Source organism: Arthrobacter sp. MDT2-16 (assembly GCF_054510925.1).
This window is the reverse complement of sequence record NZ_JBTNDP010000001.1, coordinates 450,388-508,058: the sequence shown is the minus strand read 5'-3', so window position 1 is coordinate 508,058 and position 57,671 is coordinate 450,388. Positions and strand designations below refer to the sequence as shown.

The following is a 57,671-nucleotide window of genomic DNA, read 5'->3' as shown; positions in this document are numbered from 1 at the left end:
CGTCCTCGGCCGCGGCCGCACCGGCTCGGGTAAGACCCTCGCCTTCGCGCTGCCCATGGTCGCCCGCCTCGCCGAGCAGGAAGCGGCCTACCGGCGCAAGCCGGGACGCCCCCTGGCCCTCGTGCTCGCCCCGACCCGCGAGCTCGCGACACAGATCAACGCCACCGTCGAGCCGCTCGCGAACCAGCTCGGACTCAACACCACCGTGATCTACGGCGGTGTGTCCCAGCAGCGCCAGGAGAAGGCGCTGCGTGCCGGCGTCGACATCGTCATCGCCTGCCCCGGGCGTCTCGAGGACCTGATGCGCCAGAAGCTCATCACGCTCGAGTCCGTGGAGATCACCATCCTGGACGAGGCCGATCACATGGCCGACCTCGGCTTCCTGCCCGTCGTGAAGAAGCTGCTCGACACCACCCCCGCCGACGGTCAGCGCCTGCTGTTCTCGGCCACGCTCGACAACGGTGTGGACAAGGTGGTCAACCGCTACATGACCAACCCCGTCACCCACTCGGTCGACGACCCCCAGGCCGCGGTCACCTCCATGGAGCACCACGTGCTGATGATCGGCGACCAGACGCAGAAGAAGCAGCTCATCGTGCAGCTCGCCTCCGGCAGCGGACGCCGCCTGCTCTTCATGCGCACCAAGCACCACGCCCGCAAGCTGGCGAAGACCCTGACGGATGCCGGCATCCCCGCCGTCGACCTGCACGGCAACCTCTCCCAGAACGCCCGGGACAGGAACCTGGCCGAGTTCTCCTCCGGTGACGTCCGCGTCCTGGTCGCCACCGACGTCGCAGCCCGTGGCGTGCACGTGGACGACGTCGAGCTCGTGGTCCACGTGGACCCGCCCACGGAGCACAAGGCGTACCTGCACCGCTCGGGCCGCACGGCCCGCGCCGGATCCTCGGGAACGGTCGTCACGATCACCCTGCCCGAGCAGAAGTCCGAGGTGCAGAAGCTGATGAAGGCCGCCGGGGTCGACGTCGCGTTCGAGACCGTCAAGGCGACCTCGCCGCTCGTGCTGTCCCTGACCGGCGACGTCGCGGACAAGATCGATCCCCGCACCCGTGCCGCACTGCTCGCCACCCGTGAGGCGACACGCGGCGAGGGCACCTCCACCGGTGCCAACGCCGAGCGCAAGCGCGCCCGCCGTGGCGCGGCGGCTCCGACCGCCGGAGGCCGTGGAGGACGCGGTGGACGCGGCCGCGTCTCCGCCGAACCGCAGTCCGCGCAGGGCAACCGCGCCGACCGCCGCAAGGACCAGCCGCAGGCACCGCGCTTCGGGTCGGATGCCGGTGCTGCCGCGAAGACCGGCGGACGCCGACGGGCCGATGAGCCCCGTACGGCCTCGGAGACGTCGACGCGCAGCCGCCGACCCGCCTCGGGCCAGCGCGTCGGCGACGCCGTCCGCCGCACGGCCGCGGGAGCCCCGGCGGCCGGCGGCCAGCGCAGCCACGCGCCGTCGTCCGCTCCCCGGACCGAGGGCGCCCGTCGCGCCCCCGGCTCCCGCAGGGCGAGCGCCCCGGCGTCGAACGACCGTCGCCCGCGCTAGCACGACCCGTTGCAGCACAAGGGAAAGGCCCCCTGCCCGTCCGGGTAGGGGGCCTTTCCCCGTCCTGATGGGTGCGGCGTCGTCGAGTGTGCGGAACAATGGCGGCATGAGCGCACTCCTGAACATCATCTGGCTTCTGTTCGGCGGCATCTGGCTCGCCCTCGGGTATTTCCTGGCAGGCATCGTCTGCTGCCTGCTGATCGTCACGATCCCGTTCGGGGTCGCCTCGTTCAGGATCGGCCTGTACGCGCTGTGGCCCTTCGGTCAGACGGTGGTGAACCGGGGTGGGCCGGCGAACGGCTTCACCGCCGTGGGCAATGTCATCTGGCTGCTCGTCGCCGGTATCTGGATCGCCATCGGCCACGTGCTGACGGCCATCCCGATGTTCGCGAGCATCATCGGGATCCCCCTGGGCATTGCGAACCTCAAGCTCATCCCGGTGTCGCTGGCCCCGCTCGGCAAGGTGATCGTCCCGTCGTCGGGGACATACCTGCCCACCTACCGCTAGGCACCCCGCCGGGTCGGCCGCCCGCCTCCAGGCGGAGTGCCCGGCCCGGCGGTCGCGCTGCCGGTCAGCCGCCCGCGTCGAGCCGGGGCGCCCGGGGTGGCGCGACGCGCTGCCGGTCAGCCGCCCGCGTCGAGCCGGGGCGCCCGGGGTGGCGCGACGCGCCGGGAGGCGCCGGTGCGCTCGAAGGCCGCCGCGAGTCGGAGCAGCCTCGTATCGGAGTACGCGGGCCCCGCGAAGGTCAGGCCGACCGGCATCCGCAGGTCCTCCAGCAGTCCCATCGGGACGGTGACCGTCGGGATCCCCAGGTGCCGTGGGACGAGGTTCCCGTTGGAGACCCAGACGCCGTTGCGCCAGGCGGCATCGGCCGACGCCGGGTCGCGGTCGCTGTCCGCGGGTCCTATGTCGGCGGCCGCCGGGAAGACCACCGCATCGAGGCCGTGCCGCTCCATCCACTCGTCGAGGTCCACCCTCCGTGTCTCCTCGAGCCCCCGCAGTCCCTCCGCCAGGTGCGGGATGTCCGCCAGCCCGCTGATGCCGTGCTCGCGGATGTGCGCCGGGTATCCTGTGATGTCGTCGTCGAAGCCGGAATAGCGGTCCGGGAGGGCACCGTCCGGGCGGGGGAAGATCGTCGAGCCGTCGACGTCGGCGAGGCTGGAGAGCGTCGGATCGCCGTTGGCCTGCAGGAAGTCGTGCCATGCCCAGGAGGAGAGGTCCGTGATCTCCCGGTGCAGGAAGTCCCGGCTGACGAGACCGCGGGTGGAGACGGTCGGCGCTCCCGGGCGGTCGCCCTCGTAGTGGGAGACCACGGGGAAGTCGACGTCCACCACCTCCGCGCCCGCGTCCTCGAGGTCGCGGCGGGCCGCCTCCCAGAGTGCGATGACCGACGGTCGGGTGATGATGCGCTGACCGGTCGGTCCGCCGACGCCGGGCGCCTCGGCCGTCCCGGCGTCGGGATCGGCGTTGATGTACATGCGGGGGACACCGAAGCGTCTGCCGGCCAGCACCCCGCCCGCCGCGGCCGCGGTGTCCGGGTGGAGGGCGGTGTAGGAGGCAGGCCGGAGCGCCGACGCCGGCGGGATGGGGAGCCAGGGCTGCACCCTCCAGAAGTCCCCGCGCGTCACGGGGTCGTCCGCGACGATGACGTCGAGGACCTCGAGGAGGTCCGCCATGGTCCGGGCGTGCGGGACGACGACGTCCATGGTGGGGACGAGGGGCCAGTTGCCGCGCACGGAGATGACTCCGCGGGACGGCGTGTACGCGCACAGTCCGTTGTTGGAGGCAGGCGCCCGGCCCGAGGACCAGGTCTCCTCGGCGAGGCCGAAGGCGGCGAAACTCGCGGCCGTCGCGGTCCCCGACCCGTTCGAGGACCCCGAGGCGAAGGCCGCGGTCAGGTAGTCGGCGTTGTAGGGGCTCTCGGCCCTGCCGTACAGTCCGCGCTGCATGCCCCCGTTGGCCATGGGCGGCATGTTGGTCAGGCCGATCAGGACCGCCCCGGCGGCGCGCAGGCGCTCGATGGTGAAGGCGTCCTGCCGGGCGACCAGCTCCTTGAAGGCGGGCGACCCGGCCGCGACGGTGAGGCCCCTCACCTTGTAGCTGTCCTTGGCGGTGTAGGGGATGCCGTCGAGCGGGCCCAGCGCCCTCCCCTCGGCGCGACGGCGGTCCGAAGCCCGCGCCTCGTCCAGTGCGTCGGGGTTCATCACGACGACGGAGTTCAGCCGGGGGCCGCCCCGGTCGAACGCCTCGATGCGGCGGAGGTAGCCGGTGACCAGTTCCTCGCTGGTCGCCGTGCCCGTCCGCAGCGCCTCCCTCAGCTCCGCGATGGTCGTTTCCACGACGTCGAAGCCCATCAGACAGCACCGCCCGTGCGGCGCGGGGCCGGCTGCTGCTGCGTGATGCAGTGGATGCCGCCGCCGAAGGCGAAGATGTCCCGGGCGTCGACGAGTTCGACGGTCCGGTCCGGGTACGCCTCCTGCAGGATCTCCGCCGCCACGGCGTCGTTGGGGTCGTCGAAGGCGCACAGCACCACGACGTCGTCGGCGACGTAGTGGTTGATATAGGACCAGTCGACGATGCCGTCGTCGTCGTGGGTGACGGTCGGGGCGGGCACCTCGATGATGGGCAGCGGGCGGCCGTCGGCGTCGATGGCGGACCCGAGTACGGCCCTGATCTCGCGGGTGACCTCATGGTCGGGGTGGCCGGGATCGTCCTGCCGGTGCAGGAGGACGGATCCCGAGGGTGTGAAGGCGGCGACGATGTCCACGTGGCCCCTCGTGCCGAACTCCCCGTAGTCCCGCGTCAGGCCGCGGGGGAGCCAGACGGCGTGGCGGGTGCCGAGCCGGGCGTGGATCTCGGCCTCGACGGATTCCTTCGTCGCCCCGGGGTTCCGGCCCGGGTCGAGCTGGACCGTCTCCGTCAGCAGGACGGTGCCGCGCCCGTCGACATGGAAGCCGCCGCCCTCGTTGACCAGTCCGCTGCGGAGGATCGGCGTTCCTGCCAGGCCCGCCACCGCACGTCCCACGTGCCGGTCCCTGGACCAGTCCGCCCAGTGCTGGGCACCCCACCCGTTGAACACCCAGTCGACGGCGGCGATCGCGCCGTCGGGACCGTGGACGAACGTGGGTCCGGAGTCGCGGAGCCACGCGTCGTCGAGGGGCACCTCGGAGACCGTGATCCCGGAGCCCAGCATGCCGTGCGCCATCGCGGAATCGGCGGGATCGGCCAGGACGGTCACCGGTTCGTACCGTCGGATCGTCCGCGCGACCTGCACCCAGGCCCGCCGCGCCCGGGCGAGCGTGTCGCTGCCGGCGGGACCGAAGGTGTCATTGGCCGGCGGGAAGGCCATCCACGTGCGGTCGTGGGCCTCCCACTCCGCGGGCATCCGCCGGCCCCCCGCGGCCATCGCGCGATCGGGGCCCGCCTCGGCCGGAAGGGTGGACGTGCTGTCGCGGTGTCGGTGGTTCACTGGGATCTTTCCGGGATGAAGGGGATGAAGGGGATCTCGGGACGGAGCCGGCGGACTGCCGGCGGCGTCAGTCGGGGAGGACGAGCGACGAGTCGCGGGTGAGGGTCCGGCCGCGGAAGAAATCGGGGTCCCTCCGCTGGACCACGAGCATCACGAGGGCACCGGCCACGAGGATGCCGATGCCGATGACGAAGACGAGTCCCACGCCGAAGAGTTCCGAGCCGCTGCCGAAGGCCGGGTCCCAGCTGTCCACGGCGGTCTGGAGGAAGACGACGATCAGCCCGATCCCGCCGAGGAGGGGCGCGCACAGCCGGTACACGACGTTCCGGACGCTGCTGAACAGCGAGGCCCTGAAGTACCAGACGCAGGCCAGTGCGGTCAGCCCGTAGTAGAAGCAGATCATGAGGCCGAGCGCCTGGATGGTGTCGTTGAGGACGTTCTCGCTGATGATGCGCATCAGGACGTAGAAGGCGGCCGAGACGACGCCGGCGAAGACCGTCGCATAGACCGGCGAGTTGAAGCGCGTGCTGACCCTGGCGAAGCGGGACGGCAGCGCCCGGTAGTAGCCCATGGCGAGAAGCGTGCGGGCGGGTGACACGAACGTGGACTGCAGCGATGCCCCGCAGCTGGAGAGGACGGCCAGTGACAGGAGGATCGCGAACGGGCCCATCACGGGGGCTGCGAGGGAGGTGAACACGTTCTCGGAGTTCTCCGGGTTGTTCAGCCCGATCCCGGTGTCTCCTGTGCCGGCGAACAGAACGGTCGCGATCGACCCGAGGAGGTAGATCACCAGGATGGCGACCGCCGCGACGGTCGCGGCCAGGCCCGAGGTCCGGCGGCCGTTGGTGGCCTCCTCGCTCACGGTGAGGCAGACGTCCCAGCCCCAGAACGCGAAGATGGAGAGCGACAGGCCGGCGGCGAAGGCGGAGAAGCTCTCGATCCCGAAGGGGTTGAACCACTCCCAGCTGAAGGCGAGGCCGGAGGCGTTCCCGGCGGCGATCCGCGCGAACGCCTGGACGGTGTACCAGGTGAGGACGAGCAGCTGGAAGCCGACGAGGACGTACTGCACCGTGCGCGTGGTGCGGATGCCCCGGCAGGACACCCATACCGCCGCGGCCATGAAGACCAGGCACGTGATGATGTTGACGGCCTTGTTCGAGGTCAGGTCCGCGATCGAGGCGTCCCCGCCGAGTTGTCCGAGGAACAGGTAGAAGAAGTCCACGGCCACGCCGGCCAGGTTGGACAGGACGATGATGTTCGCCGCGAGCAGGCCCCAGCCGCCCATCCATCCGATGAAGGGGCCGAAGGCCTTGGTGACCCACGTGAAGGTGGTCCCGCTGTCGGGGGAGTCGGCGTTGAGCTCCTTGTAGGCGAGGGCGACGAGGAACATGGGGATGAACCCGACGAGGAAGATGGCGGGGAGATGGACGCCGACCTCCGCGACCGTGAGTCCCAGGGTGCTGGTCAGGACGTAGGCGGGCGCGATCGTCGAGATGCCGATGACGACGATGGCGAGCAGCCCGAGCTGGCCGCGGGCGAGGCCCTTCGGCGATGTCCCCGTCCCCAGGGGGTGGGCACCGGGGGTCGTGGTCTGGCTGGGCGCGGTGTCGGACACGATGGCAGGCCTTCTTCAGCAGGGTGGACGCGCCTCGTCGTCGAGGTCGTCCGCCGGACGGGGAGGGCCGGAACGGGGTCCGGCCGTAGGCGGGGCGTGACCCACACCTCAAAATGAATGGCATTCATTTACTCGGACCACTGTAGGGGGCGCCATCGGCTTTGGGAAGGGGTCGGGATCGCGGGATCGACCCCGATGCACGGGAAGGGCCGCCACCGCCGGAGCGGTGACGGCCCTTCCCGATGCGTGGATCTAGGACTTGCCGACGGCGGAGGACCCGCCGGAGCCGTTCGATCCGGCCTTGTCAGCGTTCTTCAGCAGGTCGCCGAGCAGCGCGATGATGTCCAGTCCCGTGGTGTCCTTCACCATCTGCGTGGTCTGGTGCACGCCGCTCGAGACGTTCTTGCTGAGCTGGCTCGCGCCGTCGTTGGAGACCACGGTCATCGTGTCGATGGCCGCCATGGGCGCGGCGATCTCGCGCGCCATCGCGGGGAGGACCTCGAGGACCTTGGACAGGATGGCGGCCTGGTTGAACTTCTCGTAGGCCTCCGCCTGGGCTGCGATGCCTGCTGCCTCGGCCTTGCCGCGGGCCTCGGCGGATCCGGCCTCGGCCTCGCCGCGTGAGGCGATGACGGCGGCGTCGGCGCGGCCCCGGGCCTCGTTGATGGATGCCTCCGCGGTGCCGCGTGCGGTGTTCGCCGCAGCGTCCGCCTCGGCCGCCACGCGGTCGCCCTCGGCGACGAGCTTGCGGCGCGCGAGGTCGACGCGCGCCTCGATCTCGCTGGCCTCCGAGGCGCGACGGCGCTCCTCGAGCTTCGCGTCGGCCTGCTGGATGAGGCGGTACTTCTCGGCGTCGGCAGGCTTGCGCACCTCGGTGTCGAGCTCGCGTTCGCGGAGCTCGGCACGGCGCTGGGCCACCTGCTGCTCGCGCATGATGACCTGCTCCTGCTGCTCGGCCTGGGCCAGCGGGCCGGAGGCGTCGGCGCGTGCCTGGCGGGCATCGGCCTCCTCCTTCAGCTCAGCGCGCCGGATGATCAGCTGCTGCTGCGCGAGGGCCACCTGCTCGTCGGACAGGGCACGGGCCTGCTCGGACTCCTGCATGGAGCGGGCCTCGGCGATCTTGGCGTTGCGTTCGGCGAGGGCGGCCTCGGGCCGGCCGAGGTTCTTCAGGTAGCCGGAGTCGTCGTCCACGGACTGGATCTGGAAGGTGTCGATCTCCAGGCCCTGGTTGTGCATGGAATGCTCCGCCTCCTCCTTCACGCTCTTGGCGAAGGTTGCACGGTCCCGGATGATCGACTCGACAGTCAGGGTGCCCACGATGGAGCGCAGCGACCCCGAGAGGGTCTCCTGCGTGTAGTGGTCGATGGCGTCCTGCTGGTTGAGGAAGCGCTGGGCCGCCTTGCGGACGGCGTCGGCGTCGCCGCCCACCTTCACCTGGGCCACGCCCGTCAGGTGGAGCTTGATGCCGTTCTTGGAGATGCCCTCGATGCGCAGGGAGACCTGGCGTGACGCCAGCGACAGCGGGTACGCCCGCTGCGAGAACGGGTTGATGAAGATCCGCCCGAACACGACGCGCTGGCTGTCCGGATCCGGCTGGCCCTTGCTGTCCTTGGACGAGATGATGAGCGCCTGGTCGGGGCTGGCGATGTGCAGCGCCATGCGGGCGAGCACGATGGCGGCGACGATGAGAACGAGGAGAACCACCGCGCCGATGATGAGCGGGATGAACGTGAGATCCACTGCGACCCTTTCAACGGTCTTCGAATTGCCCCCGGCGCACCCTGGGCGCCGGGGATGATCAAGCTACTGCCCTGTGCTGATCCGACCCCCATGTCGTCGAAGTGGACAGCCCGCCTGTCCGGCGGGCGCTGGCTGTCAGGCGGCGCCGGAGAGGAACGCCCGCATGAGGGGGCCGCCGGAGGTGGACCCGAGTTCGCCCTCCTCGACGAAGACGGCGACGGCGAGATCTCCCTGCAGGGCGACCACCCAGGCGTGGGTGCGCGGGGGCGTCTCGCTGCCGAACTCCGCCGTGCCCGTCTTGGCCAGGACGGGTGCGCCGGGGACGTCCCCGAGCAGCTGCGCGCCGCCCTGTGCGACGACGGCGGCCATGAGCGTCTTGAGCGTGGCGGATTCGTCGGCGGTGAAGGCGCTGGGAGCGGGCTCCTCGGTCGGTTCGGCGGTCGACGTCGCACCGGTGGGTGCCGCGGTCGCCGCTGCGCTCTCCGATCCGGGATCCAGGTCGGTGGACTCGCCGGGCGCGAGCAGCGTCGGCGTGACGCGTTCGCCCGCGCCGACGGACGCGGCCATGGTGGCGAGCGCGAGGGGCGAGACGAGGACCTCCCCCTGGCCGATCATGGACGCGGCGTGCGCCGTGCCCTCGGCCTCCGAAGGCACGGACCCGAAGAACGCCGGCGTGCCGATGCGCGCTCCGACGCCGATCCCGAGGTCGGCCGCGGCGGCTGCGAGGTCGGCCTGCGTGATGCGGTCCCGCGCCGCGATGAACCCCGTGTTGCAGGACTGGGCGAAGGTCTCGAGGAGCGGGATGGTGCCGAGGAACTGGGCGGGATACGTGCCGGCGTTGTTGAACCTCCGGCCGTCCACCGTCACCTCCTCCGTGCACTCGGTCGGCGAGTCCGGGGTGAAGCCCTTCCGCAGGAGTGCGAGGCTCGTGGCCACCTTGAAGGTGGACCCGGGCGGGTACTGGCCGAGCAGCGCCGTCTGCAGCCCCTCGCTGCCCGGACCGTTGGCCGCCGCGAGGATCTCGCCCGTGCTGGGGCGGAGGGCCACGATGGACGACGCCGAGGGTTCGTCCGCCAGCACCTGCTCGCCGAGGCTCTGGAGGCGGGGATCGAGCGTGGTCGCGAGATCGGTGCCGTCCACGGCGGGCCTGGTGAACAGGCGCTGCGTGGGTGTCGCCGGGTCCTCTACCGACGTCGCGTTGACCTCGAGGCCGGGCGTCCCGGCGAGCTTGGCGTTGTGCTGCAGTTGCAGGCCTCCGAGGCCGGTGACGTCCCCGGCCCGGACGGCGCCGTCGGACTGCTCCACCAGTTCCTCGGTCGCTTCGCCCACACCGCCGAGCAGCTCCCGGGCGAAGGTGCGGGTCGGGGCCAGTTCGAGGGTGTCGGCCTGGCGGAGGGCGCCCGGGACGGCGTCGATCTGGGCGTCGGTCACGGTGCGGGTGGCGTCGTCGCGCAGGACGAGGGCGACGACGAAGGCCTCCGCGCCCGCACTCGTGACCTGCTGCTCGTAGTCGGCGGGGTCCAGCTCGAGCAACGCTGCGAGGGCCCGCGCGGAGGCGGCCTGCTGGTCCTCGGGCACGCGCGTCTTGTCGATGCCGACGCGGAGGACGGGCCGCTGGGTGACGATCACCTCGCCGTCCGCGCCGGTGATGTCCCCGCGGTCGCCGGGCAGGCTGGTGAGCGTCAGCTTCTCCTGCGGCAGCAGGTTCGGGACGAACACCGCCGGGTCCCAGGCGGCCTGCCAGACGTCCTCGACGCGCGTGAGGTCCGCCGTCGTGCTGTAGGTCCAGTCGGAGTCCGTGGCGTCGAGGTCCCACACGTAGTCCAGGGTCGCCCTCGCGGTGTCCTCTCCCGTCTCCTCCACACCGGACACCGAGACCTTCGGCGCCCCGGGCGCGAAGCCCTCGGTGATCGCGGCGAGCTCCGCGGTGACCGTGGCGGGTTCGCCGGTGGTGAAGGAGGACCGGCCGACGTCGAGCTGCGCCAGGCCCTCGGCGAGCGTGCGGGCCGCGTCCTCGGCGGTCGGCCGGTTGTCCGTGCAGGCCGCGAGGCCGAGGGCGAGGGCGGCGGTGGTCAGGACGGCCGTGGCGCGGTCAAGTTTCCCCATACGGCTCATTATGTCCGAGGCGGCTGCCGCCGCCGGTGTATCACCCCCGTCGGGGCGTCGCGCTGATGGCAGCCACGGGAATAGGCGGACTCCTGCCAAAGTTGAGTCGAGTACACTCAATGTGACCGCACCACCCGTGCCAGAACGGAAAGGAACCGCGCGTGGACACCAACTTCACCACCAAGAGCCGTGAGGTGCTCTCGGCCGCCTCCATGAACGCCTCCACGGCGGGCAATGCCCAGATCGAGACCCCGCACTTCCTCAAGGCCCTCCTCGACCAGCGCGAGGGCATCGCCGTCGCGCTCCTCCGGGCCGCAGGTGCGGACCCCGATTCCGTGAGCGTGCAGGCGAGCGCTGCGATCAAGGCGCTGCCGTCGTCGTCGGGCTCCTCGGTGGCGCAGCCGCAGTTCTCCCGCGGCGCCCTGCAGGCGGTCAACGCCGCGAAGGAGGAGGCCGAGACCCTGGGCGACCAGTTCGTCTCCACCGAGCACCTCCTGCTGGCACTCGCGGCCGACGGCGGGACGGCCGGCGGCATCCTGCGGTCCGCCGGGCTCACCCGTGAGGCGCTCGCCGCAGCGCTGCCCGGCGTGCGCGGGGACCGGCGCGTGACCACGCCCGACCCGGAGAACACCTTCCAGGCCCTGGAGAAGTTCGGCGTGGACCTCACCGAGGTGGCGCGCAGCGGCAAGCTCGATCCCGTGATCGGACGCGACGCCGAGATCCGCCGCGTGGTGCAGGTGCTCAGCCGCCGCACGAAGAACAACCCCGTACTGATCGGCGAACCCGGTGTGGGCAAGACCGCCGTGGTCGAGGGCCTGGCCCAGCGCATGGTGGCCGGGGACGTCCCGGAGTCGCTCCGGGGGAAGTCCCTCATCAGCCTCGATCTCGGCTCCATGATCGCGGGCGCCAAGTACCGCGGCGAGTTCGAGGAGCGGCTGAAGGCCGTCCTCGAGGAGATCCGCTCCTCCAACGGCCAGGTGGTCACCTTCATCGACGAGCTCCACACCGTGGTGGGAGCAGGCGCGTCGGAGGGGTCGATGGACGCCGGCAACATGCTCAAGCCCATGCTGGCGCGCGGTGAGCTGCGGCTCATCGGCGCGACGACGCTGGACGAGTACCGCGAGAACGTCGAGAAGGACCCTGCGCTGGAGCGCCGGTTCCAGCAGGTGTACGTGGGGGAGCCGTCCGTGACGGACACGATCGGCATCCTGCGCGGCCTCAAGCAGCGGTACGAGGCGCACCACAAGGTGTCCATCGCCGACTCCGCGCTCGTCGCCGCCGCCACGCTGTCCCACCGGTACATCCCGGGCCGGCAGCTCCCGGACAAGGCGATCGACCTCGTCGACGAGGCCGCCTCCCGCCTGCGCATGGAGATCGACTCCGCCCCGGTGGAGATCGACGAGCTGCGCCGGTCCCTCGAACGGATGAACATGGAGGAGATGGCGCTCTCCCGCGAGAAGGACGAGGCGTCCCTGGAACGGCTGCAGGCCCTGCGCGCGGAGATGGCCGACCGGCAGGAGGAGCTCGACGGGCTCAACGCTCGCTGGGAGGCCGAGAAGGCGGGACTGAACCGCGTGGGTGACCTGAAGGCCTCCCTGGACGACCTGCGCTCCCATGCCGACCGCGCCCAGCGCGAGGGCGACCTCGAGACCGCGTCCCGCATCCTCTACGGAGAGATCCCCCAGGTGGAGCGGGAGCTGCGGGAGGCCCAGGCCGCCGAGGAGCAGACCGCCAGCGGGCCCGAGCTGATGGTGGCGGAGGAGGTCAGCGCGAACGACATCGCCGAGGTCATCTCGGCCTGGACAGGCATCCCCGCCGGGCGCATGCTCCAGGGCGAGAGCGAGAAGCTGCTCTCCATGGAGTCCGTCATCGGCGCGCGCCTGATCGGCCAGCAGGACGCGGTGTCCGCGGTGTCGGACGCCGTGCGCCGCGCCCGCGCCGGTGTCTCGGATCCCAACCGGCCCACGGGCTCCTTCCTGTTCCTCGGCCCCACGGGCGTGGGCAAGACGGAGCTCGCCAAGGCGCTCGCGGACTTCCTGTTCGACGACGAGCGCGCCATGGTGCGGATCGACATGTCCGAGTACTCGGAGAAGCACGCGGTGGCGCGCCTCGTCGGCGCTCCTCCGGGATACGTGGGCTACGAGGAGGGCGGGCAGCTCACCGAGGCGGTGCGGCGCCGCCCCTACAGCGTGGTGCTGTTCGACGAGGTGGAGAAGGCGCACCCCGAGGTCTTCGACCTGCTGCTGCAGGTGCTCGACGACGGGCGCCTCACCGACGGCCAGGGCCGCACGGTGGACTTCCGCAACGTGATCCTCGTGATGACCTCGAACCTCGGCTCGCAGTTCCTCGTGGACCCGTCCCTCGACGACGCCGCCAAGCGCGCGGCCGTGATGGCCGCCGTCAACGCGAACTTCCGGCCGGAGTTCCTGAACCGGCTCGACGACGTCGTGGTGTTCGATCCGCTGAGCCTGGACGAGCTCTCGCGGATCGTGGACCTGCAGGTCCGGGCGCTCGGGGACCGGCTGCACGACCGGCGGCTCGAGCTCGAGGTCAGCGAGGCCGCCAAGGAGTGGCTGGCCCTCACCGGGTTCGACCCGGCGTACGGCGCGCGCCCCCTCCGGCGGCTCGTGCAGCGCGAGATCGGCGACCGGCTGGCCCGGGGCATCCTCGCCGGTGAGATCGTGGACGGCGACACCGTCCTCGTCGACCGCCCGGAGCCGGACGCTCTCGGGAGCGGCGCGGACACGGAGGGCCTGCTGGTGCACGCGGCGAGGTAGCCCCGGCGTGCTCTCAGCGGGCGAGGAGGCTCCTGCTCACGGTGTCCTCGTCCTCCACGACGGCGAAGCAGTCCACCCGGCGGTCGCCGTCGGCCCACGTCTCCGTGGTCGGGGTGGCGCGCAGCAGGGTCACCTGGAGGTCCTCGGGGAGGGCGGCCGGGTCGATGGCGGCCGACGCGGCGGCGCACGCCGCCTCGGCCCGGAGGCCCAACTGGTCGCGGCCGGGGAACGCGGCGTCGTCGGAATAGTTCTCGCTCGCCACGAGCTGCGCGTTGTGGGGCTCGGCGCAGTCCACCAGGACGGCGTCCTCGGTGATGTCGGTGAACCCCGCGAGGCATTCGCCCGCCGCGAGTGACGACGGGTCGACGCGCTGCTCGTCGTCGGAGCCTCCGAAGAGCGAGAGGAGCAGCCAGGCGAGGAGGCCGAGGAGTACGACGGCGCCGCCGATCACCAGCAGGAGGGGCGCGGTGCTGCTCCGGGAGCGGGTCCGCTCCCGGAGGGCGGGGCCGTCCTCGGCGGCCGGATGCCCCTCGGGTGCCTCGGGGACCCAGGCCGGCCGTGCCGCGGTCGCGCCGACCGCCGTGCCCGCGGCGCTTCCTTCGCCACCGGCGGATCCTGTGTCCCCGGGGCCCGGTCCGCTGCCGGTGTCGCCCGTACCTGCGTCACCTCCGCGGTGTCCCGCGCCGTCGGTGCCGATGAAGGCCGGGTCTGTCCCCGGGTACAGGCCGGGGTGCCGCTCCGGATCACCGGCGGGGCCGCCCCGGGGAGGGGACGCGTGCGCGCCGCCGACCGGGCCCGCGGGGTGGGACCCGCCGCGTGCGGGTCCTGTGTCGGAGGAATCGCCTGCCACGCCGCCCGCGGGAGCAGTCCCCTCGGGGGCGGCCTCGGTGACCGGAGCGCCGACAGGCATCGGCCCGGCGACCAGCGTCCCGGTCTCCTCGGCCTCCGCGGCGACGGCACGTGCTTCGGCGGCGGCGTCGGCGAGGGACGCGGCCTCCGCGGTGTCGGTGCTGATCTGCGCCGGTGCGAGCGCCGGCTCCTCGAGATCGAGGGTGTCGGCCGAGACCGACAGGTGCGGCTCGAGGGTCCCGGGGGAGATGGCGGCGTCGTCGAGGACGACGTCGTCGGGGTCCACCACGTCCGGACCTTCGTGGTCACCGGGGATGTCCGTGCCGGTCACGTCCTCCGACGCGTCGGGCGCGGGGTCGTACCCGGGACCACTCGGTGCGTGCTCCTCGTTGCTCATGGTGGGGCGCTGTCTCCTCGCTCACTGGTGCTCCACGACCGGTACGCTCCGGCGTGGCTTGAACTCTATCCAAGAACGCTCCGGGGAGGGCCACCTGCCGGCGCATACGTTCCGCGGGCCGGACCCGCCATCGCCCGGCTGCCCGCGGGCCGCCGACCGGAACCGGGCTCGGGTGCCGGGGAAAGCATGTAACCTATACTTACGACATTTTGACCAAATACTCCGGGGCCTCGCTGCAGCCTTGGGCCTCGTGCCCCAGTGACCACCTCCGGATCGACGCACAAAGGGGGTCACGCCATGGGGCGCGGCCGTCAAAAGGCAAAAGCTACCAAGCAGGCCCGGGACATGAAGTACTTCAGCCCGGCCACTGATTATTCGGCACTGCAGCGAGAGCTCACAGGCCCGGGTAGTCGTGCTTCCACCCGACGTACCGAACCCGTCGAGCCGGTTGAGCCGGACTACTCGGCGTACGAGGACAAGTACGCCGACGAGGTCGACGACGACGGCGAGGAGACCGGGTCCCGCCGCACCGGCTGACCTTCGATCCGCTGACCCTCAGTGCACTGCACGGCGCATCATCCAGCAGGGACGATGCGCCGTTCCGTGTGCCCGGAAACGGGCGGGAGCTCACGAGGGTGAGGCGAGCAGGGGTCTGAACGCCAGCTCCGCCGCGCCGACCAGCAGGAGCTCCGGACCGAGTGCCGCGCGGCGCACCTCCACGCCGCCCGCGAGCGACGCCGCGTTCACGGCGTCGCCGAGCTGATCGCCGCGGGAGCCGACGAGAGCTCCGAGGAAGCCGCCCAGGACGATCAGCCGCGGGTCGAAGACGTTGGTGAAATCGGTCAGGGCGACGGTCAGCAGGTCCAGCTGGCGTTCCGCCTCGGCACGGACGGCGGCCCCCGGATCGTCGGACAGTACCCGCTCGAGGGCCTCGACGCCGCCCCCGTCCTCGCCCGCGGCGTCGAGCAGCCGTTCCAGGCGCACCTCGGCGTCGAGGCAGCCGGAGCGGCCGCAGTGGCACGGCGCCCCGCCGGGGCTGACCAGCGTGTGGCCCAGCTCCCCGCCATAGCCGCGGCTGCCCACGAGCTGCATCCCGCCGGTCACGATCCCGCCGCCGATGCCGCTCGCGCTGCCGTTCAGGTACAGGGCGTCGTCCACCCCGAGGGCTGCACCGAAGATGCTCTCCGCGAGGGAGCCGAGCGAGGCGTCGTTGGCGGCGGCGGTAGGGAGCTCCAGCGCGCGGCTGAACGGACCGGTGAGGTCGGCGTCGCGCCAGCCGAGGTGGGGCGCCACCAGCACCCTGCCCGTTCCGGTGTTGACGAGACCGGGCAGGGCGATGCCGACGCCGAGCATCCGGTCGAGACCGGACAGGACGGGCTGGAGATCGGCCACGGCGTCACGGGTGAGTGCGACGGCGTCCTCGAGCGAGGGGATGCCGCCGGTCGTGCGGCGGACCCGATGCAGGACACGGCCGCCCAGCCCGACGACACCGACGGTCACCGCGTCGATGTCGGGGTTGACGGCGAGCACGGCCACGCCGGGGTTCGCCTGCACGATGGGACTCGGACGCCCCACCCGGCCCCCGACGGACGGTTCCGTCTCCTGCACGAGGTCCCTCTCCACGAGCACCTGCACGAGGGCGCCGACGGTGGAGCGGTTGAAGCCGCTGCGCCGGGTCAGCTCGGAGCGCGAGAGCGGCCCGTGGCGGTGCACCATGGTCAGGATCTGGGACAGGTTCTGCGCACGAAGGCCTTCGGTGCCGTTCGCGACGCCGGCTGATGACCGCACGGCCCGGGTCCTCCTTCGTGATGCAGGAGCCCTCTGTGCGCCTGGTCGGATTGCCATCGTATCGGGGACGCGGACGGCCTCGACTCAGGCCCGCTGCCCGATCGCGCTGTCGACCCGCGTGACGCCCGACGGTGCGGCGGTGCTCTGGCGCACCACGAGGCTCGTCGCCAGGTCGAGCCGCAGGTTGTCGGGGCGATCCCCGTCGCGCAGTCGCAGGACCATGCGCGTGGCCTCCTCCGCCATCTGGATGAGCGGCTGGTGGACCGTGGTCAGCGCGGGGCTCGACCACTGCGCCACGGGCAGGTCGTCGTAGCCCACGATGGAGAGTTCCTCGGGGACCCGGAGTCCGATCTGGCGGGCGGCGTCGAGCACGCCCAGCGCCTGCAGGTCGCTGCCGGCGAAGATCGCGGTAGGGGGATGGGGGCCGCGCAGCAGGGAGAAGGCGTGGTCGCGTCCGCCGTCCACGTGGAAGTCGCCGAACCTGATGAACGACGGGTCGATGGGCAGGGACGCCATGTTCATGGCCGAGCGGTAGCCGTCGATCCGCGCGAGGGAGCACATCATGTCCTCCGGTCCGCTGATCGCCGCGATGCGCGTGTGGCCGAGGTCGATCAGGTGCCGCGTGGCCATCATCCCGCCCGACCAGTTGGCGGAGCCCACCGAGGGTACGTCGGGGGACGGGTCGCCGGCCGGGTCGATGATCACGAACGGGATGGAACGGGCGTCCAGCTTGGCGCGGAAGTCCTGGGGCAGTTCCGAGAACACGAGGACCACGCCGGCGGGCCGCCGCGACATGACGCCCTCGATCCACGCCGGACCGGGTGCGTGCCGCGAGCCGGTCTCCGTGAGGACGACGCTCAGGCCGTGGTTGCGGGCCACGTTCTCCACCCCACGGATGAGCTCGAGCGCCCAGGCACTCTCCAGTTCGTGGAACACGAGTTCCACGAGTCCTGCCTTGGCGGTGGAGACCTTCCGCCGCCGGTAGCCGTGCTCCTCGAGGAGCTCCTCAACTTTCGCCCGGGTTTTCGGCGACACGTCGGTGCGACCGTTGAGAACCTTGGAGATGGTGGAGAGGGAGACCCCTGCCTTGGTGGCGAGCTGGGCGAGGGTTACGCGCGGTTCGTCCGCCGGAATCGACATGAGCCATAGCTTACCCCCGCGCATCGGCGGGGCACGGGACACCGTTCGTCGCAGAATGTGACCCGTTGCACAGCTGGCCTTGCACTTCCGGAGGAGCGCTACATACACTCGACCCATTACAACACTTTCGATCTTACGGTCGAAACTTTCGAGAGGCGTTCAACGATGAACAACCGAACCTGGATGTCCCGCAGTCTCGCGGGCACCGCGGTCATGATGCTCGGCCTGACCCTCGCCGGATGCGGAGGAGGAGGCGGCGACGCATCGAGCCGACCCGAGAACGAACTGCACGTGGCCGTCTACGGTGACGCGAGCAACAAGGTCGAGGAGGCGATGGTCGCCAAGTTCAACGAGACGTCGGACGTGAAGGTCGTGCTCGACACGATCCCCGGTGCCGACTACCAGACCAAGCTGCAGACCATCATCGACACCGATTCCGCCCCCGACGTCTTCTTCAACTGGGGCGGTGGAAGCATCGCGAACTTCGTGAAGGCCGACCTGCTGCTGCCCCTCGACGACTTCATCGAGGAGGACCCGCAGCTCAAGGACGCATTCCTGCCCTCGGTCTTCGAGACCGCGCAAATCGACGGCAAGAGCTACGGCGTCCCCATGCGCGGCACCCAGCCCGTGATGCTCTTCAACAACTCCGAGGTGCTGAAGCAGGCCGGCATCGACGCGCCTCCCGCCACCTGGGACGAACTGCTGGAGGACGTCGAGAAGCTGAAGGCGGCCGGTGTGACCCCGATCGCGCTCGGCGGCGCCGACCAGTGGCCCACCCAGATGTGGTTCCAGTACGTGTTCGACCGCGTGGCAGGGGAGGGTTTGTTCCAGGCCGCGCTCGACGGCGACACCGAGGTGTGGGATTCCGAGGAGAGCCGCGAGGCGCTCGGCAAGCTGCGCGAACTCATCGACGCCGGCGCCTTCGGCACCAACTTCGACTCCGTCAAGTTCACCGACGGCGGTTCGCCCACCCTGCTCTCCAGCGGCCGGGCGGGCTTCGAGCTCATGGGTTCCTGGGCCTACGCGACCCACCTCGATGCCAACCCCGAGTTCGCGGAGAACGTGCTCAGCTACAGCGAGTTCCCGGAGATCGAGGGTGGCGAGGGCGACCCCCACAACCTCGCGGGCAACACGAACAACTTCTACTCGGTCCACAAGGACACGCGGTACCCCGAAGAGGCCGCCGAGTTCCTGAAGCTCATGTACTCCGACGAGTTCGTGCAGGAGCAGATCGCCATCGGCAACCTGCCCACCACCACCAACACGGAGGAGTTCCTCGATGAGGCCTCCAACCCCGAGTACGCGAAGTACCAGTTCGACCTCGTGAAGAACGCGCCCCACTTCCAGCTCTCCTGGGACCAGGCGTACCCCCCGGAGGCGACCGTCACCATCCACACGGCCGTGTCCCAGTTCTTCAGCGGCCAGATCGATGAAGACGGCTTCATCAAGGCCATGCAGAGCCTGTAGGACCACGTCATGACAACGCTTGCAACCCGCAGGCAGGCAGGGCCGGGCGGCTCCACCGCGAGCCGCCCGGCCCGCCCGGGCACCTCCTCCGTGGGGCGCCCCGGCTTCGCCTGGGCCCTGCCCGCCACCATCTTCTTCGCGCTCTTCGCGCTCGTGCCGCTGGCCGCTGTCGCCGTTCTGTCCTTCACCTCGTGGAGCGGCCTCGGTGACCCGGAGTTCGTGGGGCTCGAGAACTGGGAGACGCTCATCGCCGACCCCGTGATGCTCAAGAGCCTCTGGCTCAGCCTGCTGTTCATCGTCCTCGGCGTGGTCACGCAGACACCGCTGAGCATCCTGCTCGGCGTCTGGGCTGCCGGCCACCAGCGCAACCGCGCCGTGCTCAGCGCCATCTACTTCATCCCGCTGCTGCTGTCCTCGGCCGCCATCTCCGTGCTGTGGCGGGCCCTGCTCGATCCGAACTTCGGCCTCCCGGGGCAGCTGCCCTGGCTCTTCGGTGACGGCAACCTGCTCGGCACGCAGGCCGGGGCGATCGGCGTCCTCATCTTCGTCGGCATGTGGCAGTTCACGCCCTTCCACACCCTCATCTACCAGGGTGCCGCCAAGGGCATCCCGCCCGTGCTGTACCAGGCGGCGTCGATCGACGGCGCGGGCATGATGCGCCAGTTCTTCTCGATCACCCTGCCGCAGCTCCGCAACACCGCCATCACCTCGATCATCCTGATGGTGGTCGGTGGCCTGACGACCTTCGAGACCGTGCTCATCCTGACCAACGGCGGCCCCGGTACCGACACCACCATCACCGCCTTCTACATGTACCAGGAGGCGTTCCAGAGCTTCGACTTCGGTGTCGGCAGCGCGATCGCCCTCGTGCTCGTCGTCGTCGCGACCCTCATCTCCCTCGTGGTGGTCAAGGTGTCCGGCTACGACAAGATGAACAGCTCGCTGGAAGGCCTCTGATGAAGACACGCCCCAACTATTTCGCCGGTATCGGCTCGTTCATCTGGCTGCTGATCGTCGCCATCCCGCTGTACGTGATGCTCTCGGGCACCTTCCAGACACGTGAGGAGTTCGGGGACAACGGTCCGCTGTCCTTCCCGACGAGCTTCACGCTGCAGAACTACGCGGACGCGATCACGAGCGGCTTCGGCCGGTACTTCCTCAATACGGTCGTGGTGACCGTCGGCGTGGTCGCCATCGTCCTCCTGCTCGTGCCGCCGCTCAGCTACGCGATCGTGCGCAGCCGGAGCCGGGCGGCGTCCTTCGTGTTCCGCTTCTTCCTCCTGGGCCTCGCCATCCCCGCGCAGGCCGTGATCGTGCCGGTGTTCTACCTGATCAACGCCGTGGGTCTGTACGACAACCTGCTCGGCATCATCCTGCCCACCGCCGCGTTCGCGCTGCCGATCTGCACCCTGATCCTGAGCGGGACCATGCGCGACATCACCGGCGAGCTGTACGAGGCGATGGCCATGGACGGCGCGAGTCCGGCCCGGGCGTTCTTCCGGCTGGTGCTGCCCCTGTCCAAGGGCGGGATCTCCACGATCGCCGTCTTCTCCGCCCTGCAGGCGTGGAACGGGTTCCTGTTCCCCCTGATCCTCACCCAGTCCGAGAGCACCCGCGTGGTGACCCTCGGCCTGTTCAACTTCCAGACGCAGTACGGCATCAACATCCCGGGGCTGCTCGCCGCGGTGACGCTCTCGATGGTGCCCGTCCTGCTCGTCTACCTCTTCGCGCGACGCGCGCTTGTCCAGGGCCTCATGGGCGCTGGCGGAAAGTGATCATGACTGAGACAACACTGAACGACGCCCCCTGGCGGGACGGCGGGGCCGCACCCGAGGCACGCGTCGACGCGCTGATCGGGGCGATGACACTCCGCGAAAAGGTCGCCCAGCTGGTCGGCGTATGGGTGGGTGCCAACACCGAGGGCGGCGAGGTCGCCCCGCACCAGCACGAGATGAACGAGGCCGTCGACCTCGACGAGCTCCTGCCCCACGGCCTCGGGCAGCTCACGCGACCCTTCGGCACGGCACCGGTCGATCCGCGGCTGGGCGCCCTGTCGCTGCAGCGTACGCAGGAGCGCATCGCGTCGGCCAACCGCTTCGGCATCCCGGCCCTCGTCCACGAGGAGTGCCTCGCCGGCTTCGCAGCCTGGAAGGCCACCGCATACCCGGTGCCCCTCGCATGGGGTGCCACGTTCAACCCCGACCTCGTGCGGACGATGGCGGGCGCCATCGGCGCGGATCTCCGCTCGGTCGGCGTCCATCAGGGTCTCGCACCCGTGCTCGACGTCGTCCGCGACGCCCGCTGGGGCCGGGTCGAGGAGACCATCGGCGAGGACCCGTACCTGATCGGGACCGTCGCGACGGCGTACGTGCAGGGCCTTGAGCGGGCGGGGGTGGTCGCGACGCTGAAGCACTTCGTGGGGTACTCGGCCTCGAAGGCAGGGCGCAACCTCGCCCCCGTGTCGATCGGGGAGCGGGAGCGCGCCGACGTGCTCCTGCCGCCGTTCGAGATGGCTGTCCGTGAGTCCGGCGTCCGCTCCGTCATGCACGCCTACACCGACATCGACGGCGTGCCGACCGCGGCCGACGCCTCGCTCCTGACCTCGCTGCTGCGCGACACGTGGGGCTTCGACGGCACGGTGGTCGCGGACTACTTCGGCATCGCCTTCCTCAAGGAGCTCCACCGCGTCGCGGGGACCCTCGGCGAGGCTGCCGCCGCCGCGCTGACCGCCGGCGTCGACGTCGAACTGCCCACCGTGCACACCTTCGGGGACCACCTCGTCGCCGAGATCGAGGGCGGTACCCTCGACGAGGCGCTCGTCGACCGCGCCCTCCGCCGTGTCCTGCGGCAGAAGCTGGACCTCGGACTGCTCGACGCGGACTGGTCGCCCGTACCGTCGGCGCTCGCGGGTGAGGCACCCGTCGACCTCGATTCCGCGGGCAACCGGGACATCGCCCGGCAGCTGGCCGAGCAGTCGATCGTCCTGGTCCGCAACGCCGGAGTGCTCCCGCTGGCGCAGGCCCCGCGCATCGCCCTGATCGGGCCCAATGCCGATACCCACCGCGCCTTTTTGGGCTGCTACTCCTTCCCGGCCCACGTCGGCGAACAGCACCCCGACGTCGACCTGGGACTGAGCATCCCCACCGTCGCCGAGGCTCTCCGCGACGAGTTCCCGGGCAGCGAGATCACGACGGCGGCCGGCTGCACCATCGACGGCACCGCGACCACGGGCTTCGACGAGGCCCGCGCCGTCGCGCGCGGCTCCGACGTCGTCGTCGCCGTCCTCGGTGACCGTGCCGGACTCTTCGGCAGAGGGACCAGCGGTGAGGGCTGCGACGCCGAGTCGCTGGACCTGCCGGGCGTCCAGCAGCAGCTCCTCGAGCATCTGCTCGCCACGGGCAAGCCCGTCGTCGTCGTGCTGCTCACCGGGCGCCCGTATGCGCTCGGGTCCGCGGCGACCGACGCGGCGGCGATCGTCCAGGGTTTCTTCCCCGGCGAGGAGGGTGCGGGTGCCGTCGCCGGAGTGCTCAGCGGACGGCTCAACCCCGCGGGCCGCCTCCCGGTCAGCATCCCGGGGTCGCCGGGCGCACAGCCGTCCACCTACCTCGCGGCGCCCCTGGCGCAGTCCAGCGGGGTGTCGAACATCGACCCGACGGCCGCGTTCCCCTTCGGCCACGGCCTCGGCTACACCCACTTCACGTGGACCGGTGCGTCGTCGACGGCGGATGCCGCCACCACCGACGGCGAAGCCGGCATCGAGGTCATCGTGACGAACGCGGGGGAGCGCGACGGCGTCGAGGTTGTGCAGCTGTACGTGCACGATCCCGTGGCGTCCGTCGTGCGACCCGTGCAGCGGCTGATCGGCTACGCCCGGGTGCAGCTCGCGGCGGGGTCCTCGGCGCGCGTGGCCTTCACCGTCCCTGCCGACGTCACGTCCTTCACCGGTCGGGACGGGGCGCGGATCGTCGAGCCCGGTGCGCTCGAGCTGCGACTCGGAGCGTCGAGCGGTGACATCCGGGCGGCGCTGCCGCTGACCCTGACCGGAAGCGTCCGGCGGGTCGACCACACGCGCCGGCTGCACTGCGACGTGCAGGTGGTCGCACTCTGAGGACTCTCTGACCACATCTGCCGGAGGCCCGCAGGGCCATGGCCCGCTCCCTCGGGAGTGGGCCATGGCGCGTCCTGGGTGTGTCGGGCGCCGGATGCACGGCGAAGGGCGCGCCGTATCTGGCGCGCCCTTCGGTCAAGCGGTGTCAGACGATCACCGGGTCAGCGGCTGGTGCCGTCGCCCTCGGTCTCGATGCGCTCCTCGCGTACCTGCTCGGTGACGGTCTGCTGCTCGGTGACCGTCTCCTTGTCCAGGCGCACGCGCTCCACGGGGACGGCCTCCTTCTCGACGACAGGGCGCTCCTCGGTCAGGATGACCTCGTGCTCCTCCTCGCTGATGGCCGGCCCGTCGTAGGCATCGCCGCGGTTCGCGTCCGTGATCGGCTCGCGCTCCACCCGGACCTCCTCGTGGCTCACGGGAACCGTCTGGCTGACGTTCTCCGTCACCACGTGCTTGCGCAGGCGCGCCCTGCCCGTCTCGTGCGTCTGGGTGCCGACGCGGAGCTCTTCCTTGGAGCGCGTCATCGCGTCGTCGGTCGTGGGTCCGGAGGTGTCGTGGCCCACGACTCCACGGCTCTCCGAGCGGTCCACCTTCTCGTCACCGGGCTGGAAGCCGGGAGCCTCACGCCCCTGGTCGGAGGTGGTCGTCGTGGTCGTCGTACCGGAACCCAGGCTGTAGTGCCGATAGAGGCGCTCCTCCTCCTCCGGGCTCAGGTGGCCGTCGCGCTCGACGGACGGGGCATCCTTCACGAGGCTCTTGGCATAGGGGACGCGCAGGTCGTTGCCGTCGGACGAGGCGTCCTGCAGCGGCACGAAGGTCTCCCTCGTGCCGAAGAGTCCGGTGTTGACGGTGACCCAGCTCGGCTGCCCGGTGCTGTCGTCGACGTACATCTCGCCGATCGAACCGAGCTTGTCGCCGTCGTTCGTGTAGACCGTGCCTTTGCCGGTCGTCAGGCGGTCGAGGTCCTTCGAGGTGATCATGTAGTGCTCCTAGCATGTGCAACCGTGATCATGCAGTGGGGGACTGCACTCCCGCCTCACTCTAGGCAAGCCACAAAAGGATAACAAGCCCCCTTACTATCTCTTTGCGGCCGATGTTCGGCCTTCAGGAAGGGTGTGGACCGCTCCAGGCACGCATCGGAGCGGAGGGGCGTCGGGTTGTTGCACTGCGGGCAAAACAAAGGACTTGCGAGGAGGGTGGCGGTCGGTCACGGTAGTAAGCAGACTGATGATTTTCCGTCGGCAGCACCAGTGTGGCCACCGCGATCATCCCAACCGAGGAGCACCATCATGGCATCAGACAACACAGCGGGAGCGAGCACCCCGAGGAGCAGACGCAATGACGTCGTCGCTGCGCAGAAGGAACGCTTCGGCGGCATCAAGTTCGGGTCCGCGTTCTTCGGCTGGCTCACGGCCATCGGCCTGACCGTGATCCTCAGCGCCCTCGCGACGGCGATCGGTGCCGGCGTGGGAGCGGCGAACACCAGCGGCGCCTCCGACGCCGCGAACCAGGCGCAGGAGAACGCACAGACCATCGGTATCGTCAGCGGGATCGTCCTGGCGATCATCCTCTTCGTGGCCTACTACTGCGGCGGCTACGTCGCCGGCCGCATGGCCCGCTTCGACGGTGTGAAGCAGGGCGTGGCCGTGTGGCTGTGGGGCATCATCATCGCGATCGTCGTCGCGATCCTCGCCGCTCTCGCCGGTGACCGGTTCAACGTCCTGTCCAGCATCGGCGGCGCCCCGAGCATCCCCGTCGACGGCAGCCTGCTGACCGCCAGCGGCCTGATCGCCCTGGCGATCGCGGTCCTCGTCCCCCTGATCGGCGCGATCCTCGGCGGCAAGGCCGGCATGAGCTTCCACCGCAAGGTCGACCAGGTCGGCATCAACCACCAGGCCGGCATCTGACCGTCACGCTCCACCGAGAAGAGGCGCCACCCCAGCGGGGTGGCGCCTCTTTCGTCATCGGGCTCTGCGTGGTCGGCTCGGCGGCGTCCGAAGCAGTCCGAATGACGTCCCAGGGGCCTCGCCGACGGATGAGGCCCGTCGGGGGTTCGGTCTGTGGACCGGAGATCAGGGCTGTGTGATGACCACCTTGCCACTGCCCTCTTCGGCGAGGGTATGTGCTTTGACGATGTCCACCAGGGACAGCTCATGGTCGACGCGGGGCGTGTAGAGCCCTTCCTGCCCCAGCGCAGCTGCGTACCGCAGGAGGGTCGAATCGTTGCGGGCGTCGATCTTCCTGAGACCGAGGCGCGCAGCTCCCTGGTCGTCGATGACGGTGACGACCCGCGAGGGGTCGCCGACGATGCCCAGCAGGTCCGGCAGCGAGCTGGAGGGGGCGGAATGCAGGGCTGCATCCACACCGCGGGGCGCGAGGATGCCGACGCGCTCGGCCAGCCCCGGACCGTACACCGTGGGGAGAACGCCGAGTGCCTCGAGGTACGGGTGATTGCTCTCGCGTCCTGTGCCGATGACGGTGGCTCCGGCGGCGAGGGCGAATGCTGCGGCGGCGCTGCCCACGGCGCCTGAAGCGCCTTCGATGAGGAGTGTCCGGCCGTCCAGGTCGCCCAGTGCTTCAAGAGCACCCGCCGCGGTGGCGGACGCGAGCCCTGCTGCGGCAGCCTCGGCCGTCGACCAGCCCGGAGGGACGCTGCTCCAGGCGGTCAGCACTGCGAACTCTGCCGTGGTATCGCTGATCCCGCCCAGGCCGAACACGACGTCACCCACCTGTGTGTCCGTCACATCCGGGCCGACCTCGTCCACGACGCCGACAGCGTCCCGGCCCGGGATGGCGGGCAGGGGCAGCGGCAGGAACTGCACGAGATGGCCGGCGCGCAGGAGGACGTCGATCGGGTTCACGCTGGTGGCATGCACCCTGATCCGGACCGAACCCCCACCCGCATGAGGTTCGGGGGCGTCCTCGACGACGAGAACGTCGGGGGTACCGTACGAGTGGAAACGGACAGCGCGCATGGAGATTCTGCTTTCTGGAGGCACGATGCAGTCAGTACTTGCTGCGGAAAGTAACGCTAGCCCGAAGTCGTTTCCGCGGCAAGTACCAGTACGATGGGATCATGTCCGCAGCAGATCGCCTCCCACCGCAGCAGGACCGGACCTGGTCACTGCTGGTGGGCGTGATGATGTGGCTGCCCGCGGAGCTGGATGCCTACCTGGAGCGATCCGCGGACCTCAGCCACGCCGAGTACGGGGTGCTGCGCTGTCTGTCGCTCAGCGAGGCTCGTGAGATCCACATGAGTCGCCTTGCTGCCACCGCGAGCGTGACGCCGTCACACCTGTCGCGGATCGTCGGCCGGTTGGAGAAACGAGGCCTCCTAACCCGCAGCGCGGATCCCTCGGACGCGCGGAAGACCCTGGCCAGGCTGACGCAGGCGGGGGCGCTTCTTCTGGCCGAGGTGGAGCCCGGCTATGTAGCGGAAGTCCGCGCCCGGGTGTTCGGGCTTCTCGATGACAGGCAGCTCGAGCAGCTGGAGGACCTCGCCGAAGCGATTCTCACACCGCTCCGAGGTGAGTGCGTCAGCCTGCTGCCGCCTCGATCAACCCGCTAGGAAGCCCCGGAACCCCCTGGCGGTCCCCGAGGCGGGTCGCGGAGATTCGGTTCTAGGGGTGACGTCGGGTCCGCAGCCCGAGCATGGTGCCCGCGGCGAGCATTCCCATGCCGAGCAGGCCGGCGCCCAGCATGGCTCCGGTGGTCGTGTCGCTGCGGCCGACATCCGAAACACCGGTATCGGCGCCACCGACCGGTAGCTGGGCTACCTGTGGGGTCTCGTAGATGCCGTCCTCCGGTGTCGGATTCACGCCGTAGGTCTGGACGAAGCCGATGTAGCAGGGGTAGCGGCCGTCAGGGAACACGATGCTGCCAGGGTCGTCCGTGCAGAGATCGGCCCCATCGGCGGTGATGACGCCGCCCGGGACGATCGTCACGGTCTTCGGATCGACGATGGTGGCCTGATCGAAAGGCACCAGGACGGGCGGATCGATCGGATAGCGGGAGCCGGGAATCCCGAAATTGGTGAAGCCGGCGAAACAGGGATACGTGCCATCGGGGTAAGCGATGCCATAGGGGTTGATGGCACACAGGTTGGTCCCGTCCGCAGTGAGCAGCCCTCCCTTCCCCGGAGTGACACTGGCGGGGTCCACGATGGTCGCCTGATCGAAGGGGACGAAGTCCGGATTGGGTGCAACCGGCGCCGCTACTGCAGCCGTTGCAGCACCTACGAGTACAGCTGCTGCCAGCGCGCACCCCTTCAGAGCAGATGTCATGTCCACGATCTATGTCCCCCTTCATGCGATCCCCTGCGGACAGCAATGCCCCAAGTCAACCAGATCACCGCCCAGCGGAGTGCGAGACCCTCGCCGGTCCCACCGAATTTATGAAGTGCACTCAGACCGTCGAGATGCGTTCACCCCCGAGTCATCACATCCCGGGCATCATTCCTCCCGAGGTCGAGGCCTGGAACCGGAGCGATCCCACGGCCGTCCGGTACTGCTCGCGGATGACCGGTCGGTGGTCGACGGCGCGGTCCTCCACGGTCTCCACGGACCAGAGCGGCCTGGAGCCCGTCAGTGCCCATGCGGCCTGGACGGCTGCACCCCGGGCCACGTACTCGCCGGGCGCTGGGATGCGCACCGGCAGGTCGAACACCTGCGCGGCGACGTCCTGCACCGCCGCGTTCTGCGCGGCACCGCCGATCAGCAGCAGGTGCCGCGGCAGGACTCCGGCCGCGCGCACCGCATCCAGGGCGTCGGCGAGCCCGCAGAGCATCCCCTCGATCGCCGCCCGCGCCAGGTTCTCGCGCGTGCCCGAGGCGATGCTGAGGTTGTGGAAGCTCGCCTTGGCCGTCGGCAGGTTCGGTGTGCGCTCCCCCTCGAAGTACGGGACGAGGACGACGCCGCCCGCGCCGGGTGCGGCAGCCCGGGCCAGCTCCGCGAAGCCGTCGTGGTCCACCCCCAGCATGCCCGCCACAGAGGACAGGACACGCGCGGCGTTCAGCGTCGCCACGAGGGGGAGGAACAGTCCGCTCGCGTCGGCGAAGCCCGCCACGGTGCCCGACGCGTCGGCCACGGGGTCGGCGGCGACGGCGAAGACCGTGCCGCTGGTGCCCAGCGACACGACGACGTCGCCCTCCTCCGTGCCGAGGCCCAGTGCCGCGCCGGCGTTGTCGCCGGCGCCGGCGCCGAGGAGGATACGGTGATCCGACGCGAGGAAGGAGGCGTGCACGACGCCGGCGGTGGCGTCCGCCGGCAGCACGCGCGGGAGGACCACCGCCTCCGGATCTCCTCCGCTCACCCCCTGGCCACGCGCCTCCCGGGCTGGACGGCCGAGCATCCGCTCGAACAGGTCGAGGTCGTACCCGTTACCCGCCGGGCTCCAGTACCCGGTGCCGCTCGCATCCGAGCGGTCGGTGACCAGTTCCTCGAGCACCGGGCCGAGGGGCGACTCGCCCTCGGGCCCGAAGCCGCGCAGTCGCCAGGTCAGCCAGTCGTGGGGGAGTGCGACGGCGGCGATGGCCGGGACGACGTCGGGCTCGGCGTCGCGCACCCATCGCACCTTCGTCCCCGTGAAGGACGCCACGGGGGCGGACCCGGTCCGGGTCACGAGATCGTCGACGCCGAGCTCGGCGATCAGGTCCTGTGCGGCGGCTGCGGACCGGGTGTCGTTCCACAGCAGTGCATCCCGCAGGACGCGGCCGTCGCGGCCCAGCAGCACCATCCCGTGCTGCTGGCCCGCGATCGAGAGGGCGTCGACGTCGTCCCCGAGGCCGTCGCCGGCTTCCAGGGCGGCGAGCAGGGCCTGCCACCACCCCGCCGGGTCCACCTCCGTGCCGTCGGGGTGGGAGGCCCGGCCCGTACGCGCCTCGGCGCCGGTCCGGGTGTCGACGACGACGACCTTGCAGCTCTGCGTCGAGGAGTCGACGCCCGTGACCAGGGCCATGGGTCAGCGGGCCCCGAGCAGGTGCTCGATGAAGAGCTGCTGCAGCTTCACGAACCCGAAGCCCTTGCCGTTGTAGTAGGCGTCGGCGTCGAAGTCCTCGTAGGAGGAGCGGTCCGCGCGAAGGGCCTCGTAGCCCTCGCCCTCGTTGAGCGTGGGCTCGTTGATCTCGGAGACGCGCGAGGCCTCGAGTGCGGCCTGTACCTCGGGGTCCGCACGGAAGGCGGCTGCGCGCTCCTTGAGCAGGAGGTAGGTCTGCATGTTGGCGGACGCCGAGTCCCATACGCCGTCCATGTCCTCCGTGCGGCTCGGCTTGTAGTCGAAGTGGCGGGGGCCGTCGTAGGCCGGGCCTCCGGCCGGGCCGCCGTTCTCCAGGAGGTCGACGAGCGAGAAGGCGTTCTGCAGGTCACCGTGACCGAACACGAGGTCCTGGTCGAACTTGATGCTCCGCTGGCCGTTGAGGTCGATGTGGAACAGCTTGCCCTGGTAGAGGGCCTGCGCGATACCGTGCGTGAAGTTCAGTCCGGCCATCTGCTCGTGTCCGGTCTCCGGATTGATGCCGACCAGTTCGGGGCGCTCGAGCGTCTCGATGAAGGCCATCGCGTGTCCCAGCGTGGGCAGGAGGATATCGCCGCGGGGCTCGTTGGGCTTCGGCTCGATGGCGAAGCGGATGTCGTAGCCCTTGTCGGTGACGTAGTCGCCGAGCAGGTTCACGGCTTCGCGGTACCGCTCGAGGGCGCCGCGGATGTCCTTGGCGGCGTCGTACTCGCTGCCTTCGCGTCCGCCCCACATGACGAAGGTCTGCGCGCCGAGTTCGGCGGCGAGATCGATGTTGTCCAGCACCTTGCGCAGGGCGAAGCGGCGGACGCCGCGGTCGTTGCTGGTGAAGCCGCCGTCCTTGAAGACGGGGTGGCTGAACAGGTTCGTGGTGACCATCGGGACGATCAGGCCGGTCGATTCGAGGGCGCCCTTCAGCCGGTCGATCTGCGCCTGCCGTTCCGCCGCGGAGCAGCCGAAGGGGAAGAGGTCGTCGTCGTGGAAGGTGAGGCCGTAGGCGCCGAGGTCGCTCAGGCGATTGACGGCCTCGACCACGTCGAGGGGCGCGCGGGTCGCGGAGCCGAACTGGTCCTGGGCCTCCCAGCCCACCGTCCAGAGTCCGAAGGAGAATTTGTCGTCACGGGTGGGCTCGATCGTCATTGAGTGCTCCAGGGGGTGTGTGATCAATATGTTGCCGTTACAAACATATTAGGTTTGCGGGCAGAGTCAAGCCGCAAAATAGTTCTTGCGCCCCCGATGGAAGGAGTGCGGGGAGATCCGCTCAGAGACCCAGGGCCCGGACGCTCGAGCGGGGGACGAGTTTCGTGGAGAGCTCGATGCGCGGACTCTCCACCGCCTCACCGCGCATCAGCCGCACGAGCGTGCGCGCCGCGAGCATCCCCATCTCGGACAGCGGCTGACGCACCGTCGTCAGGGGTGGGGAGGCCCAGGACGCCTCGGGCAGGTCGTCGAAGCCGATCACGCTGAGGTCGTCGGGGATGCGCATGCCCTGCTGGCGCGCCGCCTCGTAGACGCCGAGGGCCATCTGGTCGCTCGCCGCGAAGATCGCACTCGGGCGATCCTCCCGTTCCAGGAGCTGCACGCCCGCGGCGAAGCCGGAGGCGTAGTCGAAGTCGCCGGTGATCACGAGCGCGGGGTCGAAGGGGAGGCCGGCCGCGTCGAGGCCCGCTCGGTAGCCGTCGAGGCGTGCGCGACTGCACCAGAGGCCCGGCCGTCCGGCCACGAAGCCGATGCGCCGGTGGTTCTGCTGGATCAGGTGCTCGGTGGCGGTCACGGCGCCCGTCCAGTTCGTCGCCCCGATGGTGGGCACCTCGAGGTCCGGGACGCCGGCGGGGTCGATCACGATCACCGGGAGATGAAGGCGCTGAAGCTCCGCGTGCAGGAAGGAGTCGAGGTCGGTGGTGACCAGGATGGCGCCGTCGCTCGCCCTGTCCGCCAGCGTGTCCAGCCACTTGCGCGTGGAATCGGTGCCACCGCGCCGGTGGATGGCGGACACCACCACGGACAGACCCTCCGCGTTGAGGGCGTCCTCGACCCCCCGGATGATCTCGACCGCCCAGGGGCTGTCGAGATCGTTGAACACGAGGTCCACGAGTCCCGACGGGGCGGGCGCCGCGGTCCCGCGGCGCCGGTAGCCGTACTCGCGCAGCAGCGCCTCCACCCGCTCGCGCGTCGCGGGTGCGACATCGGACCTGCCGTTGAGGACGCGGGACACGGTGGGGACGGACACGCCGGCCGCGGAGGCGATGGCGGAAATCGTCACTGCCGGCTGGGCGCTGTCCTGCACGTCGTCCTCCTCGGGGCACCGACGCTGCAGTACTGCATCCCCGGAGCGGAATTCGCCCCTTGACCTTCCGGGCGTGATGTTCCTAACCTACAGCAACGGCATTTCCGGAAACTTCCGGAAATTCTTGATCGGAGTTTCGGTCTCCGCACCTCAGGTACCTCAAAGGAGAGCTCATGCAGGTTCGTTCATCCCTCGCCGCCGCAGTCCTCGCAACCGCGATGATCCTTCCCGTGGCTGTTCCCGCCCACGCAGCGTCCCAACCGTCCCGCGCCCCGGGGATCGAGAAGGGGATCGACAGGAAGGACACCCTGCGCTGGGTGGCCCCGAGGGACCTCGAGATCGGCACGGCCGTCGCGGGCGGCGGCCATCACGAGACACAGCCCTACCCCGACCCCTTCACCTTCGACCAGGAATACCGGAAGCGTCTCGCGGCCGAGTTCAGCTCCGTCTCACCCGAAAACCAGCTCAAATGGGAATTCGTCCACCCGGAGCAGGGCACCTACCGCTTCGCGGAGATGGACGCGATCGTGGAGTTCGCACGGCAGAACAAGCAGGTGGTCCGCGGCCATACCCTGTTCTGGCACAGCCAGAACCCGGCCTGGCTCGAGGAGGGCGACTTCACCAAGGACGAGCTGCGCGCCATCCTCAAGGACCACATCCAGACCGTGGTGGGCCGCTACGCCGGCAGGATCCAGCAGTGGGACGTCGCCAACGAGATCTTCAACGACAACGGCACGCTGCGCACCACCGACAACATCTGGATCCGCGAACTCGGCCCCGACATCATCGCCGATGCGTTCCGCTGGGCACACGAGGCGGACCCGAAGGCCAAGCTGTTCTTCAACGACTACGGCGTGGAGAGCATCAACGCGAAGAGCAACGCCTACCTCGAACTGATCCCACGGCTGCAGGCCCAGGGCGTGCCGGTGGACGGCTTCGCCATCCAGGGCCACCTCAGCACCCGTTACGGGTTCCCGGGTGACCTGCAGGCGAACCTGCAGCGCTTCGACGACCTCGGTCTCGAGACGGCGATCACCGAGATCGACGTACGCATGGACGTGGCCGCGGGAACGTCGCCCACCGAAGCCCAGCTCGCGACGCAGGCGAGCTACTACCAGCGGGCCCTCGAGGCCTGCGTCGCTGTCGAGGAGTGCAACTCCTTCACCATCTGGGGCTTCACCGACAAGTACTCCTGGGTGCCCGTGTTCTTCAGCGGCGAGGGCGAGGCGACCGTCATGGGGAACGACTTCACCCGCAAGCCCGCCTACTACGCGCTCCAGGACACCCTGGAGCAGGCGTCCCCCGGGCGCGGAAACCGCTGACCCGATGATCGACGACAGAACAGGAAGAACCATGAGACGACGTTGTCTGATCGCGGGCGCCACGGCTTTCGGCCTGGTGGCCGGGGCCGGCGCCCTGGCGCTACCGGCGAACGCCGAGGAGCCAGCAGTGCTCCTCACCGAGGACTTCGAGGACGGCGCCTTCGGGCCGCTGGTCCAGAACGGAGGGGCCACCCTGTCGGTGGTCGACGCCGACGGCGACAAGGCCCTGCTGGTGAAGGGCAGGACCAATGACTACGACGGCGTGAAGACGCCGGCCAACCTCCTGCAGGCGGGTGGCACCTATTCGTTCTCCGCGCAGGTGAAGCTGTCCGCCGCCGCCGGCACGACGACGTCGGCACGCTTCGTCGTCGAGCCCGCCTACAGCTGGGTGGGCAACACCACGGTCTCGGCCGACGCGTGGACCACGGTGAGCGGCACGTTCAATGCCCCTGCCGGTGCCGACCCGGCCACGCTGCGCGTCTACCTCGGGACAGGAGACCTCGGTGCCCCCTACGACTACCTCGTGGACGACGTCGTGATCACCGGTACCGCCGGGCCGGGCGACGGCGGGACCTGGCAGCCCACCCCGGACCCGGCCTTCATCCCCGGCGGGGCCACCGACCCCACCACCACGCCCCTCGCCACGGCCCGCGGCACCGGGAACGTCGTCGCCCTCACCTTCGACGACGGCCCCAACCCCGGCGAGACCGCCGCGGTCCTCGACCTCCTGAAATCCAGGGGCATCACGGCGACCTTCTGCGTCATCGGGCAGAACGTGCAGGCGGACGGCGGTGCGGACCTGCTCCGCCGCATCGTCGCCGAAGGGCACACGCTGTGCAACCACGGCACGTCCTACGCGGACATGGGCTCGTGGACGCAGGCGCAGGTCGAGGCGGACCTGAAGGAGAACCTCCGCATCATCCGTGCCGCCGCGGGCGATCCCATGCTGCAGGTGCCGTACTTCCGGGCGCCGAACGGCAGCTGGGGAATCACGGGTGAGGTGGCGGCGGCCCTCGGCATGCAGCCGCTGGGCCTCGGCAACGTCATCTTCGACTGGGACGGCAACGACCTCGGCGAGGCCACCCTGACGGAGAACCTCCGCAAGGCCTTCACGCCCGGCGCGGTGGTGCTCGCGCACGACGGCGGCGGCGACCGGGCCGCCACGGTCAAGGCCGTGACGACGGTGGTGACCGAGAAGCTGGCCGAGGGCTGGACCTTCACGCTCCCGAGCGGTGGTGCAGGCATCGGGCAGACGACCGGGATCACCAGCGGCTTCGAGACCGGCACCGACGGCTGGACGCCCCGGGGTGACGGCGTGCAGGTCGGCGCCGGCAGCGACGCCCGGACCGGGACCGGCAGCCTGCTCGTCACGGGCCGCACCCAGCCCTGGCACGGCGCGGCCCTCGACGTCACCGCCGGACTCCCCGTGGGGTCGGCGATGGAGGTGTCGGTCTGGGCGAAGCTCGCTCCGGGCCAGTCACCCGCCTCCCTCAAGGTGTCCGTGCAGCGCGACAACGGCGGCGCGAGTGCGTACGAGGGCGTGGCCGGTGCCGCGGCATCCGTCACCGCCGACGGCTGGACGCAGCTGAAGGGCACCTACACCCTCGGGGCGGCCGCCGACAAGGTCCAGGTCTACGTCGAGGGCCCCGTGGGCGTCGACTTCCTCCTCGACGACTTCAGCCTCGCCCCGTTCGGCGAGAAGCCCATCCAGACCGATGTCCCCGGGCTCAAGGACGTCCTCGGGGCGGACGGGATCGAGCACGTCGGCGTTGCCATCGATGCCCGGGAGACGGTGGGCACGGCAGCGGACCTCGTCCGCAAGCACTACAACGCCTTCACCCCCGAGAACGCGGGCAAGCCCGAGAGCGTCCAGCCGGTCGAAGGCCAGTTCTCCTTCGCCCAACTGGACCAGCTGCTCGACTTCGCCGACGCCAACGGCATCGAGGTGTACGGGCACGTCCTCGCGTGGCACTCGCAGACACCGGCGTGGTTCTTCAAGGACGGCACCCGCGACCTGACGAACAGCCCCGCCGACCAGGCACTGCTGAAGGCGCGCATGGAGGCCCACATCAAGGGCATCGCCGACCACATCGACGCACGCTACCCCGACGGGAACAGCCCCATCTGGGCGTGGGACGTGGTCAACGAGGTCATCGCCGACGGCGACACCGCCAATCCACACGACATGCGGGACAGCCGGTGGTTCCAGGTGCTCGGCGAGGGATTCGTGGACGAGGCCTTCCGCCTGGCGGACCGCTACTTCCCGGACGCGGCCCTGTTCATCAACGACTACAACACGGAGATGCCGGAGAAGCGGACCGACTACCTCTCGCTGATCAGCGCGCTCGAGGCGCGGAACGTGCCGATCGACGGCGTGGGGCACCAGGCCCACGTCGACGTCGCCCGGCCGGTGGAGTGGCTCGAGGACTCCATCGTGGCGGTGGAGCGCCTGAACCCCGACCTCCTGCAGGCCATCACCGAACTCGACGTGAACGCCTCCACGGAGAACCAGGGCGCCGACGTCAGCGGTGCCCCGCAGGATCCGTACAGCCCTGCCTTCGAGGACGACGAGGACGCGGCGGACGAGGTGGGCTACTACTACCGGGACCTGTTCGCGATGCTGCGTGAGCACAACGAGTCCGTCGACTCGGTGACGTTCTGGGGCATCAGCAATGCCCGCACCTGGCTGCGGACGTGGCCGATGGCCCGGCCCTGGGAGCAGCCGCTGCCCTTCGACGACGACCTGCAGGTCACCCCCGCCTACTGGGGCATCGTCGACCCGGCCCGGCTGCCCGCCCGGCCGGCCGATGTGCTGGCACCGCGGATCGCCGACCAGTCCGACGTCCGGACCGTCTCCAACGGTGCGAGCGGCGCGAAGGTGAAGTACACGCTGCCGTCGGCCATCGACACCCTCGACGGCGTGGTGCCACTGACCTGCGACCCTGCACCGGGCTCGCGCTTCGTCGTCGGTGTCACGACGGTCACCTGCACAGCGACGGACGAGGCGGGCAACACCCGCACCAGCTCGTTCGACGTCGTCGTGACGCGCAAGCAGCCCGGGAAGCCCTGACCGTTCCCCGGCACGACGAAGCCCCTGTCCTCCTCGGAGGGCAGGGGCTTCGTCGTACCGGTCAGGCGTAGGCGCCGAGCAGCCGCACCGATCCGCCGTCCACGCCCTTGGCGCCCTGCACGTAGTCGGGTCCGTCGGTGGCCCCGGTGCCCGCGGCCTGCACGCTGCCCATCACCCAGGAGGGCACGCCCGCCGCGGTGAGGTGGGCGAGGGCGGCGTCTGCGCCGGAGGCACCGACGATCGCGACCATGCCCACTCCGAGGTTCAGTGTCCGCTCGAGATCCGGCAGCGGGACGTTCCCGAGCTGCGCGACGAGCGTGAAGACGGGCGGGAGTTCCCAGGTGGAGCGGTCCACGGTGGCCTCGAGCCCGCGGGGCAGCACGCGGGCGAGGTTCGCCGCGAGCCCGCCCCCGGTGACGTGGCTGAAGCCGTGCACCTGGGCGGCGTCGTCGCGGGTCAGCGCGAGGCAGTCCGCGGCGTAGATGCGTGTGGGCTCGAGGAGTTCCTCGCCGAGCGTGCGCCCGAGTTCGGACACCTGCCGGTCCAGCGCCCAGCCGGCCTGGTTGATGACGCGGCGCACCAGGGAGTAGCCGTTGGAGTGGAGGCCCGAGGACGCCATCGCGATCACGACGTCGCCCGCGCGGACGCGCTCGGGGCCGAGCACGCGGTCGGCCTCGACCACGCCCGTGGCGGCGCCGGCGACGTCGTACTCTTGCTCGCCGAGCAGGCCCGGGTGCTCCGCCGTCTCTCCGCCCACGAGGGCCGTGCCGGCGGCCGAGCAGCCTGCCGCGATGCCGCGGACGATGTCCGCGATGCGCTCCGGGACCACCTTCCCGCACGCGATGTAGTCCGTCATGAACAGCGGCTCCGCGCCGACCACCACGATGTCGTCGACCACCATGCCCACGAGGTCGAAGCCGATGGTGTCGTGGATGTCCATGGCCTGCGCGATCGCCACCTTGGTGCCCACGCCGTCGGTCGACGTCGCCAGCAGCGGCCGCGTGTAGGTGAGCAGGCGTGAGACGTCGAAGAGCCCGGCGAAGCCGCCCACCCCGCCGATGACCTGCTCGCCGTGCGTCGCGCGCACGGCGTCCTTCATGAGCTCGACGGCGCGGTCACCCGCCTCGACGTCCACTCCTGCGCTGGCGTACGTGATGGGACCGGACACGCTCATACCCGCTCTTTCTTGTCTTCGGCAGTCAGGACGGCTTCGAACTCGGCATCGGGGCCGGGATCGCATCCCGTGGCTCCCGCCTTATCCGCGGGGTCGAGCCGCTCGAGGAGGTTCTTGCCCAGACGGTCGGTGTCGGGCAGTTCGATGGGGTACTTCCCGGTGAAGCAGGCCGTGCACAGGCGCTCGCGGGGCTGCTGCGTCGCGTCGATCATGCCGTCCTCGGAGATGTACGCGAGGCTGTCGGCGCCGATGGACTTGCTGATCTCGTCGATCGCGGCACCGTTGGCGATCAGCTCCGCGCGGGACGCGAAGTCGATGCCGTAGAAGCAGGGCCAGCGCACCGGCGGCGAGGAGATCTTGACGTGCACCTCGGCGGCCCCGGCCTCACGCAGCATCCGCACGACGGCGCGCTGCGTGTTGCCGCGGACGATGGAGTCGTCGACCACGATGATGCGCTTGCCGCGGATCACTGACTCGAGGGCGTTGAGCTTGAGGCGGATGCCGAGCTGCCGCAGCGTCTGGCTGGGCTGGATGAACGTACGGCCCACGTACGCGTTCTTCACGAAGCCGTGGGCGAAGGGGATGCCGGACTCCTCCGCGAAGCCCACGGCGGCGGGGGTGCCGGACTCCGGGACCGGGATCACGATGTCCGCCGCGGCCGAATTCTCGCGGGCCAGCTGCCGTCCCATCTCCACGCGCGCCTCGTACACGGAGCGCCCGGCGATCGCGGCGTCGGGCCGGGCCAGGTACACGTACTCGAAGACGCAGCCTGCAGGGCTCGGCGGGGCGAAGCGGCTGCTGCGCACGCCGTCCTCGTCGATGGCGATGAACTCGCCGGGCTCGATCTCCCGGATGTAGCTCGCGCCGACCGTTGCAAGGGCCGCCTGCTCCGAGGCGACCACCCACCCGCGCTCGAGGCGGCCGAGGACGAGGGGGCGCACGCCGTAGGGGTCGCGTGCGGCGTAGAGCGTGCCCTCGTCCATGAAGACGAAGCAGAAGGCGCCGCGGATGCTCGGCAGCAGTTCCAGGGCCGTCTGCTCGAGCGAACGGTCGTCGTCACCGCCGAGGAGCGCGGTGACGAGGGCGGTGTCGGTGGTGTTGCCCTGCGCGAGCTCCCCGGCGCGGGGCTTGCCGTGGCGGGCGAGGACCATCTGGTAGAGCTCGGCGGAGTTGGTGAGATTGCCGTTGTGGGCGAGGGCCACGGTGCCGGCGGCGGTGGCGCCGAGCGTGGGCTGAGCGTTGGCCCAGTGCGAGGAGCCGGTGGTGGAGTACCGGCAGTGGCCGACGGCGATATGGCCAGCCAGCGTGTTCAGCGTGGACTCGTCAAAGACCTGGGACACCAGGCCCATGTCCTTGTAGACGTTGATGCGACGGCCGTCGCTCGTGGCGATGCCCGCCGATTCCTGGCCGCGGTGCTGCAGGGCGTACAGACCGTAGTAGGCGAGTTTGGCCACCTCCTCGCCGGGCGCCCAGACGCCGAAGACACCGCAGGCATCCTGTGGTCCCTTCTCGCCGGGAAGAAGATCGTGGGAGAGTTGTCCGTCACCGCGCACCATGCGGCCATTCTCTCACGGTGTGCGGACGCCGCCCGCGCCGGTCCGGAGCCCCGGCCGGGTTGCCATCGGTCAGGCGGACGGGGCGGGCGGGTTGCCTGCGAGCCGCCCGATCAGACGTTCCAGGCGCGCGATGCCCACGAAGCGGCCCGCGTTGTCGGTGACGAGCAGCGGGGCGAACCGGGTGCTCCTGTCCCGCGTGATCGATCGTTGCAGCGCCTCGTCCACGGGGGTGTCCACATTCACCACGAGTCCGGCGGTCACGACCCCCAGGCGTGCCTCCTCCCCGGACAGGACGGCCACGGGCCTGCGATTGTCGAGGAGCACGACGTCGGTGAGGAACGGCTTGGCCGCGAAGAGCGCCGCCGCGGCGCGCGGTGATGCCGCGGTGGCCACCGGTTCGACGACGCCGCGCACGGTGGAGGCCTGCGAGGTGGGGGAGCGGGCCGAGAGGCGCAGCGCGACATCGAGGTCGAGCGCCTGCCAGGGCGGCGCCGGGCGCCCCAGCAGGTAGCCCTGGACGAGCGGGACCCCCAGGGCGGCGAGGGTGTCGAGTTCCTCGACCCTCTCGATGCCCTCCGCGAGGATCCAGGCGTCCACCCTGCTCGCGAACAGCCCGAGCATCTCGATCAGGGCGCGTTTGGCCTCGTCGACGTCGACATCGCGGACCAGCTCACGGTCCAGCTTGATCAGGGAGGGCCGCAGCGTGAGCAGGTGCTGCAGGCCGGCGTACCCGGATCCGGCGTCGTCGACCGCGATCAACGCCCCCGCGGCGCGCAGGGCGTGGAGGAACGGCTCCAGTTCGAGGTACGAGTCGATCGGCGTCTGCTCGGTCAGTTCCACGATCACCCCGCCCAGGTGCCCCTGGTCGGCCCAGACGGCCTGCACGACGGGCGACGGAAGCAGGTGGGGGGACACGTTGACGGTGAGGAAGCAATTCGCGGGCAGGGTCCCGCGGTGGGCGAACGCGCTGCGCAGGGCGGCAGCCTCGAGGTCGGCGGCACGCCCGGCATGCTGCGCGGCCGCGAACCACACCTCCGGGTTCTTCTCCGTGTAGCCGGGGAACCGCGCGAGCGCCTCGTAGCCCACCACGGTGCCGCGTGCCGTGTCGATGATCGGCTGGTACCAGGAGGCCATGCCCTCGCCGGTGCAGGCACGGGCCAGCTCCGCGGCCCCGGGTAGGCCGTGGTGCTGGTGCTGGTGCTGGTGCGCGGCCGGCACGGCGGGAGGATGCAGCAGGATCAGGCAGCGACGATGCTGCCGCGGACCGCGCCGACGAGTTCGGGCGTGATGTCGATCAGTCCGTGGGCGGATGCGGCATGTGCACCGACGGCGGCGAGGATCTCGTCATCGGTGCTGCAGACCCAGCGGGCGTCGCAGCCCGGCACGACGTCTCCGCAGGCGAAAGCCTTCATGGTGTGTCCCTCTTCCCTGGCCGAACGGTCTGCTGTCCTGTCGGACACCGCTGCCTACTATCGCCCGGCGGGGACACACCGTTAGCGTTCCTGGCGACGCGTCTCCCGGCGGGAGGCCGGGAGCTGCTCAGGCGCCGTCGTCGTACGTCCGCTCGGCGCGGGCGCGCTCGGCGCGCCTGATGCTGCGCCGGTCGATGACGAGCACCAGCAGGGCGGCGAGCAGAAGGCCGGGCAGGGCGAACGCGACCGTGAAGAAACCGAGGATCGACTCGCGCGTGAGGGTGGGATCCTCCGGCCCCGTGTAGGCGACCACGAGCGCCACGAGGAAGCCGGCGAGCGCCCCCAGCAGCATGAAGGGGACGAACTTCGGCGCCCGGCGGATGGTCACCTCACGGGAGGCGGGCGCGGGGGGAGCTGCGTCACGGACGGGCTCGATCCTGTCCGCGGGGGTGGGCTGCCCGTCCGCCGGTACTGCGCCGCGGGTGTCGGGGGTGCTGTTCGGCTGCTCGGGGGTGCTGCTGGACGGCTCGGAGGTCATGGTTTAAGGCTACCGGGCGTCAGCGTCGCTGCTCGACGAGCTGGTAGCCCGCCTCGCTGAACACGAGCGTGTAGTCGGTCCCCGGATAGTGCTGCTCGGCGTGGGCTTCGGCGTCGCCCGGACGGGTGGCGCCCCAGCTCCAGTCGTCGGCGTCGACGATCAGGTACTCGGGCGCCGGGTTCGTGTTGCCGAGCCAGTACACGCGTGCCTCGGGGACGAGGTAGGCCATGAGCACCACGCCGCTCTCCACGGTGGCACCGGCGGGGATGAGGTCCATCATGCGGTGGGCGGCGTCCCAGCGCTCGGACTGCCGGTAGGTCTCCGGTTCGGCGAGGACGGCGAACTTCTGGGCCGGCAGCAGCACGAGGCACGCGACGACGGCGGCGGCGACACCTGCCGGCGCGGTGCCGCGGAGCCAGGCGCGGGGGCTCCTCCTGAGGTGCTGCACGCCGTCGATCAGGGCGAGGAAGAGCACGGGCATGAGGACCGCGCTGTAGTGCCAGTCGGGACCCCAGTACCACTCCTCGCTCGAGGCGAACCGCCACAGGAGGGTGGGCAGCAGGACGAGGCCGAGCGGGGAGCGGAGGAACAGGAGGCCACCGGCGAGCAGCAGCAACAGCAGCGTCTGGTACTTCGCCGTGCCGGTGAGGAGGCCGGCGACGGCACCCGCGGGGTCGCCGAGCATCGCACCGACGTCGATCCGGTCGGAGTAGTCGTACTGGCCCGCGGCGTTGAGCGCGGGCAGGATCAGGCGGACCGAGAGGATCAGCCACAGCGCGCCCCATGCGGCCAACCACAGCCCGACGACCGTGCGCAGCCGCCAGGCGATCACCAGTCCGAGGGCCAGGACGGTCAGCCCGAGGTCCTCCTTGACGAAGACGAGCAGCCCGCCCCACACGACGGCGGGCACCACACGCCGCCGCAGCACGGCCTCGAGGCTGAGGGCCAGGAGGGGGACGGCGAAGGCGATCTCGTGGAACTGGGCGGCGACCGCCGACTGCAGGCCCCAGGAGAGGGCGTAGGCGGTCCCGACGGCTATGCCCGCGACCGTCCCGATCAGCCGTGTCCCCGCGCGGGTGACCACGGCCACCGAGAGCCCGAAGAGGAGGTTCTGCACGATCAGCAGGGTCAGGCCCGACGGCGCGATGGCGTAGGCGGGCGCGAGCAGCACCAGTAACGGGTGGAAGTGGTCGCCGAGCAGGTTGAAGCCCTCGCCCTTGATGGGCACGATCGGGGCGCCGAGACCGGCATACGCCTTCGCGAGCTGCGTGAAGATCCCGAGGTCCCAGGACGGCGAGCCGAGCTGGTTCCACTGGGTGACGGAGAAGACCGTGTAGAGGGCGGCCGCGGCGAGCCCGGTCAGCCACGCGGCGGCGGGCTGGCGGCGTACTGCTGCGAGGGCGCGACGGGGCAGGGACTGCCCGCGGGAGGAGTCGGTCCCGTGCGCGGGCTCGGTCGTCGGTGGCGCGGTCGGGCGCGGGGCCGGTGCTTCCGTCGGTGGCGGCGCGGGTACTGCCGTCGGTGCCGCGGTCGATCCTGTTCCGGGGCCGCCCGTTCGTCTCGTGCCCAGGGACCGGTCGGTGGTCACGCGGTACGCCCGAACAGGGGGAGCCAGGCGCTGAGGTCCGCGCGCTGGCCCGACGCCGCGACCCTGCCCGCCGCGACCGCCGCGGGCCAGTCCGTCGTGCCCGTGATCAGGGCGAGCCAGGTGGCGGCATCCGTCTCGACGACGTTCGGGGGAGTACCTCGCGTGTGGCGCGGGCCCTCGACGCACTGGGTCACGCCGAAGGGCGGCACCCGCACCTCCACGCTGTTGCCGGGGGCCAGCTCGGCGAGCTCCTCGAGGGTGAAGCGGACGGCGGTCGCGAGGTCCGCGCGGACGGCCGAGCCGTCGGCCACCCGATGCAGTGCCCGGTGCCCGTCCTCGGGGGTGATGCGTCGTCGTGCCATGGTGCCGCCGGTCCTAGTCGAGCAGCGCCATGACGGGCGCGGCGAGCCGCAGGCTGCCGACGGGACGTCCGCCGCCGAGGATCGGTGGGACGACCTTCTCGAGGACCGCGCCCACCTTCTCCGCGTCGATCGCGCCGGAGGCTGCGAAGAGGGTCAGGCCCACGAGGGTCGCCGCCCGGGAATTGCCGTCCAGGACCTTCAGGGCCAGGGATGCCCCGGTGGGCGCGCCCAGGACGAGGACACCCTCCGCGCCGCTCTTGGCGAGGATCCCGAGGTCCTCCATGACCACCGAGTTCTCCATGCCGTTGCCGTGCACCGCCCATGGGTAGTCGAGCATCGCGGTGGCGATCGTCGCGGCGCGGGCGTCGGCGTGCTTGTCCGACGGCGCCTTGGCGATCCTGCCGATGCCGCGCGCGAGGCCTGTCAGCGAGACGGCGGCCACGGGGGCGCCGCAGCCGTCCACGCCCCAGGCCGCCACCGATTCCTCCGTGTACTCCTCGATGACCGAGGCCACCGAGCGCTGCAGCGGATGCGTGGGCTCGAGGTACGTGGCGGTGTCCCAGCCGTTCTCCGTGCAGGCCCACAGGAAGGCGGCGTGCTTGCCCGAGCAGTTGAACGCGATGCGCTGCTTGCCCTTTCCGCTGCGCACGAGACCGTTGCGGGCCTCCTCGTCCTGCGGCCAGTCCTCGGGGCACTGGAGGTGCTCCTCGGTGACGCCGGCGGCGTCGAGCATCGTGCGCACCACGTCCATGTGCTCGATGCCGGCCACGTGGCTGGCGGCGGCCAGGGCCACCTGCGGGCCGCGCAGCGGCACGCCGGCCTTCATGCTGGCGAGCGCCTGGAACGGCTTGAGGGTGGAGCGCGGGAAGACCGGGCTGGTGATGTCGCCGAGTTCGGTCACGACGGAGCCGTCGGCGGCGAGCACGACGGCGGCACCCACGTGGCGGGACTCGATGAAGCCGTTGCGTTCGAGGACCGCGAAGTCCACGGCGTCGGCCGTAGTGAAGGTGGAGGGCATGCGTCCAGTATTCCCTACTCGGGGTGCCGCCTTCGGGCGCAGCACGGGTCCGGCCGGCCCCTCGCCGGAGGGACCGTCCCGCCCGGGCGGTGAGCCGGCGCAACTGCGCCCACCGGAGGGAACGGACATCCGGTGGGCGCAGACCTGGGGGAGCGTCGTCACTCCAGGCTCGGGACGCGCTATTTCACGCTGAACTGCACGGTCTGCCAGCCGGAGGCCCCGTCCGGGACGGTATCCGCACGCTCATCGGTCTGCAGGCCGTCGACGCCGTCGGTCGCCCGCGCGCGGAGGGTGTGAGGTCCGGGTTCGAGGGTCAGCTGGTGCGACCACTGGCGCCAGGTGTCCACGGACGCCTCGGCGGCAAGCGTGACGGACTCCCAGTCACCGCCGTCGACGGAGACCTCCACCTCGGTGATGCCCCGCTGCTGGGACCAGGCGACGCCGCCGATCCCGACCAAGCCGGCGTCGAGCGTCGCGAAGGGCTTCGGGACCTCGACGCGGGCCATCGTCTTGATGGGTCCCTGCTCGGCCCAGCCGCGGTCCGTCCAGTACGCCGTCCGATCCGCGAAGCGGGTCACCTCGAGGTCCACCACCCACTTGGTGGCGGACACGTAGCCGTAGAGCCCGGGCACCACCATGCGGACGGGGAACCCGTGTTCCACGGGCAGCGGTTCCCCGTTCATGGCGATGGCGAGGATGGCGTCGCGGTCGTCCTGCAGCAGGGGCAGGGGGGTGGAGGCGCTGAAGCCGTCCGAGCTCGTGGACAGCACCATGTCCGCCCCGTCGAGGGGCCTGGCCCGGGCGAGGACCTCGCGCAGCGGATAGCCGAGCCACTTCGCGTTGCCGGCGAGGTCCCCGCCCACCGGGTTGGAGACGCACGTGAGGGTGACATGGCGTTCGATCAGGTCCGCGTCGAGGAGGTCCTGGTACGAGAGCTCGAACTCCTCCTCCACCATGCCGTGCACGCGCAGGACCCAGTCCTCGGTGCTGAGCTGCGGGACGCTGAGCGCGGTGTCGATGCGGTAGAAGTCCCCGTTCGGGGTGACGAAGGGTGTCACGCCCGCGACGGGGGACTGCACGCCGGCAGGAAGGGCCGGCGCAGGGCTGGCCGGAGCGGGGAACTGCAGGCCGCTGCGCACCGCGGCCACGTTGTTGCGGGCACCGGCGAGGAGGCGCCCGCCACCCGCGGCCGCCGCGGCGACGACGGCGGTCACGCCCGCGGCCGCGAAGAACCCGCGACGCGAGGGGGTGTGCGGCCGGCTCTCGACGAGTGCCGGCTCGGCGCCGGGATCTGCGACGGCGGACCGCAGGCGCCTGGTGAGCCAGCGGAGTGCGAACAGGCCCGCAGCGGTGCCGGCGACGGTCGGCAGCGCATCCGCCACGGAGGCACCGGCGCGGGTCAGGACGCAGGCCAGGATGATGGCACCCATGAGCAGGACGCCGGCCGCGCCGAGGACCCACCTCCGGAAGGCCACGACGCCGAGGACGGCGGCCAGGAGCGCGATGGTGACGGCCATGCCGACCAGCAGGGCCAGCTTGTCGTTGGTGCCGAACGTGTCGATCGCGAAATCCTTCATCCACGGCGGGGTGAAGTCGATGAAGGTGGAGCCCATCGCGACCACCGGGGTGGCACTGGCGCGGAAGAAGGCACCGGCGAGTTCGGCGATCCCGAGCACCACGCCTGCCGCGACGATCCCGGCCAGGGCGGCGAGGAGGGACGTACCGCGGCGGGGCTGGGTGGAGTTGCTCATGGCAAGTATTCGGAGAGGCACGGAGGGGGTATGGGTAGCGGGCGCCAGGACCGGATGCCGGCCGGGTGTTCCTGCGGCGCCGACGGGTCCTTCATGTGACATCGAACGGACGCAGGAGTCTGGGTCGGCACCGCCCCCTCCAGTACGCTGTCCTACTGTGAAGGTTCTTGTGCTGGGCCCCGGGGGCCGCGAACACGCCATCGTCCGGGCCCTGCTGGCCGACCCCTTCGTCCGGGAGGTGCACGCCGCTCCCGGTAACGCGGGCATCGCCGAGGACGTCCCCGTGCACGACGTCGACGCCAACGATCCCGCCGTCGTCACCGACCTCGCCCGCACACTCGGCTCCGACCTCGTGGTCGTCGGCCCCGAGGCCCCGCTCGCGGCCGGCGTCGCCGATTCGCTGCTCGACGCCGGCATCCCCGTCTTCGGCCCCACGAAGGCCGCCGCCCAGCTCGAGGCGTCGAAGGCCTTCGCCAAGCAGGTCATGGCGGCCGCTGGCGTGCCCACCGCGATGGCACGCGTCGCCGCCACCGATGAGGAGGCGAACGAGGCGCTGTGCACCTTCGGCGCCCCCTACGTGGTGAAGGACGACGGGCTCGCCGCGGGCAAGGGGGTGGTGGTCACCGACGACCTCGACGCCGCCCGCGCCCACGCCTCCGCGTGCTTCGAGGCCGGCGGCACCGTGGTGATCGAGGAATTCCTCGACGGCCCCGAGGTCTCGCTGTTCGTCCTCTCCGACGGGCACACCGTGGTGCCGCTCGCACCTGCCCAGGACTTCAAGCGCATCCACGACGGCGACCAGGGGCCGAACACCGGCGGCATGGGCGCCTACTCGCCGCTGGAATGGGTACCGGCGACGCTCGTCGAGGAGGTCCTCACCCGCGTGGCACAGCCCGTCGTCGACGAGATGGCCCACCGCGGGACACCCTTCGCCGGGGTCCTCTACGTGGGGCTCGCCCTCACCTCGCGCGGGATGCGCGTCATCGAGTTCAACGCACGGTTCGGCGACCCCGAGACCCAGGCCGTCCTCGCCCGGCTGGTGACGCCCCTCGGAGGCGTGCTGCTCGCGGCCGCCAAGGGCACCCTCGACCAGATCGACCCGCTCATGTGGTCGCCGCAGACGGCCGTCGCCGTCGTCCTCGCGTCCGAGAACTATCCCGATGCCCCCGCGACCGGACGACGCGTCCGGGGCCTGAAGAAGGCCGCGAGGGTGGACGGCGCGCACGTACTGCATGCCGGTACTGCGCTGCGGGACGGCAAGGTGGTCAGTTCCGGCGGGCGGGTCCTCGCCGTGGTCGGCCTCGGGGACTCCCTCGGGGACGCGCGGTCCACGGCCTACGAGGGCCTGTCCCTGATCGAGCTCGAGGGCGGGCAGTCCCGCTCGGACATCGCCCTCCGGGCCTCCCGCGCCGAGGTCGCCGTCACCGGTCCGGCGGCGTCGGTATGAGCGGCTTCGCGCCGGCGCACCCGGAGCTGCCGGGCTGGCGGCACGTCTACTCGGGCAAGGTCCGCGACCTGTACGAGCGGGAGGACGGGTCCGACGACGTCGTGCTCGTGGTCGCCAGCGACCGCATCAGCGCCTACGACCACGTCCTGGCCACCGCCATCCCCGACAAGGGGCGCGTGCTGACGCAGCTCAGCCTGTGGTGGTTCGAGCGTCTGTCCGGCATCCCGAACCACGTCATCGCCTCCGATGTGGCGGGCGGCGTACCCGCCGAGGTGGAGGGGCGGGCGATGATCTGCCGGAACCTCGTCATGTACCCGATCGAGTGCATCGCCCGCGGCTACCTCACCGGCAGCGGGCTGCTCGAGTACCGGGCGTCCCGGACGGTCTGCTCGCTGCCGCTGCCCGAGGGGCTCGTGGACGGATCCCGCCTGGAGCCCGCGCTCTTCACGCCCTCGGCCAAGGCCGAGGTGGGCGAGCACGACGAGAACATCACCTACGACGCCGTCGTCATGACCGTGGGCGACGACGCCGCGGCCCAGCTCCGCGCGCTCACCCTGGACATCTACGCGCGTGCCGAGGCCATTGCCCGGGAGCGCGGGATCATCCTCGCGGACACCAAGGTGGAGTTCGGCCTCGACCCCGCGACGGGCCGGATCACGCTGGGCGACGAGGTCCTGACGCCGGACTCCTCGCGCTTCTGGGACGCCGCGCTCTACGCGCCCGGGCAGGCACAGCCCTCGTTCGACAAGCAGTTCGTGCGCGACTGGCTCACCTCCGACGTCGCGGGCTGGGACCGGCGGTCGGAGCCGCCGGCGCTGCCCGACGACGTCGTCGAGCGCACGCGCGCCCGCTACATCGAGGCGTACGAGCGGCTGACCGGCCGCACCTTCGCCTGACGCGTCCTCGGCTGCCTCGGCGCTCGCCGTCGTTCCCGGTTCATCCGGCGCGGCGGCCGTTCGTGCGCCGTCACGCGCTCCACACCTCTCCGTGCGGCAGGAACCACGAACGACGGCGGGCGACAGGCCGCTGCGGTGGTCCGGGGGACGATGACCGCGGACGGATCGTTATCGTTTCGGCCCGGCTCCAGCCGGTGCCCGGGCCGGAGGCGGCCGACGTTCACAATGATCACGTCTCCCGGCCCAGCTCGATCCGATACAGCTCGATCCGACACAGCTTGATCCGACACTGCGCCGTGCGGACCCTCAGGGCGACGACCGGCGTCGAACCTTCGAGGAGCACAGTGAATCCCATCCAGCACACCCGCCGATCATCCCGTACCCCTACCCGGACCCGCGCAGTCGTCGCCGTCGTCGCCGCGGGCGCCCTCCTGCTGCCGGCGGCCGGCGCGGTCGCCGCACCGCCGTCGCCCCAGACCCCGGTGTCCGCCTCGCGGCACCAGGGCACCAGCATCCCGCTTCCGGGCGCCTCGTCGGCCGAGGGCGTCGCGGAGGGGAGGGGCTCCACGTTCTACGCCGGTGATCTCGGCCGCGGTGACATCTTCCGCGGTGACATCCGGAAGGGCACCGCAGCCCTGTTCATCGACGCACCCGAGGGCAGGGCCGCCGTCGGCCTCAAGGCCGACATCCGCAACGACCTCCTCTTCGTCTCGGGCGGAGCGACGGGCCACGCGTACGTCTACGACACCCGCACCGGCGCCGAGGTGGCGGACTTCCGACTGGCCACCGGGGACGCCTTCATCAACGACGTTACGCTCACCCCGGACGGCGCCTACTTCACCAACTCACGCAGCGCGGAGCTCTACTTCATCCCTGTGGGGCGGAAGGGGGTGCTCGGCGCACCGACCACGATCACCCTGTCGGGACCTGCAGCAGCGGTGACGCCGGGATTCAACCTCAACGGCATCACCTCGGTGGATCGCGGCAGGACGCTGATCGTGGCCCACTCGGCCAACCAGGCCCTCTACACCGTGGACCCCACGACGGGCCGGAGCGCGGACATCGCCACGGGCGCGCTGCCCAACGTCGACGGCATCCTTGCCAAGGGGGACACCCTGTACGCGGTGCAGAACAGGATCAACCAGGTCAGCAGGATCGACCTGTCGAAGGACCTCACCAGCGGCGAGGTGGAGGACGTCATCACCAGTCCGCTCTTCGACGTCCCCACCACGGTGGCGCTGTTCGGCAACACCCTGGCGCTCGCCAACGCGAAGTTCGGGGCAGTCGATCCGGACGGGTACGAGGTGGTGACGGTTCCCGCACGCTGACGGCAGCCGGGACATGGAAGAGGCCCGCCGGCTGCTGCCGGCGGGCCTCTTCCAGATGGTCGGGGTGACAGGATTTGAACCTGCGACCTCGTCGTCCCGAACGACGCGCGCTACCAAGCTGCGCCACACCCCGATGCTGCACCCGGAAGGCCGAACCACCCGAACCGCAACTGTCCAAGGATAGCCGAGGATCAGCGGCGAGGAAAACCGGGCCCGGAGCTCACACCAGGGAGTCCTTCCACGCCGCATGAAGGGTCGCGAAACGGCCCGTCCCGCCGATCAGCTCGGCAGGCGTGCCGTCCTCCACCACCTCGCCGCCGTGCACCACGAGCACGCGGTCCGCGATCGCCACGGTGGAGAGCCGGTGCGCGATGATCAGGGCCGTCCGGTTGCCGAGGAGCTTCTGGAGGCCCTCCTGCACCAGGCGCTCGCTCGGGATGTCGAGCGACGACGTCGCCTCGTCGAGGATCAGGACCGCCGGGTCGGCGAGGAACGCGCGGGCGAAGCTGATGAGCTGCCGCTGCCCGGCCGAGACACGGCCCCCGCGCTTGTTCACGTCCGTGTCGAAGCCCTCCGGCAGGTCGAGGATGAAGTTCTCGGCTCCGACGGCCCGCGCAGCCGCGACGATCTCCTCGCGACTGGCCTCGGGCTTGCCGAGGGCGATGTTGTCCGCCACGGATCCGCTGAAGAGGAACGCCTCCTGTGTCACCATGACGACGGCGCGCCGCAGGTCCTTCGGGGCGAGGTCCCGCAGGTCCACGCCGTCGAGCGTCAGGCTGCCCTCGGACACGTCGTAGAAACGCGCGATCAGCTTGGCCAGCGTGGACTTGCCGGCACCCGTCTGGCCCACGAGGGCGACGGTCTGTCCGGCACCGATGGCCAGGTCCATGGTGGGCAGCACCACCGGGCCGTTCCCGTACCGGAACGAGACGTCGTGGAACTCGACGGCACCGCGAGGGTGCGGCAGGGACACCGGGTGCTTCGGGGGCCGGACGGTGGGGACCTCCTCGAGCAGGCCCGAGACCTTCTCGAGTGCCGCGGCGGCCGACTGGAACGAGTTGTAGAACATGGCCATCTGGTCCACGGGCTGGAAGAAGCGCTTGCTGTAGAGCAGCAGGGCCAGGAGGGCACCCACCTCGAGCGTGCCGCCGAGCACCCGGAAACCGCCGAACACCAGCACGACGGCGACGGTCACGTTGCCGATCAGCACGAGGCCGGGCTGGAAGACGCCGTTGAGGTTGATGGAGCGGACGGTGACCCTGCGGTAGTCCTCCGCGAGGTCGTCGTAGCGCCGGGCGTTGACCGCCTCGCGACGGAAGGCCTTGACGGCGCGGATGCCGGTCATCGTCTCGATGAAGTGGACGATCAGCTTCGCCGACACCACCCGGGACTCGCGGTACGCGATCTGGGAGTGCTTCTGGTACCAGCGTGCCAGGAGGAACATGGGCACGGCGGCGGCGAGGATGAGGAACCCGGTCCGCCAGTCCAGGGCGAAGATCGTGGCCGCCGTGAAGAGCATGAAGATGGCGCCCGAGGCCAGGGAGCTGACGCCCGAGTCCAGCAGTTCGCGCAGGGCCTCGAGGTCCGAGGTCTGGCGGGAGATGATGCGCCCCGAGGTGTACTTCTCGTGGAACTCAAGGCTCAGCCGCTGGGTATGACGGAACACCCGCAGGCGCAGGTCCAGCAGCATGGCCTGGCTGAGCTGCGCCGTCGCGCGGACATAGCCCGCGGTCAGCACGGAGGCGAGCACGGCGGCGAGGAAGTACGTCCCGCCGGCCACCCACAGCAGGACCGGATCGCCCGCGATCAGGGCGGGCAGGGCGCGGTCGATGCCGAGCGCGATGATCGCCGGTCCGGCCACACGGGCCGCCTGCGAGATCACGACCAGCAGGACGGTCCAGACGAACTGCCGGCGGTTGGGCCGGATGAGGGAACCCAGGAGCCGGAAGGACCGCGAGCGGACCGACCTGCTCTGCGCCCGGTCGAGCAGGACGTCGTCCTCGTTCAGCACGCCGGCGGAGGTGGTGCCGGCTCCGTCCTTCGGCGCCCCGCCCGTTGCTGCCGTGGTGCGGCTCATGCCAGCGCCTCCTCGTCGTCGTGCGCGGGTTGCTGCAGGGGCGGGACGGTGCGTCCCAGCTGCGCGATCTCCTCGTCGTCGAGGCTCGCGATGACGTAGCGGTAGTGGTCGTTGCGGGCGAGCAGTTCGGAGTGCGTCCCGACATCGGCCACCCGCCCGTCCTGCAGCAGCGCCACCCGGTCCGCCAGGGCCACCGTGGAGGGCCGGTGTGCGACGATGAGCGTCGTGGTGGTGGTGAGCACCGCGCGCAGCCCCTCCGAGACGCGTTCCTCCGTGGCGACATCGAGCGCCGAGAGCGGGTCGTCGAGGACGAGCACCGTGGGCTGGGCGGCGATCGCGCGTGCGAGGGCGATGCGCTGGCGCTGGCCGCCGGAGAGGCTGAGCCCCTCCTCGCCGATGAGGGTGTCGAGCCCGTCGGGCAGCTCGTGGGCGAACTGGGCCTGCGCCACATCGAGCGCCTCGGCGAGGATCCTCTCGGCGTCCGCGCCGGTGGCGTCGGAGCCCATGAGCACGTTGTCGCGCACGGAGTTCGAGAACAGCGTGGTGTCCTCGAACGCGACGGCGACGAGCGTGCGCAGCTCCCCGAGCGTGAGGGCGCGCAGGTCCACGCCGTCGATGCTGATGCTGCCTGACGTGACGTCGTACAGGCGCGGGACGAGCTGGAGCAGGGTGCTCTTGCCGCAGCCCGTGACGCCGACGAGCGCCATGGTCTCGCCGGCCCGCAGCCGCAGGTCGATGCCGTCGAGGACGTCGCCGGCGTCGTCCTGTGCGTCGGGGTAGCGGAAGTGGACGGCGTCGAACACCAGGTCGCCCCGGGGTGCCCGGAGGTGCACGGGCGACGCCGGATCGGTGATGGTGTTCTCCGACTCCATGACCTCGTAGTGCCGGTCGATGGCCGTCTTCGCCGTGAACGTCATGGCCAGCAGAGGGCCGATGAACTCCACGGGACCCGCCACCGCTGCCGCCGTGGCGAAGAAGGCCACGAGCGCGCCGATGGAGACGTCACCGCTCGCCGCGAGGGTGATCCCGACGACGAGGGACGCACCGAGCGCGAGCTCCGGCAGCAGGGTGACGATCATGGAGAAGTTCGCGAGGGACCGCGCCTTGAAGATCTCGGTCCGGCGCAGTTCCTCGGCCTGCTCCTCGAAGTCCTCCAGGGCCTCGCCGCTGCGACCGAACGCCTTCAGCACGCGGATGCCGTGCACCGACTCCTCGACCGTCGTCGCGAGGTCGCCGGCCTGGTCCTGGCTCTTGCGTGAGACGCGGCTGTAGGACGTACGGAAACGATAGCCGTAGACCATGAGCGGCACGGCGGCCGCGACGAAGATCAGGGCCAGGACCCAGCTCATGAAGAACATGACGACGACGCCCATCACCACGGTCAGCGAGGTCACCACGAGCATGATGAGGCCGAAGGCCATCCAGCGCCGCATCAGGTTGAGGTCGCTCATGGCGCGGGAGAGGAGCTGGCCGCTGCCCCAGCGGTCGTGGAACTCGACCGTCAGGTCCTGCAGGTGCCGGTAGAACGAGGTGCGCATGTTCGTCTCCACAGCCGTCGCCGGTGTGATGACGAACTGGCGGCGCAGCGCCACGAAGGCGGCCTCGAGGACCCCCAGGAGCAGCACGACGCCGGACGCGATCCAGACGGTGCGGGCGGAGCCGCCCTCGGCCAGCGCGTCGTTGATGAGGACGCGCAGCACCTGGGGGATGGCGAGGGCCATGACGCTCGCGCCGAGGGCGCAGAGCAGGCCGAGGAGGAGTCGCGGAAGGATGGGGCGGACGTGCGGATAGAGCCGCCCGAGCGATTCCCGCAGTGTGTTCTGGTGCTTCATGCCATCTCTTCGGTGATAGATGGTGGTTGGTGTCCCTCAGCAACCATCCTAGGCCAGCAGGGCTGTAACGCCGATCACGTTACGGGAATCCGAAGAAGCAGGAAGCAGTGGCTAACGCGCGCTCCGGGGGGTAAGCGTCAGGAGCACGGCTTCCGGCCGGCAGGCGAACCGGATCGGCGCGAAACGCGATGTCCCGATGCCGGCCGAGACGTTGAGCGGCACGGAGCGGCCGTCGTGCTCCCACTGCGTGAGCCCGCGGGCCCGCCAGGTGGGCAGGTCGCAGTTGCTGACCAGGGCACCGTAGCCGGGCACGCACACCTGGCCGCCGTGCGTGTGGCCGGCGAGGATCAGGTCCGCTCCGCCGTCGGTGAAGTAGTCCAGCACGCGCTGGTAGGGGGCGTGTGCCACGGCCACCCGGATGTGGGGCGCCTCGGCGGAGGTGCTGCTGCCCGCGGGGTAGGGCACATAGCGGTCACGGCCCAGGTGCGGATCGTCCACACCGGTGAAGTCGATGCGGAGGCCTCCGAAGCCGACGGACTGCGCCCGGTTGGTCAGGTCCACCCAGCCGGCAGCACCGAAGGCGCTGAACATGTCCGCCCACGGGAGGTCCTGGGGCTCCGACGCCTTCGGCGCGATGGACGGGCCGGCGAAGTACCGCAGCGGGTTCTTGAACACGGGGGCGTAGTAGTCGTTGGACCCGGGAACGAAGACGCCCGGCACCCCCAGGAGGGGTTCCAGCGCCTCGAGCAGCGGTCCCAGGGCTTTCCTGGAGCTCAGGTTGTCACCCGTGTTGACCACGAGGTCGGGCTTCAGGCTCGCGAGGCTGGAGAGCCAGTTCGCCTTCGACTTCTGCCCGGGGACCATGTGGATGTCGGACAGGTGCAGCACGCGCAGGGGAGAGGAGCCCTGCGGGAGGATGGGGAGGGTCTCCTCCCGCACCTGGTACAGCGTGCGCTCGACGGTCGAGGCGTAGGCGAGGGTTGCGGCCGCCGTGGTCAGGGTGAGGCCTGCCGCCCAGCCGAGCGGTGCCCCGCTCCGGGATGTAGAAGTCGATTTCACGCTAGCCGTTGCCTCCGTTGCCGTTGTTGCCGGCAGCGCCGCCGGTTCCTCCAGTGGTACCACCGGTGGTACCGCCGGTGCCAGTTCCACCGGTGTTCATCCCGGCGCCCGGGGTGGCGGGTGTGGTGGGGCGGGTGGGGTTGGTCCCGCGCTGGGTGCCGTTGATCATGGCAGCCGGAGGGTTGGCGAAGGGCGTGCCGACGTACAGGCCGGGGATCTGCTGCATGAAGCGTGCCCATGACGGGGCGGCGATCAGCGAACCGTCGATCTCGGGGTAGGTGCGCCCGCCGATCTGCAGGCCGCTCAGGGAGGTGTTGCCCTCCTTCCAGTTGCCGATCCAGCTCGCGGTGACCATGCCCGAGTTGTAGCCCATGAACCAGGTCTGCGAGCGCTGGTCGTTGGTGCCGGTCTTGCCGGCCATCGGGATGTCCCCGAACTCGAGCAGCTGGCCAGAACCGCTCTTGATGACCTCCTGGGTGGCGTAGTTGACGCCCTGGGCGGTCTCCTTGGAGATCGCCTGCTTGCAGGTCACGGGGGCTACCGGGTAGCTGGTGCCGTCCGCGGCGGTCACCTCGGTGATGGCCCGCGGCTGGCAGACACTGCCCTCGGCCGCGAACCCTCCGTACGCCGTCGCCATGGAGAGCGGTGCGACGTCCTGCACGCCGCCGATGAGTCCTGGCGCGAGGACGTCGAGGCTCTCCTCCTCGCCGCTGGCACTCTTGCCGTTGTGGATGCCCATGTCGTTCGCCATGCTGAAGATCTTGCACATGTCGAGCTGGCGGGCGGTCTCCATCGTGATGGTGTTGTAGGACTGGGCCAGTCCTCGCAGGACGGTGAAAGTGCCGTAGTTCGTGTCCCCGTAGTTCTGCGGGGAGTAGCCCTTGCCGTCGTCACTGAGGACGGTGTAGGAGCCGCCGGGGAGGCAGCTCGCAGGCCACTTGTCGCCCTCGGGGTAGACGCGCTTGCGGCCGTCGATGGCCGTGTTCAGGGAGCGGCCGGAATCCACCCATGCGGCGACCGTGAAGGGCTTGAAGGTCGACCCGGGCTGGAACCCGCCGACGCCGCCGAGGCTCTTCGCGGGATCGCCGCCCTGGTACTGGTCCACGTTGAAGTTGAGGACCGAGTCGCCGGGTGCCTCTCCGGGCATGTAGCGCGTGTTCTGGCCCATCGACAAGATGTTCCCCGTCTTGGGGTCGAGGCTCACCATGGAGTGGCCCACCGCGCCGTCGGTGCTGTCGGGGTTCGCGGTCTCGTTGATCGCGGTCTGTGCGGCCGCCTGGACGCGGGAGTCGAGCGTGGTCTTGATGGTGAGGCCGGACCGGTTCAGCACCTTCCTGCGCTGCTCCACCGTCTCGCCGTAGGCGGGGTCGTTGAGGATGAGGTGCGTGACGTAGTCGCAGAAGTACGGGGCCTGGGCGGCACCGACGCAGCCGCTCAGCGTCGGGGTGACATTGAGGCCGAGATCCGTGGCGACGGAGGCGTCGTACTCCTCCTGCGTGATCTTGCCGTGCACGAGCATGGCGTTGAGCACGAGGTTGCGCCGCTCGAGGGACCGTTCGGGGTTCTCCGTGGGGCTGTAGTAGCTCGGGCCGTTGACGAGGCCCGCCAGCAGGGCGCTCTGCGGGATGGACAGATCCTTGGCGTCCACGCTGAAGAAGTACTTGGACGCGGCCTGCACGCCGTAGCTCGTGCCGCTGAACTGCACGATGTTGAGGTAGCCCTCGAGGATCTCGTCCTTGCTGAGCTCCTTCTCGACGGCGATGGCCAGCTTCATCTCGCGGAGCTTGTCGCCGACGGACTTGCCGCCGCCGTTGAGCGTGACCTCCCCGCCGTTCTGGCGGGCCGAGTCGTTCAGGGTGTTCGTGACGAACTGCTGCGTGAGGGTCGATGCCCCGCGCTGGGTGCCGCTCGACACGTTGCTGGCGATCGCTCCGAGGATGCCCTCGAGATCCACGCCGCCGTGGTCGTAGTAGCGGTAGTCCTCGATCGCGATCAGGGCGTCCTTCATGTGCGGGGACACCTGATCGAGGGTGACGGGCTGGCGGTTCTCCTCGTAGAGGGTCGCGATGAGCGATCCGTCCGCGGCCAGGATGTTGGTCGGCTGGGCGAGTGCCTCGCGCTCCAGCTCGGCCGGCAGTTCCTCGAAGAACTGGAGGGAGGCGGAGGCGCCCGTACCCGCGGCGGCAGCCACGGGCACGAGGAGGCCCGCGGCGAGTACACCCGCGAGCCCACTGATCCCGAGGAATGCAATGATCTTGCCGAGGGTGGTTGCCGTGTCGAAGAGGGGTGATTTGCGCGCAGCCATTATTCCAGTTTACAAGCACGCGCTAGGCTTTCCTCATGACGAAATGGGAGTACTCCACGATTCCGCTCATCATCCATGCGACGAAGCAGATCCTCGACCAGTGGGGCGAGGACGGGTGGGAGCTCGTGCAGGTGGTCCCCGGACCGGACGGGAACGGCCTCGTGGCGTACCTCAAGAGGGAGAAGAGCTAGCAGTGCCTGCTGGAGATACCGCGGTTTCCGCCGTCGAGGCACGCCTCTCGGACCTCGGCATCGCCCTTCCCGACGTGGTCCCCCCGGTGGCCTCCTACGTCCCGGCCGTCGTCACCGGCAGCCACGTGTACACCTCGGGCCAGCTGCCCTTCATTGGGGGCAAACTCACAGCCACGGGCAAGGTCGGGGCCGACGTCGACGCCGCAGCGGCGGCGTCCCTCGCAGCCACCTGCGCCGTGAACGCCCTCGCCGCGATCAAGAGCCAGATCGGGGACCTCGACCGCATCACGCGGATCGTGAAGGTCGTCGGATACGTGGCATCCGATCCCTCGTTCACCGGTCAGCCCGCAGTGATCAACGGAGCGTCCGAGCTGCTCGGCGCCGTCCTGGGCGACGCCGGGGTGCATGCCCGGTCCGCCGTCGGCGTGGCCGTCCTCCCCCTCGACTCGCCCGTCGAGGTCGAGGTCATCGCGGAGTTCGTCTAGGCCGTGGACCGTCTCAGCACCCGGTTCTTCCCCGTGGCCCCGGACCAGCGCACGGCGGCGCAGAGCTGGATCGAACACGGGGAGCGCACACCGCTGAAGGCCCGGCCGGCGTCGTCCGTGGTCCTCCTGCGCGACAGCGCGATCGGCACGGAGACCTACCTGTCCTACCGGCGCGGGCAGTCGCCCCTGGGCGTCCTCGGTTTCCCGGGCGGGAGCATCGAGGAGTCCGACGACGACGAGCTGCGCTGGTTCGGGCCCACGCCGTCGATGTGGGCGAAGACCCTCGGCGTCGAGGACCACCGCGTGGCCCGCCGGCACGTGCTGTGCGCCATCCGGGAGCTGTTCGAGGAGACCGGCGTCCTGCTCGCCGGTCCCGATGCGTCGTCCCTCGTCGAGGGCACGCAGGTGAAGGAGTGGATGAAGGCGCGCGAGGCCATCAACGAGGGCGAGTGCCGCTTCGCGGACATCCTCGGCCGTCGCGGCCTCGGCGTCCGGACCGACCTCATCAAGCCGATCTCGCACTGGGTCACCCCCGACTTCGCGCACCGCCGCTTCGACACCCACTACTTCGCCGCGGCGCAGCCCGTGAACCAGGAGCCGAGCATCCTCGCGAGCAAGGGCGTCTGGGGACAGTGGCGCTGGGCGGCCCAGGAGATCGCCGACCGCGACACCACCCGGCTCGGCGACGAGGTGGGCCAGCCGAACACGGTGGGCCGCACCCTGAGCGAGCTGGCGGTGCCGGCGGTCGAGATCATCCTGGAGAAGATCGGCTCCTCGCGCGGCTGTATCGCCTACCTCTCCCACAAGCGCCCGGTGAAGCTGTACCACCCGCAGCTCGAGGAGCACGACGGCGATCTCGTGCTCCAGGTCGAGTGCCCCAAGCTCACCGAGGGCGGATCGGTGCAGCGGGGGCGCTGACGCCGCCGTCCGGCCACCCAGCTGACACCCCCACCCG

Annotated in this window: 45 protein-coding genes and 1 tRNA gene (1 of these 46 running past the window's edge); 18 read left to right on the top strand and 28 right to left on the bottom strand. The window is 70.5% G+C overall.

Annotated elements, in window-relative coordinates; translation table 11 throughout:
• A protein-coding gene (locus ACX80N_RS02440) for a DEAD/DEAH box helicase (RefSeq protein WP_459338148.1) crosses the window boundary here: on the top strand, positions 1-1,552 show its 3' portion. The gene continues 122 nt to the left of window position 1, outside the view; 1,552 of the gene's 1,674 nt are visible here — the last part of the coding sequence; its start codon lies beyond the left edge, outside the window; it ends in the stop codon at positions 1,550-1,552.
• A 106-nt stretch (positions 1,553-1,658) separates the two neighbouring features.
• Positions 1,659-2,060 carry a YccF domain-containing protein gene (locus ACX80N_RS02435; RefSeq protein WP_105031681.1) on the top strand — a complete coding sequence of 134 codons (402 nt, stop codon included), beginning with the start codon at positions 1,659-1,661 and terminating at the stop codon, positions 2,058-2,060.
• Between the two features lie 116 nt (positions 2,061-2,176).
• On the opposite strand, the gene ACX80N_RS02430 is transcribed toward ACX80N_RS02435, so the two are convergent.
• The 5 genes from ACX80N_RS02430 to ACX80N_RS02410 all read right to left on the bottom strand — a co-directional run bounded on the left by ACX80N_RS02430 (position 2,177) and on the right by ACX80N_RS02410 (position 10,483).
• Positions 2,177-3,907, bottom strand: coding sequence for an amidase (locus ACX80N_RS02430; protein WP_459338147.1), 1,731 nt, complete (start codon positions 3,905-3,907; stop codon positions 2,177-2,179).
• Positions 3,907-4,959, bottom strand: coding sequence for an agmatine deiminase family protein (locus tag ACX80N_RS02425; protein ID WP_459338465.1), 1,053 nt, complete (start codon positions 4,957-4,959; stop codon positions 3,907-3,909). Before ACX80N_RS02425 ends, ACX80N_RS02430 begins: the two co-directional genes overlap by 1 nt.
• A gap of 130 nt (positions 4,960-5,089) precedes the next feature.
• Complete coding sequence (locus ACX80N_RS02420) at positions 5,090-6,637, bottom strand: APC family permease (protein WP_459338146.1); 1,548 nt, start codon at positions 6,635-6,637, stop codon at positions 5,090-5,092.
• Between the two features lie 252 nt (positions 6,638-6,889).
• A complete protein-coding gene (locus tag ACX80N_RS02415; RefSeq protein WP_105033198.1) occupies positions 6,890-8,377 on the bottom strand; it encodes a flotillin family protein in 1,488 nt (495 codons plus the stop codon).
• Positions 8,378-8,512: 135 nt separating this feature from the next.
• Complete coding sequence (locus ACX80N_RS02410) at positions 8,513-10,483, bottom strand: penicillin-binding transpeptidase domain-containing protein (protein WP_459338145.1); 1,971 nt, start codon at positions 10,481-10,483, stop codon at positions 8,513-8,515.
• 161 nt (positions 10,484-10,644) lie between these two features.
• On the opposite strand from ACX80N_RS02410, the gene clpB reads away from it, so the two are divergent.
• Positions 10,645-13,260 (top strand): ATP-dependent chaperone ClpB, encoded by a 2,616-nt coding sequence (gene clpB / locus ACX80N_RS02405; protein WP_105033196.1) that lies wholly within the window; start codon positions 10,645-10,647, stop codon positions 13,258-13,260.
• Between the two features lie 13 nt (positions 13,261-13,273).
• On the opposite strand, the gene ACX80N_RS02400 is transcribed toward clpB, so the two are convergent.
• Positions 13,274-14,506, bottom strand: a complete 1,233-nt coding sequence (locus ACX80N_RS02400) for a septum formation family protein (protein WP_459338144.1) — start codon at positions 14,504-14,506, stop codon at positions 13,274-13,276.
• A 297-nt stretch (positions 14,507-14,803) separates the two neighbouring features.
• Here ACX80N_RS02400 and ACX80N_RS02395 point away from each other — a divergent pair, with 297 nt between their 5' ends.
• Complete coding sequence (locus tag ACX80N_RS02395) at positions 14,804-15,043, top strand: DUF3073 domain-containing protein (protein ID WP_105033194.1); 240 nt, start codon at positions 14,804-14,806, stop codon at positions 15,041-15,043.
• 90 nt (positions 15,044-15,133) lie between these two features.
• Here ACX80N_RS02395 and ACX80N_RS02390 read toward each other — a convergent pair whose 3' ends face one another.
• Both ACX80N_RS02390 and ACX80N_RS02385 read right to left on the bottom strand, forming a co-directional pair.
• The gene (locus tag ACX80N_RS02390; protein WP_459338143.1) at positions 15,134-16,294 is read right to left on the bottom strand and encodes an ROK family transcriptional regulator; all 1,161 of its coding nucleotides are present in this window, start codon (positions 16,292-16,294) and stop codon (positions 15,134-15,136) included.
• 84 nt (positions 16,295-16,378) lie between these two features.
• Positions 16,379-17,434, bottom strand: coding sequence for a LacI family DNA-binding transcriptional regulator (locus ACX80N_RS02385; RefSeq protein ID WP_459338142.1), 1,056 nt, complete (start codon positions 17,432-17,434; stop codon positions 16,379-16,381).
• 165 nt (positions 17,435-17,599) lie between these two features.
• Between ACX80N_RS02385 and ACX80N_RS02380 the strand changes: the two genes are divergently transcribed.
• Genes ACX80N_RS02380 through ACX80N_RS02365 form a run of 4 tightly spaced genes read left to right on the top strand, consistent with a single transcriptional unit; the run spans position 17,600 to position 23,009 of the window.
• Positions 17,600-18,901 carry an extracellular solute-binding protein gene (locus ACX80N_RS02380; RefSeq protein ID WP_459338141.1) on the top strand — a complete coding sequence of 434 codons (1,302 nt, stop codon included), beginning with the start codon at positions 17,600-17,602 and terminating at the stop codon, positions 18,899-18,901.
• Positions 18,902-18,910: 9 nt separating this feature from the next.
• Positions 18,911-19,858 carry a carbohydrate ABC transporter permease gene (locus tag ACX80N_RS02375; protein ID WP_459338140.1) on the top strand — a complete coding sequence of 316 codons (948 nt, stop codon included), beginning with the start codon at positions 18,911-18,913 and terminating at the stop codon, positions 19,856-19,858.
• Positions 19,858-20,676, top strand: coding sequence for a carbohydrate ABC transporter permease (locus tag ACX80N_RS02370; protein WP_105033189.1), 819 nt, complete (start codon positions 19,858-19,860; stop codon positions 20,674-20,676). The genes ACX80N_RS02375 and ACX80N_RS02370 overlap by 1 nt, the downstream gene beginning before the upstream one ends.
• Before the next feature lie 2 nt (positions 20,677-20,678).
• Positions 20,679-23,009: a beta-xylosidase/alpha-l-arabinosidase gene (locus ACX80N_RS02365; RefSeq protein WP_459338139.1), complete on the top strand. Its 2,331-nt coding sequence runs from the start codon at positions 20,679-20,681 to the stop codon at positions 23,007-23,009.
• A gap of 161 nt (positions 23,010-23,170) precedes the next feature.
• Here ACX80N_RS02365 and ACX80N_RS02360 read toward each other — a convergent pair whose 3' ends face one another.
• Complete coding sequence (locus ACX80N_RS02360) at positions 23,171-23,989, bottom strand: DUF2382 domain-containing protein (RefSeq protein ID WP_459338138.1); 819 nt, start codon at positions 23,987-23,989, stop codon at positions 23,171-23,173.
• Between the two features lie 309 nt (positions 23,990-24,298).
• On the opposite strand from ACX80N_RS02360, the gene ACX80N_RS02355 reads away from it, so the two are divergent.
• The gene (locus ACX80N_RS02355) at positions 24,299-24,916 is read left to right on the top strand and encodes a hypothetical protein (protein WP_105033186.1); all 618 of its coding nucleotides are present in this window, start codon (positions 24,299-24,301) and stop codon (positions 24,914-24,916) included.
• 165 nt (positions 24,917-25,081) lie between these two features.
• On the opposite strand, the gene ACX80N_RS02350 is transcribed toward ACX80N_RS02355, so the two are convergent.
• Complete coding sequence (locus tag ACX80N_RS02350; RefSeq protein ID WP_459338137.1) at positions 25,082-25,984, bottom strand: alcohol dehydrogenase catalytic domain-containing protein; 903 nt, start codon at positions 25,982-25,984, stop codon at positions 25,082-25,084.
• Between the two features lie 101 nt (positions 25,985-26,085).
• On the opposite strand from ACX80N_RS02350, the gene ACX80N_RS02345 reads away from it, so the two are divergent.
• Positions 26,086-26,577 carry a MarR family winged helix-turn-helix transcriptional regulator gene (locus tag ACX80N_RS02345; RefSeq protein WP_459338136.1) on the top strand — a complete coding sequence of 164 codons (492 nt, stop codon included), beginning with the start codon at positions 26,086-26,088 and terminating at the stop codon, positions 26,575-26,577.
• Between the two features lie 52 nt (positions 26,578-26,629).
• On the opposite strand, the gene ACX80N_RS02340 is transcribed toward ACX80N_RS02345, so the two are convergent.
• The 4 genes from ACX80N_RS02340 to ACX80N_RS02325 form a co-directional block, all read right to left on the bottom strand.
• Complete coding sequence (locus ACX80N_RS02340; protein ID WP_459338135.1) at positions 26,630-27,169, bottom strand: hypothetical protein; 540 nt, start codon at positions 27,167-27,169, stop codon at positions 26,630-26,632.
• A 277-nt stretch (positions 27,170-27,446) separates the two neighbouring features.
• Positions 27,447-28,964 carry an FGGY family carbohydrate kinase gene (locus ACX80N_RS02335; protein ID WP_459338134.1) on the bottom strand — a complete coding sequence of 506 codons (1,518 nt, stop codon included), beginning with the start codon at positions 28,962-28,964 and terminating at the stop codon, positions 27,447-27,449.
• A gap of 3 nt (positions 28,965-28,967) precedes the next feature.
• Positions 28,968-30,158 carry a xylose isomerase gene (xylA, locus tag ACX80N_RS02330; protein WP_459338133.1) on the bottom strand — a complete coding sequence of 397 codons (1,191 nt, stop codon included), beginning with the start codon at positions 30,156-30,158 and terminating at the stop codon, positions 28,968-28,970.
• A gap of 121 nt (positions 30,159-30,279) precedes the next feature.
• Positions 30,280-31,305, bottom strand: a complete 1,026-nt coding sequence (locus ACX80N_RS02325) for a LacI family DNA-binding transcriptional regulator (protein WP_459338132.1) — start codon at positions 31,303-31,305, stop codon at positions 30,280-30,282.
• 173 nt (positions 31,306-31,478) lie between these two features.
• On the opposite strand from ACX80N_RS02325, the gene ACX80N_RS02320 reads away from it, so the two are divergent.
• A complete protein-coding gene (locus ACX80N_RS02320) occupies positions 31,479-32,627 on the top strand; it encodes an endo-1,4-beta-xylanase (RefSeq protein ID WP_459338131.1) in 1,149 nt (382 codons plus the stop codon).
• Between the two features lie 31 nt (positions 32,628-32,658).
• Positions 32,659-35,697 (top strand): endo-1,4-beta-xylanase, encoded by a 3,039-nt coding sequence (locus ACX80N_RS02315; RefSeq protein WP_459338130.1) that lies wholly within the window; start codon positions 32,659-32,661, stop codon positions 35,695-35,697.
• Between the two features lie 61 nt (positions 35,698-35,758).
• On the opposite strand, the gene purM is transcribed toward ACX80N_RS02315, so the two are convergent.
• From purM to ACX80N_RS02270, 9 genes are all read right to left on the bottom strand, one after another.
• Complete coding sequence (gene purM / locus ACX80N_RS02310; protein WP_459338129.1) at positions 35,759-36,871, bottom strand: phosphoribosylformylglycinamidine cyclo-ligase; 1,113 nt, start codon at positions 36,869-36,871, stop codon at positions 35,759-35,761.
• Positions 36,868-38,427 (bottom strand): amidophosphoribosyltransferase, encoded by a 1,560-nt coding sequence (gene purF, locus ACX80N_RS02305; RefSeq protein ID WP_105033176.1) that lies wholly within the window; start codon positions 38,425-38,427, stop codon positions 36,868-36,870. The genes purM and purF overlap by 4 nt, the downstream gene beginning before the upstream one ends.
• A 69-nt stretch (positions 38,428-38,496) precedes the next feature.
• Positions 38,497-39,645: an EAL domain-containing protein gene (locus tag ACX80N_RS02300; RefSeq protein ID WP_459338128.1), complete on the bottom strand. Its 1,149-nt coding sequence runs from the start codon at positions 39,643-39,645 to the stop codon at positions 38,497-38,499.
• A gap of 20 nt (positions 39,646-39,665) precedes the next feature.
• Complete coding sequence (locus ACX80N_RS02295; RefSeq protein ID WP_459338127.1) at positions 39,666-39,839, bottom strand: DUF1059 domain-containing protein; 174 nt, start codon at positions 39,837-39,839, stop codon at positions 39,666-39,668.
• 127 nt (positions 39,840-39,966) lie between these two features.
• Positions 39,967-40,377 carry a hypothetical protein gene (locus tag ACX80N_RS02290; protein ID WP_459338126.1) on the bottom strand — a complete coding sequence of 137 codons (411 nt, stop codon included), beginning with the start codon at positions 40,375-40,377 and terminating at the stop codon, positions 39,967-39,969.
• A 19-nt stretch (positions 40,378-40,396) separates the two neighbouring features.
• Positions 40,397-41,965 carry a DUF2079 domain-containing protein gene (locus ACX80N_RS02285; protein WP_459338125.1) on the bottom strand — a complete coding sequence of 523 codons (1,569 nt, stop codon included), beginning with the start codon at positions 41,963-41,965 and terminating at the stop codon, positions 40,397-40,399.
• The gene (locus ACX80N_RS02280; RefSeq protein WP_459338124.1) at positions 41,962-42,327 is read right to left on the bottom strand and encodes a sterol carrier family protein; all 366 of its coding nucleotides are present in this window, start codon (positions 42,325-42,327) and stop codon (positions 41,962-41,964) included. The genes ACX80N_RS02285 and ACX80N_RS02280 overlap by 4 nt, the downstream gene beginning before the upstream one ends.
• A gap of 13 nt (positions 42,328-42,340) precedes the next feature.
• The gene (locus ACX80N_RS02275; protein ID WP_459338123.1) at positions 42,341-43,345 is read right to left on the bottom strand and encodes an asparaginase; all 1,005 of its coding nucleotides are present in this window, start codon (positions 43,343-43,345) and stop codon (positions 42,341-42,343) included.
• A gap of 179 nt (positions 43,346-43,524) precedes the next feature.
• Entirely contained in the window at positions 43,525-45,096 is a 1,572-nt protein-coding gene (locus ACX80N_RS02270; RefSeq protein ID WP_459338122.1) for a molybdopterin-dependent oxidoreductase, read from the bottom strand.
• A 157-nt stretch (positions 45,097-45,253) separates the two neighbouring features.
• Between ACX80N_RS02270 and purD the strand changes: the two genes are divergently transcribed.
• The 3 genes from purD (at position 45,254) to ACX80N_RS02255 (ending at position 48,767) form a co-directional block, all read left to right on the top strand.
• Positions 45,254-46,543 (top strand): phosphoribosylamine--glycine ligase, encoded by a 1,290-nt coding sequence (purD, locus tag ACX80N_RS02265; RefSeq protein WP_459338121.1) that lies wholly within the window; start codon positions 45,254-45,256, stop codon positions 46,541-46,543.
• Complete coding sequence (locus ACX80N_RS02260) at positions 46,540-47,439, top strand: phosphoribosylaminoimidazolesuccinocarboxamide synthase (protein WP_459338120.1); 900 nt, start codon at positions 46,540-46,542, stop codon at positions 47,437-47,439. The genes purD and ACX80N_RS02260 overlap by 4 nt, the downstream gene beginning before the upstream one ends.
• Before the next feature lie 344 nt (positions 47,440-47,783).
• Positions 47,784-48,767: an NHL repeat-containing protein gene (locus tag ACX80N_RS02255; protein ID WP_459338119.1), complete on the top strand. Its 984-nt coding sequence runs from the start codon at positions 47,784-47,786 to the stop codon at positions 48,765-48,767.
• A 56-nt stretch (positions 48,768-48,823) separates the two neighbouring features.
• On the opposite strand, the gene ACX80N_RS02250 is transcribed toward ACX80N_RS02255, so the two are convergent.
• From ACX80N_RS02250 to ACX80N_RS02230, 5 genes are all read right to left on the bottom strand, one after another.
• Positions 48,824-48,900: transfer RNA gene (locus ACX80N_RS02250), tRNA-Pro, on the bottom strand.
• An 87-nt stretch (positions 48,901-48,987) separates the two neighbouring features.
• On the bottom strand, positions 48,988-50,844 hold the full coding sequence (locus ACX80N_RS02245) for an ABC transporter ATP-binding protein (RefSeq protein ID WP_459338118.1): 1,857 nt from the start codon (positions 50,842-50,844) through the stop codon (positions 48,988-48,990).
• Entirely contained in the window at positions 50,841-52,676 is a 1,836-nt protein-coding gene (locus tag ACX80N_RS02240) for an ABC transporter ATP-binding protein (protein ID WP_459338117.1), read from the bottom strand. Before ACX80N_RS02240 ends, ACX80N_RS02245 begins: the two co-directional genes overlap by 4 nt.
• A gap of 111 nt (positions 52,677-52,787) precedes the next feature.
• Complete coding sequence (locus ACX80N_RS02235; RefSeq protein WP_105033166.1) at positions 52,788-53,735, bottom strand: metallophosphoesterase; 948 nt, start codon at positions 53,733-53,735, stop codon at positions 52,788-52,790.
• A 1-nt stretch (position 53,736) separates the two neighbouring features.
• Positions 53,737-56,040, bottom strand: a complete 2,304-nt coding sequence (locus ACX80N_RS02230; protein ID WP_459338116.1) for a transglycosylase domain-containing protein — start codon at positions 56,038-56,040, stop codon at positions 53,737-53,739.
• Positions 56,041-56,075: 35 nt separating this feature from the next.
• Here ACX80N_RS02230 and ACX80N_RS02225 point away from each other — a divergent pair, with 35 nt between their 5' ends.
• The 3 genes from ACX80N_RS02225 to ACX80N_RS02215 are packed head-to-tail and all read left to right on the top strand — an operon-like array spanning position 56,076 to position 57,634.
• Positions 56,076-56,231 carry a DUF4177 domain-containing protein gene (locus tag ACX80N_RS02225; RefSeq protein ID WP_108724255.1) on the top strand — a complete coding sequence of 52 codons (156 nt, stop codon included), beginning with the start codon at positions 56,076-56,078 and terminating at the stop codon, positions 56,229-56,231.
• A 2-nt stretch (positions 56,232-56,233) separates the two neighbouring features.
• Positions 56,234-56,716: a RidA family protein gene (locus tag ACX80N_RS02220; protein ID WP_459338115.1), complete on the top strand. Its 483-nt coding sequence runs from the start codon at positions 56,234-56,236 to the stop codon at positions 56,714-56,716.
• A gap of 3 nt (positions 56,717-56,719) precedes the next feature.
• Positions 56,720-57,634 carry an NUDIX hydrolase gene (locus tag ACX80N_RS02215; RefSeq protein ID WP_105033163.1) on the top strand — a complete coding sequence of 305 codons (915 nt, stop codon included), beginning with the start codon at positions 56,720-56,722 and terminating at the stop codon, positions 57,632-57,634.
• Positions 57,635-57,671: the final 37 nt, after the last annotated feature.

What these genes read in the sequence shown, in the direction of transcription:
- ACX80N_RS02435 (WP_105031681.1), top strand. Translation starts at nt 1,659, where the DNA reads ATGAGCGCACTCCTGAACATCATCTGGCTTCTGTTCGGCGGCATCTGG.
- ACX80N_RS02430 (WP_459338147.1), bottom strand. Translation starts at nt 3,907, where the DNA reads ATGGGCTTCGACGTCGTGGAAACGACCATCGCGGAGCTGAGGGAGGCG.
- ACX80N_RS02425 (WP_459338465.1), bottom strand. Translation starts at nt 4,959, where the DNA reads ATGGCCGCGGGGGGCCGGCGGATGCCCGCGGAGTGGGAGGCCCACGAC.
- ACX80N_RS02410 (WP_459338145.1), bottom strand. Translation starts at nt 10,483, where the DNA reads ATGGGGAAACTTGACCGCGCCACGGCCGTCCTGACCACCGCCGCCCTC.
- ACX80N_RS02400 (WP_459338144.1), bottom strand. Translation starts at nt 14,506, where the DNA reads ATGAGCAACGAGGAGCACGCACCGAGTGGTCCCGGGTACGACCCCGCG.
- ACX80N_RS02395 (WP_105033194.1), top strand. Translation starts at nt 14,804, where the DNA reads ATGGGGCGCGGCCGTCAAAAGGCAAAAGCTACCAAGCAGGCCCGGGAC.
- ACX80N_RS02385 (WP_459338142.1), bottom strand. Translation starts at nt 17,434, where the DNA reads ATGTCGATTCCGGCGGACGAACCGCGCGTAACCCTCGCCCAGCTCGCC.
- ACX80N_RS02380 (WP_459338141.1), top strand. Translation starts at nt 17,600, where the DNA reads ATGAACAACCGAACCTGGATGTCCCGCAGTCTCGCGGGCACCGCGGTC.
- ACX80N_RS02375 (WP_459338140.1), top strand. Translation starts at nt 18,911, where the DNA reads ATGACAACGCTTGCAACCCGCAGGCAGGCAGGGCCGGGCGGCTCCACC.
- ACX80N_RS02370 (WP_105033189.1), top strand. Translation starts at nt 19,858, where the DNA reads ATGAAGACACGCCCCAACTATTTCGCCGGTATCGGCTCGTTCATCTGG.
- ACX80N_RS02365 (WP_459338139.1), top strand. Translation starts at nt 20,679, where the DNA reads ATGACTGAGACAACACTGAACGACGCCCCCTGGCGGGACGGCGGGGCC.
- ACX80N_RS02360 (WP_459338138.1), bottom strand. Translation starts at nt 23,989, where the DNA reads ATGATCACCTCGAAGGACCTCGACCGCCTGACGACCGGCAAAGGCACG.
- ACX80N_RS02355 (WP_105033186.1), top strand. Translation starts at nt 24,299, where the DNA reads ATGGCATCAGACAACACAGCGGGAGCGAGCACCCCGAGGAGCAGACGC.
- ACX80N_RS02350 (WP_459338137.1), bottom strand. Translation starts at nt 25,984, where the DNA reads ATGCGCGCTGTCCGTTTCCACTCGTACGGTACCCCCGACGTTCTCGTC.
- ACX80N_RS02345 (WP_459338136.1), top strand. Translation starts at nt 26,086, where the DNA reads ATGTCCGCAGCAGATCGCCTCCCACCGCAGCAGGACCGGACCTGGTCA.
- ACX80N_RS02335 (WP_459338134.1), bottom strand. Translation starts at nt 28,964, where the DNA reads ATGGCCCTGGTCACGGGCGTCGACTCCTCGACGCAGAGCTGCAAGGTC.
- xylA (WP_459338133.1), bottom strand. Translation starts at nt 30,158, where the DNA reads ATGACGATCGAGCCCACCCGTGACGACAAATTCTCCTTCGGACTCTGG.
- ACX80N_RS02320 (WP_459338131.1), top strand. Translation starts at nt 31,479, where the DNA reads ATGCAGGTTCGTTCATCCCTCGCCGCCGCAGTCCTCGCAACCGCGATG.
- ACX80N_RS02315 (WP_459338130.1), top strand. Translation starts at nt 32,659, where the DNA reads ATGAGACGACGTTGTCTGATCGCGGGCGCCACGGCTTTCGGCCTGGTG.
- purM (WP_459338129.1), bottom strand. Translation starts at nt 36,871, where the DNA reads ATGAGCGTGTCCGGTCCCATCACGTACGCCAGCGCAGGAGTGGACGTC.
- purF (WP_105033176.1), bottom strand. Translation starts at nt 38,427, where the DNA reads ATGGTGCGCGGTGACGGACAACTCTCCCACGATCTTCTTCCCGGCGAG.
- ACX80N_RS02295 (WP_459338127.1), bottom strand. Translation starts at nt 39,839, where the DNA reads ATGAAGGCTTTCGCCTGCGGAGACGTCGTGCCGGGCTGCGACGCCCGC.
- ACX80N_RS02290 (WP_459338126.1), bottom strand. Translation starts at nt 40,377, where the DNA reads ATGACCTCCGAGCCGTCCAGCAGCACCCCCGAGCAGCCGAACAGCACC.
- ACX80N_RS02280 (WP_459338124.1), bottom strand. Translation starts at nt 42,327, where the DNA reads ATGGCACGACGACGCATCACCCCCGAGGACGGGCACCGGGCACTGCAT.
- ACX80N_RS02275 (WP_459338123.1), bottom strand. Translation starts at nt 43,345, where the DNA reads ATGCCCTCCACCTTCACTACGGCCGACGCCGTGGACTTCGCGGTCCTC.
- ACX80N_RS02270 (WP_459338122.1), bottom strand. Translation starts at nt 45,096, where the DNA reads ATGAGCAACTCCACCCAGCCCCGCCGCGGTACGTCCCTCCTCGCCGCC.
- ACX80N_RS02260 (WP_459338120.1), top strand. Translation starts at nt 46,540, where the DNA reads ATGAGCGGCTTCGCGCCGGCGCACCCGGAGCTGCCGGGCTGGCGGCAC.
- ACX80N_RS02245 (WP_459338118.1), bottom strand. Translation starts at nt 50,844, where the DNA reads ATGAGCCGCACCACGGCAGCAACGGGCGGGGCGCCGAAGGACGGAGCC.
- ACX80N_RS02240 (WP_459338117.1), bottom strand. Translation starts at nt 52,676, where the DNA reads ATGAAGCACCAGAACACACTGCGGGAATCGCTCGGGCGGCTCTATCCG.
- ACX80N_RS02230 (WP_459338116.1), bottom strand. Translation starts at nt 56,040, where the DNA reads ATGGCTGCGCGCAAATCACCCCTCTTCGACACGGCAACCACCCTCGGC.
- ACX80N_RS02225 (WP_108724255.1), top strand. Translation starts at nt 56,076, where the DNA reads ATGACGAAATGGGAGTACTCCACGATTCCGCTCATCATCCATGCGACG.